Genomic DNA, 57671 nt, shown 5'->3' with positions numbered 1-57671 from the left:
GATCTATTAGCACTTGCCCCTGTTTTTGCTGAGTATAAGTACTTCATGAGTGAAGAATTTAGCTTAGTAGATTGCTATTTAGCGCCACTATTATGGCGCTTACCAGCAATGGGCATCGAATTAACAGGTCCTGGTTCAAAAGAGTTAAAAATTTACATGAGCCGTGTTTTTGAACGTGATTCCTTCTTAGCGTCTTTGACTGAGATTGAACGTGAGATTCATTTGGCTATTCGTTAATGAGCAGTTCGGAAATGACACCTCGTCGTCCCTACTTGGTACGTGCATTTTATGAGTGGATCGTTGATAACGAATTAACCCCTCATTTAGTCGTTGATGCAATGCTAGTCGGGGTTCGAGTTCCTATGGAATTCGTTAAAGATGGACAGATCATCTTAAACTTAGCGCCTCATGCAGTTGGAAATTTAGAGATTGGTAATGAAGCGATCACTTTTAGTGCACGTTTTAGTGGTCAACCTCACTCAATTATTGTTCCTATGTATGCCGTCGAGGCAATTTATGCTCGTGAAAATGGCGCTGGTACAATGTTTGAGCCTGAAAATGCTTATTCAATTGAGCAACTTAGTGAGCAGGTTGTTGAAGACGAGAGTGATAAAGAACCATTGTTAAGCAGTGTTAGTCAATCAACCAACAGTGAACAAGATAAACCGTCAGAGCCAAATCGTCCGACAGGCAAACCGAGTTTACGAGTGATTAAGTAACCTGAGACATATAAAAAAGCAGCGATTGATTCGCTGCTTTTTTTTGTCTTGATAATGGATGCCAGAAGTAAGTTTACTCGCCGTAATCAAACGCCTTCACTACGCTTTTAACCCCTTTTATATTCCGGGCTACGTTAGTGGCAAGATCACCCTGTTCAGGGGTAACCAATCCAATCAAGTAAACATGACCATTTTCAGTGATTACCTTTATATTGATACTATTAAGTTCGCCCTCAGTTAACAGCGCCGATTTAACTTTAGTGGTGATCCATGTGTCATTATTGACTTCAGTAAAGGTGAGGGGCTCACGAACTTCAATTTTATTATAGAGAACTTTGACTCCATCAAGTGCTTGAATTTGATCATTCAGCTGCTGTTTCAAAGCTTCGGTTTTGGCTTGTCCAATTAACAGGGTACGTCCATTGTAAACATTAGCACTAATGCGAGTATTGAAACGGTAAGGATCCTTGTTGGCCAGACCGGTAATTTCAAACTCTAAATCTTTCTCTTTTAACATTAGAGATGGGGAGCGCTCATCAGTAATAACCACAGCGGTAGTTGCTGCTCCGGCAATAAATAGCCCAGCACACCCTTGCAGTGATAGGACGACAAACAGTAATGAGGTTAGCTTAATCGATTTCATATTTACTCTTCATGTTGTGGAAACAGCACTTGATCAATGAGGTCACATAAGCAGTGTAGAGTGACAAGGTGAACTTCCTGAATTCTTGCCACTCGCTGAGATGGAATGCGTATCTCTACGTCAGACTCACCTAACAATCCCGCCATGACGCCGCCATCTTTTCCGGTTAGTGCGATGATAGTCATATCGCGGCTAACCGCTGCTTCCATTGCTTTAATAATGTCTTGGCTATTACCACTGGTTGAAATGACTAACAAAATATCGCCAGCTTGACCAAAAGCTCTCACCTGTTTGGCGAAAATCTCATTATAGTGATAATCATTGGCGACAGCAGTTAGCGTGGTTGAGTCAGCAGTTAGGGCTAAAGCGGGTAGACTCGGACGCTCGGTTTCGAATCGATTAAGTAAACAGGAGACAAACTGTTGTGCATTAGATGCGGAGCCGCCATTACCGCAGCACAGTATTTTATTGCCATTTAATAGGCTAGATACCATCGCTTGAGCGGCATTAGTGATAGCATCTGGTAATGCTTCTGCGGCTTCAATCTGAATTTGAATACTCTCTTTAAAACTGTCTCTAATGCTCTCTAGCATTGCTTACCCTTCAACGATTGCGTTTTTAATCCAATTAATGTCATTACCCTGATCATGGATGGCAATAACATCAAATCTGAATGATGCATGCTCAATAGAGATTCGGTTCTGTTTTAACCAATAAAAAGCAGCTTTTTTTACTCTTTGCTGTTTTTTCCAGTGAACCATCTCTTCTGCTGAGCCATAGCGTCTATTATCTCGATACTTTACTTCAATAAATACGATGGTATCGGAGTCTTTCATGATGAGATCCAATTCACCCATTTTACATATAAAGTTATGAGCAATAAAAGTTAAATTGTGGCGAAGCAGAAAATGCTTTGCCACTGATTCATAATGATTCCCTTTGTCACGTTTAGTCAGTAACGCCATGCTGATTCCAGCTTATTTGACGTTGAATAACACATTGACTGTCGATACTTAATGTTCCTGTTTTTCCTTCGGCACTGTATCCTTCGATTACTTTCATTTGTGGAAGTTCAGAAATTAACTGATAAGCATCCATTCCTAGAGCGTGAAGACGTGTTTCTGTTTTGTTGCTCTTAGGCCAGATCTTCTCAAACTTGGCCTTAAAGGCGGTATCCCCATCGACTAAAAATGGAATGTCACTAAACTCGACACCTTGAAGCTCAGACAATTGTTGTTGAGTACCGTTATTACTGCGTGAGCTTGCATATAGTTTAGGCGCTGCAACCCCTGGATTAATTGCGACTTCAATGAAGGGTTTTAATAAAGTCAATTCAGCACTAGTGGCAACCATGTAGACTGCGTCAATATCACGACGACTTCTCGCTTCATGTTTTATGTCCATATTAAGCAGCTGTGCCATCTGTTTGATCCGGCGTTCACTGGCCGATAACCCAAAAACCTCATTAACCTGGCGCTGCAGTTCTGAACGTTTACCAAAAAAATGTACATCAGGTTGTTCTGAGGTCAGCTGTTGCCATTTATCGGTAAAGGCTTGAGCAAGACGATCACCATATTTCCCTTTTGGAGCAAGGAAAAGAGGATGTTTATGACCCTTTTCAAATAGGTGTTCTGCGGCTTGCTCAACCTCTTGTTCTGGCGATAAGGTGAAATAACAACTGTTGTTTGCAGGGTTGATCTCATCTGGAATATTAAGCGCTAGCTGAGCGATAATGCCTCGGTTTAAATCTTGGAATTCTATTATTTCCGACTTTATCAGTGGGCCTACCACAAATTGCGTTTTATCCGCTTCAAGCTGTACAACAATATCATCCATCTTCACCTCATTGGTATCAATTACCTTAAAGTGAACAATTGCGTCTCTTTTACTGTCATCAAACATCGCATTAATAAAGCCATCTCTTACTCTTATCCCTTGTGGGCCAAATCGACCTGTTAAAGGAAGCAGCAGAGCAACATTTTCTGGTTGAATGATCTCAAGGGCTAGAATGTCTTGAATTTGTTGCGGTGGATAGACGTTTGCAGGATGAGTTGGGTGCTCACTGAACCATCTTTTTAACGATGACTGCAGTAGCATAGGTCTATCTTTTAACGTGTTTAGCTGCTGAGAGAGTGATAACCAGCCAGACAGTATAACTTCGTCATTTTTGATGGGTAAAGAGTCGGTTTCAACCAGATTAAGCGCAGAAACATGCTGCCAAACAGATGCCCAGAGTTCGCTGGTTCGCTCTTCACTTTTTGTATATCGAGCCAATTCAATGAGATCGCGACTGGCTTCAAGATAATCAGCAGTGAACAGATGCAGTTCATGACGAAGTTCATAATAGCGCTGCCACTGAGCCGCTTCTAATTGCCAGAATGGCTGAAAATCGAGCCGTTGCAGAGCTGAGAGGTAGTCAGATTGATTTCGTCTCAATTCAGCACGGGCAAGTTGCCACTCTGCGATTTGGCTGTGTGTCAGTGACTGAGTGACTAATCGGCCAATCAACAGTTCTGCTTGACGTTGATCATCCGCTGCTACCGCAGATTTTAATGCTAATATTAGCCAGTCACTCTGAGTGACGCCTTGGCTATTATCCGCTTTAAGGATATAAGCTGCTGACGATTCCGTTGGTGATGAGGTAATATCTGCACCTCTAGGTGCTTTAGTCGATGTTGTTGTACACGCTGCCAATGCAATTGCAAAGGCTACAGGGGTGATTAGTCGTGATACACTCTTACACTTGTGAGTTATTTTCGCCATGAGCTCAATTTAGTTGTCCTATAGAATTCCCCCTATGATAATCGCAGAAGAGATTGTAAACAAATGACTGATCAGAATTCATTCGTGCCAGGTGTCGCAACTTTGTACATTGTCCCCACTCCTATTGGTAATTTAGGAGATATTACCCAACGTGCTATTGAGGTGCTTAAAGGGGTAGATTTCATTGCGGCTGAAGATACAAGACATACTGGTAAGTTATTGTCTCACTTCATGATTTCAACTAAAACCTTTGCACTTCATGACCATAACGAACAGCACAAAGCGGACATGGTCATTGAACGGTTACAGCAAGGACAAAATATAGCACTTGTCTCAGATGCTGGAACGCCATTAATTAGTGACCCAGGGTATCATTTAGTGAACCGATGTCGTCAAGCGGGCGTCAATGTTGTTCCTTTACCTGGTGCGTGCGCTGTGATTACGGCGTTAAGTGCCTCTGGCCTGCCCTCTGACCGGTTCAGTTTTGAAGGTTTTTTACCTGCAAAAAGCAAAGGACGCCGGGATAAGATTGAACAGATTATGCAAGCGGAAAGAACCTGCATTTTTTACGAATCACCACATCGAATCATGGATTCCTTAGAAGATATGCTAGTGGTGCTAGGGCCTGAGCGACATGTGGTATTAGCAAGAGAGATCACTAAAACATTCGAAACCTTCCACGGTGCTCCTTTAGGTGAGTTAATTGAGTGGATCAAAGAGGATGATAACCGTAAGCGCGGTGAGATGGTGATACTCATTCACGGGTACCGAGCACCAGAAACAGATACAATTGCACGAGAAGCAACAAGAACATTAGAAATTTTAGTGAAAGAGTTGCCGCTCAAAAAAGCAGCAGCAATAGCAGCCGAAATTCATGGTGAGAAGAAAAATGCACTCTATAAGTGGGGATTAGAGCACTTAAGTTAATTTTTACTGGTAACTTCTATTCGGCTCTTATACAATCCGCGACGGAATTGACTGGGTAGCCGCTGCTTCATTGATGTCCTTTGGGAGACTGATGGAGGGGAGGAAAGTCCGGGCTCCATAGAGCAGGGTGCCAGGTAACGCCTGGGAAGCGAAAGCTTACGACAAGTGCAGCAGAGAGAAGACCGCCGATGGCTTGTTTACAAGCACAGGTAAGGCTGAAAGGGTGCGGTAAGAGCGCACCGTGCGGCTAGTAATAGTTCGTAGCAGGGTAAACTCCACCCGGAGCAAGACCAAATAGGCTTTCACATAGCGCGGCTCGCGTTTGGAGGCGGGTAGGTTGCTTGAGCCAGTGAGCGATTGCTGGCCTAGACGAATGGCTACTACCGCGAAAGCGGAACAGAACCCGGCTTATAGGTCAATTCCACTAATTAAACAGGCAAAGCCCATCATAAAGCACCTTTTATTAGGATGATTTATGATGGGCTTTTCTCTTTCTACAGATATTTAGTTCTTCCTAGCAATATAAACAAGTGAAACACTTTTTAATTGGATTCAGCAAGACTGGATCAGGTAGAATGATTTACTGGGCGAATAATTCACACACCAATGACAAAACCGCGGTGTAGCTGTTTTACATTAGAATTTTCGAACCATGGCAATCCACTCTTTTTATTATGTATATATGGCGATAAATACTAACTATGTCTGAACAATTTCAACACGTATCAGTGTTACTACAAGAATCCATTGATGGCTTAGCGCTTAAACCTAATGGAATATATATTGATGGTACGTTTGGGCGAGGTGGGCACAGTCGTCAGATCTTGTCTCAGCTAGGTGAGCAAGGACGTTTATATGGCATCGATAGAGACCCTCAAGCGATTGCTGAAGCGCAAACCATAACCGATCCTCGTTTCTCAATTATCCACGGACCTTTTTCAGGCATTGCCGAGTATGTTGAATCATTAGATCTGGTTGGAAAAATAGATGGTGTTTTGCTTGATCTCGGTGTCTCTTCTCCTCAGCTTGATGATGCAGAACGTGGTTTCAGCTTTATGAAAGATGGCCCGTTGGACATGAGAATGGATCCCACGTCAGGTATCCCTGCTTCTGAGTGGCTATTAACGGCAGAATTAGATGACATTACTTGGGTATTGAGAGAGTTTGGTGAAGAGAAACATGCACGACGTATTGCAAAAGCGATTGTTGCACACCGTGATGATGAAGAGAAAGAGCCGCTAACACGTACGAATCAGCTTGCTAATCTTATCTCGAATGCAGCGCCAAAGAGTTTTAAAGAGAAAAAACACCCTGCGACTCGCAGTTTCCAAGCGATCAGAATCTATATTAATAGTGAGCTGGAAGAGATTGAAAAAGCATTGAATGGAGCCCTGTCAATTCTGGCTCAGGATGGACGTCTTTCGGTCATCAGTTTCCACTCGCTTGAAGATCGTATGGTGAAACGGTTTATTCGTAAGCAGAGCCAAGGGCCACAGGTTCCTCATGGTTTGCCATTAACAGAAGATCAAATAAAAGCATTAGGCAGTGCGTCGATGAAAGCGATTGGCAAAGCGATCAAACCGTCCACCGATGAAGTGGATGGAAATGCTCGTTCACGCAGTTCTATTTTACGAGTCGCAGCTCGCCTATGAGCAGTGATAAAAACCAGTTAGCGAGCGTCATATTACGAGACCTATTTGGGATAGGGCGCTTTCAGCTCATCTTGCTTATTACTATTTTCATTAGTGCGATAGGGGTGGTTTTGGTGACGCACAGCACCAGACAGTTGGTTGTAGAGCGCAATAATCTCTATCAAGATAAAGATCATCTTGACAGTGAGTGGCGTAATCTCATTCTAGAGGAGACGGCGTTATCAGAACACAGTAGGGTTCAGCAACGCTCTATTGAAGAGTTAAACATGAAACGCCCAGATTCTGATAAAGAGGTCATCGTTAACTTCGAATGAAAATGTTGAAAAAAAAGCAGAAAAAAAATAGTAATAAACGTATTACCAAAGCGCCCCCGACTCTTATTCAGTGGCGCTTTGGTGTTATCGTTTTCTTTATTTTTTTAGCCATGGCAATCCTAATAGCTCGAGCGGGTTATATTCAAGTGATTGAGCCTGACTCCCTGATCCAGCAGGGGGATATGCGCTCGATTCGCGTCAAAGCCCTCCCTTCTGCCCGTGGCATTATTTCTGATCGAAACAATGAACAGTTAGCGGTGAGTGTGCCAGTTCAGGCAGTATGGGCCGATCCTGTGACTATCTACAAAAATGGTGGTTTAGCGGAGCTTCAGCGTTGGTATGCATTAGCCGATGTGCTTGGTATCAAACGACAGGATCTGATCACCAAGATTGAAAAAAATAAAAAAAGACGTTTTGTCTATCTTCAGCGTCAAGTCAGCCCTGCGATGTCAGCGTATATCAAAAAATTAAAGCTGTCTGGTATTGGGCTTAAAGATGAATCTCGTCGCTACTACCCAAGTGGTGAGATCAGTGCTCACGTTATTGGTGTGACTGGTATTGATGGGCACGGTTTAGAGGGCGTTGAGCGCAGTTATGATGGTTGGGTTACCGGTGAGCCAGGCAGAAGAACAGTACGAAAAGATCGTTATGGACGTGTGGTCGAGAATATCTCTTTAAAAAAACGTGAGGAGGGGAAACCTCTTACTCTGAGTATTGATCAACGCTTACAAGCTATCTCATATCGAGCAATTAAACAGGCGGTTGCGGATCATCGAGCCATGTCAGGGTCTGTCATTATTATTGATGTGCACACGGGGGAAGTGTTGACTATGGTGAATGCCCCCTCATATAACCCGAATAATCGTAATGAATTACAAAGCTTTAGAATGAGAAATCGCACCATTACGGATTCAATGGAGCCAGGGTCGACGGTCAAACCTTTTGTGGTTCTGTCCGCATTAGAAACCCAAACGGCTAACTTAAATACGATTATCGATACGGGTAATGGCATCATGCAATTGGGTGGAAGCCGTGTCCGAGATAGTGTCAAGATTGGCAAAGCGGATCTGACTACGATCCTTAAGAAATCGAGCAATATTGGGGTCGCTACGCTTGCGCTTAATATGCCATTGCAAGATATCTTAGCGACTTATAATGCGATGGGATTAGGTGAAGATTCAGGGTTGAGCCTTATTGGTGAAGCGAGCGGTATTTTCCCAAATCGCCGCCGTTGGTCAAAATTTGAAATAGCAACCTTGGCGTTTGGTTATGGACTGTCCGTGACCCCTATACAACTGGCGCACGCATATGCCACGTTAGGTGCTCATGGTCAGCTTAGGCCGCTCTCGATTCTAAAAGTGACGGGTGATATCCCTGGAAAACAGGTGGTTGATGCGGACAATGCACGTGCTGTTCTCAATATGTTAGAAACCGTGACTCAAAAAGGCGGAACCGCAACAAAAGCGGCGGTTCCGGGTTACCGCGTTGCAGCAAAAACAGGGACATCAAGAAAAGCGGCTAAAGGCGGTTACAGTGATGAGTATATGACCATTACCGCGGGTGTGGCTCCGGTAAGTGATCCTCAGATTGCGTTGGTTGTGGTGATTAATGAGCCTCAAGGTGATCAATATTATGCCGGTCAAGTGGCAGCCCCTGTTTTTAGTGAAGTACTAAAGAGTGCGTTACAGATTTTAAATATAGCGCCAGATGAAAAGAGTGTTCAGCACCTAGATATCGTCAATACAAGAGAGTAAACATGCCGACTATAACGTTAAAAGAACTGCTTTCTCCTTGGGTAGCAGTAACCGATTTAAGTCAAATTTCAGCATTGAGCGTTGATAGCAGAGCGGTATCGAATGGCTGCCTTTTTGTCGCCATTAAAGGGCACGCTCTGGATGGACGCAACTTCATCTCTGCAGCAATTAAAGCTGGGGCGATTGCGGTTATTGCTGATGCTGATGAGCTGCACGTTAATGGCACGACTGCAGTTCAAGATGGCGTGCCGATTATCTATATGGATCACATTGCCAGAATACTATCAGCGTTAGCTGGCCGTTTTTATCAGGCAGCTGATCGTAAAATGACATTGGTCGGTATTACGGGGACCAATGGTAAAACCACCATCTCACAGATTATCGCTCAGTGGGCAACTCTGCTAGGTCAACGTGCTGGCGTGATGGGCACCACAGGAAATGGATTACTTGAAAGCCTAACTCCTGCAAAAAATACCACAGGTAATGCCATTGAAATACAGAAAACTCTGTTTGAGTTGGAGCAGATGGGCGCGCAGTTAACGGCGTTAGAGGTCTCATCACACGGCTTAGTGCAAGGCCGGGTTAAGGCGTTGGATTTTTCTGCCGCTGTATTTACTAATTTAAGCCGAGATCATCTTGATTACCATGGGGATATGGAGCAGTACGGTCTAGCAAAGAAAGGGCTGTTTACCGAACATCAATGTTCCGCTGCGATAATTAATGCCGATGATCCTGTGGGCTATCAGTGGTTGACTGAGTTACCTCAGGCTGTGGCGGTTTCGGTTGAGCAACGGGATCTCTCTGAGTTAAAGGGAGAAAAGTTGTGGGCAACCTCGGTGCAATACTCGACAAAGGGTATTGAAATGGAGATCGATTCAAGTTGGGGAGCTTGCCAGTTAACCGTACCTCTTATCGGCGCGTTTAATGCTAGCAATGTTCTGCTTGCGATGGCGACGTTGTTGACACAAGGTTATTCCATTGAACGGCTTGTTGATACGGCACCTCAGCTAAATGCGGTGATTGGTCGTATGGAACTTTTTCAAATATCAAACCGTCCTAATGCACCTAAAATTGTCGTGGATTATGCCCATACCCCAGATGCCTTAGAGAAAGCGTTGCTAGCGCTACGGGTACATTGTGAGGGTAAATTGTGGTCGATTGTTGGGTGTGGTGGCGATCGCGATACAGGCAAAAGGCCTATGATGGCTGAGATTGCTGAACGCCTATCAGATAACGTCATTTTAACCGATGATAATCCACGTACTGAAGATCCTAAACGTATCATTGACGATATGCTAGCTGGGGTGAATAACCCTGGAGATATCTTTGTTGAACATCATCGTTTTGATGCTTGTCAACTGGCGTTAAAAGGGGCGAATGAGGGGGACATTATTCTGTTAGCAGGTAAAGGCCACGAAGATTATCAAGTATTTGATAGCGGCAATGTACACTATTCCGATCGAGAAACAGCAGCAACTCTGTTGCAAGAGATGACATCATGACCCCTTTTAAATTGAGCGAATTAGCACCAATACTCAATGCTGAGCTTGTGGGGGGTGATGCCACTGTCCAGCACGTGTCTACGGATACTCGCAGTATCGAGCGACAGACTCTTTTTATTGCCCTTATTGGTGAGCGCTTTGATGCTCATGATTTTTGTCATCAAGCTGTGACTGATGGCGTTACGGCTCTATTGGTCAGTAAAAAACTGGATGTAGCCGTTCCGCAACTGGTTGTAAAAGACACACAAGTGGCTCTAGGTCAGTTAGGAGAGTGGGTGCATCAGCAATCCAAGGCACTGGCGATTGCGTTGACTGGAAGCTGTGGCAAAACCACGGTCAAAGAGATGCTGGCAGAGATACTGCAATTAAAAGGTAAGGTATTAGCGACGGCAGGTAATTTTAATAATGAAATCGGGGTACCTTTAACGTTATTAAGAGCGGAGCCCCAAGATGACTACTCAATCATTGAGTTAGGGGCCAATCATCTTAACGAGATCGCTTACACCACTCAGTTAGTAAAACCCGACATTGCGCTGGTTAATAATATTGCAGCTGCACACTTAGAGGGTTTTGGTTCTCTGCAAGGGGTAGCAACGGCCAAAGCGGAAATTTTTCAAGGTTTACCAACCGATGGTCATGCGGTGGTTAACAGTGACAGCTGTGACATGATGTTATGGCAGACTGTGTTAAGTGATAAAAAGGTGACACTCTTCTCATTAAGTAACCCAGAGACCGACTTTTACGCCTCCCATATTGTGATTAACCATCATGGAGAAGCCAGTTTTATCATGCACACCCCTGATGGTGAGTTGGATATCAACTTACACCTATTAGGGAAACACAATATTAGCAACGCATTGGCTGCGGCTGCACTTTCTATGCTTGCTGGTGCTACGCTTAGTGAAGTGAAACAGGGGCTAGAGCGTGTTCGTAATGTGAAAGGACGGGTAGAAGTGGTTAAACTCACGGATACGTTGACTCTTATTGATGACTCTTATAATGCCAGTGTTCCTGCGATGAAATCTGCGGCTGAGTTATTAAGCAGTTTTCAAGGAGAGCGTTGGCTTGTTTTAGGGTATATGGCTGAATTAGGAACAGAAAGTCTTGCACTTCATCGTCAAGTTGGTGAATATGCAGCTCAGTTTGATTTTGAGAATGTCATGACTTTTGGGTCTGATAGTAAAATAATCAGTGAACTTTGTAATGGAATGCACTTTGATTGCCGCGAAGCGATGATTGCGTTTTTATTACAGCAATTAGATAAACAGAAAAACAATGAGGTTACCGTGTTGGTAAAAGGCGCAAACAGTTCTCGCATGAGTGACGTTGTGAAGGCTCTAAAGGAGAGTAATAAATGATCATTTGGCTAGCGAACATATTAGAGCAGTACTTCCCGTTTTTTCGACTGTTTGAGTACCTCTCTTTTCGAGCAATAATCAGTGTTATTACTGCGCTTGTTTTCTCTTTATGGTTTGGACCTAAATTAATCCGCTACTTGCAGAACATGCAAATTGGGCAAGTGGTTCGAGATGACGGCCCTGAGTCTCACTTTAGTAAACGAGGCACCCCAACGATGGGGGGAGTGATGATACTGTTTGCTATCGGTTTAACGGTTCTATTATGGGCAGATCTAAGTAACCCTTATGTATGGGCAGTACTGTTTGTTCTGTTTGGCTATGGTGCTGTTGGGTTTGCTGATGACTACCGTAAAGTAATTCGTAAAGACACCGACGGTTTGATTGCTCGCTGGAAGTTTTTTTGGCAATCCGCCATTGCATTGGTCATGGCATTTGTTCTTTATACTTACGGCAAAGATACGGCAGCGACTCAACTGGTTGTGCCATTCTTTAAAGACGTGATGCCGCAACTTGGCCTTTTCTACATCGTATTAACCTATTTTGTTATTGTTGGTACCAGTAATGCAGTGAACTTAACCGACGGGCTGGACGGTTTAGCTATCATGCCGACGATTTTTGTCGCGACTGGATTTGCAATTGTTGCTTGGGCGACAGGTAATGTTAATTATGCTGCCTATCTACATATCCCTTACATAAAAGAGAGCAGTGAGTTAGTGATTGTCTGTGCTGCTATTGTCGGTGCTGGGCTCGGTTTCTTATGGTTCAATACCTACCCAGCGCAAGTATTTATGGGGGATGTAGGTTCGCTGGCTTTAGGTGGTGCCTTAGGGACGATTGCCGTTTTAGTTCGTCAAGAGTTCTTACTGGTCATTATGGGCGGCGTTTTTGTGATGGAGACGGTATCCGTTATTCTTCAAGTTGGCTCATACAAACTACGAGGGCAACGCATTTTCCGTATGGCCCCGATTCACCACCACTACGAGTTAAAAGGCTGGCCTGAGCCTAGAGTTATTGTTCGTTTTTGGATTATCTCAATGATCTTAATGTTGATTGCACTGGCTACGCTAAAGGTACGTTAAAAAATGCAGGGATTGGATGGGGTAAAACAGGTTGTTGTTGTCGGTTTAGGCATGACAGGTTTGTCTGTGGTACGACACCTTCTGCGTCAGCCACACTCGTTGGTTATTCGGGTGATTGATACTCGACCTTTACCACCTGGGCTTGAACAACTACCTAACGATATCGATGTTCACTGTGGCAGCTGGCATACTGATTGGTTGTTAGGCGCCGATTTGATTGTTGTCAATCCTGGTATCGCCTTAGCGACCCCTGAGCTAATAAGTGCTCAACAAGCGGGTATTCCAATTGTGGGGGATATTGAGCTGTTTGCATGGGCTGTGAAGGTGCCAGTAGTCGCCATTACCGGCTCCAATGGTAAAAGCACTGTGACGGATTTAACGGGAGCGATGGCAAAAGCGGCCGGAGTTAAAGCAGCCATCGGTGGCAATATTGGTTATGCCGCACTGGATCTGCTGGAGCAAGAGGCTGAACTCTACGTGTTGGAGTTATCGAGTTTTCAATTAGAGACAACCACTTCGCTGCATCTAAAAGCGGCCGCTTTCTTGAATCTCTCTGAAGATCATATGGATAGATATGAAGGCATGAGTGATTACCGAAAAGCAAAATTACGCATTTTTGACCATGCGGATATCTGTATTGTTAATCGCGAAGATCAACAAACTTATCCGGATGGCTCGTTCAATACAGTCAGTTTTGGCTTAGACTCTGCCATCGATTATGGTGTCACGACACGTGATGGGCAGGAGTGGTTATGTAAAGGCGATCTGCCAATCATTGCCAGTCACGATATTCGATTAGTCGGTCGTCATAATGTGGCTAACTGTTTAGTGGCAATTGCGTTGATTGATGCCTCTGGTATTAATGTGACAGAGGCTTTGTCCGCCATAACCTCTTACCAAGGGCTGACTCACCGTTGCCAGGTCGTTGCTGATAAAAGCGGTGTACGTTGGGTTAATGACTCAAAAGCGACCAATCTGGCCAGCACCAAAGCTGCACTATCTGGATTACAACTGGATGGCACACTGCACCTTTTAGTGGGAGGTGACGGTAAAGGGGCTGACTTTTCAGAACTTAAAGAGATGTTGGAGCCCTTAAAGCTTCAACTACACTGTTACGGTGCAGATGGTGATGCATTCCTTGCTCTGCATGATAGTGCCCAACGATGGGACTCCATCGAAGAGGTGATAATCGCCATTACTCCAATCTTGAAGCGTGGTGATATCGTTATGTTATCTCCGGCTTGTGCGAGTTTTGATCAATTTAAAAATTTCATGGCCCGAGGGGATGAATTTACCCGATTAGCAAACACTTACTCAAGTGAGCTTACTTTTGAATAACACTCGATTTGGTTCGGTATTCGACAATGCAAGAGCATGGGTGTTGAACCCGTCTCCTAAAGTGATGTTTGATCGTCAGTTAGTTTGGCTCTCGCTCGGTTTGATGTTTACCGGATTAATCATGGTGTCGTCTGCTTCATTTCCGATCAGCACCCGATTGACCGGGCAACCATTTCACTTTATGTTCAGACACATGTTTCTGTTGGTGTTAGCGCTTGGTATTGCCGCCATGGTGGTCAGAATCAAACTGGAAACATGGTCAAAGTACAGCTCGCAACTGCTAATGGTTTCGATCGTATTACTCATCGCGGTGCTGGTGGTTGGCCGTTCGGTTAATGGTGCGGCTCGCTGGTTGCCTTTAGGGATATTTAATTTACAACCCGCTGAATTGACAAAGTTATCGCTGTTTATTTTTCTCTCCGGTTACTTAGTTCGACGACATGGTGAAGTACGCGAAACCATCAAAGGGTTTGTGAAGCCGTTAGCGGTCTTTTTATTACTGGCACTGTTTCTGCTCTTACAGCCAGATCTCGGTACCGTCATCGTGCTGTTTGTGACCACTGTTGGAATGTTGTTTATTGCCGGAGCAAAGTTGTGGCAGTTTATTGCTTTGGTTGTGGGAGGGATCTCACTGGTAGTCATGCTGATACTCGCCGAACCCTATCGAATGAGACGAATCACCTCGTTTCTTGACCCATGGCAAGATCCATTTGGCAGTGGGTATCAGTTGACTCAATCTTTGATGGCATTTGGTCGTGGGCACCTGTTTGGTCAAGGTTTAGGTAACTCGGTTCAGAAGCTTGAGTATTTACCGGAAGCTCATACTGACTTTGTGTTTGCCGTTATTGCTGAAGAGTTAGGCTTTGTGGGAGTCTGCTTAATTTTAGTGATGATATTTGCATTGGTTTTTAAAGCGCTTATGATCGGCAAGCGTTGTTTAGAGCAAGAGCAGCTGTTTGGTGGTTTTCTCGCTTTTGGTATCGGTATTTGGTTTGCCTTTCAAACGCTAGTTAATGTAGGTGCCTCTGCGGGTATTGTTCCTACTAAAGGGCTGACACTGCCTCTTATCAGTTACGGTGGCTCTAGTTTGATCATTATGTCGGTCGCTGTTGCCATCCTATTGAGAATAGATTATGAATATCGCCTTCATATTGCAGGTGGTAATATCCGAAACCCAGAGCTGAAAGAGAGCCTAGATAGTCGCTCACCTTGATGTTATGAAGGCTAATAAATGAAACAAAGCAGTGAGAAAGTTAGCAATAAACGGCTATTAGTGATGGCTGGTGGAACAGGAGGACATGTGTTCCCTGGTTTAGCGGTAGCAAAACAGTTGCAACAGCAAGGTTGGCAGATTCGTTGGTTAGGTACACCTGATCGTATGGAAGCGGACCTTGTTCCTAAACACGGTATTAAGATCGATTTTATTCGAGTAAAAGGGTTACGTGGCCAAGGAATAAAAAAATTACTGGTCGCTCCTTTCCAAATTTGCGCGGCTATCTGGCAAGCTAAGAAACATATTAAGGCATGGCAACCGGACGTAGTACTTGGTATGGGTGGATATGTCAGCGGACCTGGTGGTATTGCTGCTTGGTTATCCGGTATCCCAGTGGTGCTTCATGAGCAAAATGCTGTCGCAGGGTTAACCAACTTATGGTTATCAAAAATAGCTAAGCGAGTGATGCAAGCTTTTCCTGGTGCCTTTCCTCAAGCGGAAGTAGTCGGTAACCCCGTTCGAGAAGATGTGTGTCAACTTGAATCCCCAAGGGATCGTTTTGAACAGCGAGATGGCCCGATTCAAATTTTGGTCATGGGAGGTAGCCAAGGGGCAAGAATCTTGAATACCACGTTGCCAAGCGTTATTGCCGCTTTAGGCAATAATGTCACTGTTTGGCATCAAGTTGGAAAAAGCAATGTGGAATCGGTAGAGCAAGCCTATCAACAACTCGGATGTCGTGATGTTCAAGTTACAGAATTTATAGATGATGTAGCGCAAGCTTATCATTGGGCTGATTTGCTAGTGTGTCGTTCTGGAGCACTAACTGTATCCGAAGTCTCAGCCGCTGGTGTGGGATCCATCTTTATCCCATTTATGCATAAAGATCGCCAGCAAGCACTTAATGCCGATCATCTGGTAAGATGTGGCGCGGCAAAAATGATTGAACAGCAAGATCTCACCGAACAGGGACTCACAGATATGATTGCCGATCTTGATCGAAGTGCTCTGATGGAGATGGCTCAGAAAGCGAGAGATGCTGCCATTGTTGATGCTGATGTTAGAGTTGCAGATGCCATTATCGCTTTAGCCAAATAGCAGACTTTTATTTTAACTTTAAGTTATTGATTAATTTGAAGTGAACATATTGATGAGAACAAATAGATGACAACGAACAAGAAACTACAATTGGCTCAAATTAGAACTATGGTGCCTGAAATGCGCCGAGTTGAGTGTATTCACTTTGTTGGAATCGGAGGCGCCGGTATGAGCGGTATTGCTGAAGTTCTGTTGAATGAAGGTTATCGCATTAGTGGCTCTGATCTTGGTAATAATCCAGTTACTGAACGACTAAGTTCGTTAGGCGCTGAGATTTTTATTGGACATCAAACGGATAATGTCAGTCAGGCAAGCGTCGTTGTTGCCTCAACGGCGATTGATCCAAATAATCCAGAAATTGTTGCGGCGAAAGAGAGGCGCATACCTGTTGTACGCCGTGCCGAAATGCTGGCCGAATTGATGCGTTATCGACATGGTATTGCGGTTGCAGGAACGCATGGCAAGACCACAACGACAGCTCTGGTTACTCAGATATATTCAGAAGCAGGTTTAGATCCAACATTCGTGAATGGCGGATTAGTGAAAAGTGCGGGAACCAATGCTCGTTTAGGCACTAGTCGTTTTTTAATTGCTGAAGCCGATGAGAGTGATGCGTCGTTTTTACACCTGCAGCCTATGGTCAGTATCGTGACTAACATCGAAGCGGATCACATGGATACCTACGGTGGCGATTTTGAGACGCTAAAGCAGACCTTCGTTGATTTTTTACATAATCTGCCATTTTATGGTCAAGCAGTCATGTGTGTTGATGATGACGTAGTGCGTGAGCTGATCCCAAAAATCAGTCGTCAAGTCATTACCTATGGTTTCTCTAAAGATGCTGATGTGCGTTTAGTGGATTATGTGCAAAAAGGACAACAGGGACTATTTAAGGTTAAGCGTAAGGGAAGAAGTGATCTTAATATCACGTTGAATGTACCTGGAGAGCATAATGCCCTCAATGCGACTGCCGCAATTGCAGTGGCGAGTGAAGAAGAGGTAGATGACAAGGCTATTCTTAAAGCGTTAGAAAGTTTTGAGGGAACAGGTCGTCGCTTTGACCATCTTGGTGAGTTTGATACAGGCAAAGGAAGTGTGATGTTGGTCGATGATTACGGTCATCACCCTACGGAAGTCGATGTCACTATTAAAGCAGCCCGTGCTGGTTGGCAAGATAAGCGTCTAGTCATGATTTTTCAACCTCATCGATACAGCAGAACCAGAGACCTGTTTGATGACTTCACCAATGTATTGGAAAACGTAGACGTATTGATTATGCTCGATGTCTACTCGGCAGGTGAGACACCTATTCCAGGAGCGGACAGTCGAGACCTATGCAGAAGTATTCGAAATCGAGGTAAAATTGATCCAATCTTTGCCAGTAGTATTGAGATGTTACCCTCTATTTTAAGTAATGTTATTCAAGATGGAGACCTGCTGCTGACACAAGGTGCAGGCGATATTGGTAAGGTGGCTAAGACGTTGGCGGATCTTAAGTTAAATACTTCTGTTATGGCTGATTATTAATATGTCGAAAGCATTGTAAACTGAGTGGCTCAATGTTGTTAAAAGCATTAGGCTAGTTTATGGTAATAGCAGATATCGCATTCTGTATAAAGAATATGCAATCAATTGTTTGATACTCGCGTCGTGGTCAGTATAATCGTCCGACTAAATATTTGGTTGAACCTGACCCCGTTGCAAAGTTAGTTTATGAATGCTTTAAAGGCATTGAAGCGCTGGGTGCTATGTTAGAGGTTGTCAATAAACAACAATGTATAGATAAACAGAGTATAAAGAGGCACTTACCCGGTGCTGTCTTTCTACTTTTAGTTATTTCCCTTATTGTTTGGTTACTGTCTGCAACCTTGGGTTGGATGGTTGATGAGCAGCGTTTACCGTTATCAAAATTAATTATCCAGGGTGATCTGTATCATGTGGATGATAGTGATGTACGTTATGCACTACAGTCTGTAGATACCATTGGTACCTTTATGACCCAAGATGTCGATCAGCTGCAAAATGCACTACTTGCATTGCCATGGATATCTCATGTGTCAGTCCGAAAACAGTGGCCAGATACCATTAAAGTATTTGCTGTAGAACATCAAGCTGCTGCAATATGGAATAATGAACAACTATTAAATGCTGATGGTGACATTTTTAATGGAAAAGTGTCAGAGCTACAGGAAAAAAAAGTGTCACTGTATGGGCCAGAAGCAAGCAGCCACGAAGTCTTAAATGTATTTAATGAAACTGAACAGCGATTAAAATCTCTGTCTGTGTCATTAAAATCAGTTGTATTAAGCGAGCGTCGTGCGTGGCAGATGGAGTTGAGCAATGGCATTAGGATCGAATTAGGTCGTGATGCTCGAAATGAGAGAATTGCGCGTTTTATTGCACTATACCAACGAATAATGAGTTCTTCTAAACCGATTGAGTATATCGATTTGCGTTATGATACTGGCGCAGCAGTAGGTTGGAAGGTAATTCAAGAATTAGATCAAGAGAGTGGAAATGAGTAAGGCTGCAGAAGGTAATATTATAGTTGGCCTTGATATTGGCACCGCAAAGGTGTCAGCTCTGGTTGGTGAGATTCTCCCAGATGGTGTGGTCAACGTTATTGGCATCGGAACCAGCCCGGCAAGGGGCATGGATAAAGGTGGTGTTAATGATCTTGAATCGGTCGTAAAATCTATCCAGCGTGCGGTGGATCAAGCCGAGCTGATGGCTGAATGTCAGATAACCTCCGTTTATATCTCCCTGTCAGGCAAACACATCGCGAGCATGATCGAAAAAGGGATGGGACCTATCTCTGATGAGGAAGTCTCTCAAGACGATATGGACAGTGTTATCCATACGGCAAAATCGATTAAAATTGGTGATGAACAACGAATTTTGCATGTCATCCCTCAAGAGTTTGCCATCGATTACCAAGAAGGGATAAAAAATCCGCTTGGGTTATCAGGTGTGCGCATAGAAGTAAACGTACACCTCATTTCATGTCATAATGATATGGCGAGAAATATTATTAAAGCGGTTGAGCGTTGTGGCTTAAAGGTCGAGCAGGTCATCTTCTCAGGATTGGCGGCCAGTAATGCCGTGATCACTGAAGATGAACGCGAACTCGGTGTCTGCGTAGTTGATATTGGTGCTGGAACAATGGATGTCTCTATCTGGACTGGCGGAGCACTGCGACATGCCGAAGTGGTTCCTTATGCCGGAAATGCAGTAACCAGTGATATCGCCTATGCTTTTGGTACACCACCTAGCGAAGCTGAAAAGATCAAGGTAAAGTATGGTTGTGCCGTTAGCGAACTAGTGAATAAAGACGATACCGTTAATGTACCTAGTGTCGGTGGTCGACCGTCTAGAAGCTTACAACGTCAAACGTTGGCTGAAGTTATTGAGCCGCGTTATTCTGAGTTGTTAGGTTTGGTGCAGCAAAAAATCGACGATACTCAAGAGAGACTTCGATTAGATGGCACTAAGCATCATTTAGCTGCCGGTATTGTTCTAACGGGCGGAGCCTCACAAATTGAAGGTTTGACAGAGTGCGCTGAGCGCGTCTTTCAGACTCAAGTAAGAATTGGAAAACCACTGGAAGTGAGTGGGTTAACTGATTATGTAAAAGAACCATTTCATGCAACTGCAGTGGGGCTTTTACACTATGGTAAAGAAAACCAGTTACACGATGACAGCAATTATCAACAAAAGCGTGTCACTGTTTCTACTTTCTTTAAAAGAATGCGTAATTGGATACAAAAAGAGTTTTAACCTGATGCAAACAGGAAGGAACGGAGAGAGCAAATGTTTGAGCCGATGATGGAAATGTCCGACGATGCAGTAATTAAAGTCGTTGGAGTTGGTGGCGGCGGCGGTAATGCTGTTGAACACATGGTACGTGAGTCTATAGAAGGTGTAGAGTTCATCAGCGTAAATACTGATGCACAAGCGCTTCGTAAAGCAAGCGTGAATACAGTAATTCAGATTGGTGGAGAGATTACAAAAGGTCTAGGCGCGGGTGCAAACCCTCAGGTAGGACGTGATGCAGCTCTCGAAGATCGACAAGCCCTTAAAGATGTGCTCAGTGGTGCCGATATGGTATTTATAGCAGCTGGAATGGGCGGTGGAACCGGAACCGGAGCAGCTCCAATTATTGCTGAAATAGCAAAAGAGTTGGATATTTTAACCGTAGCCGTTGTCACTAAACCTTTCAGTTTTGAAGGCAGAAAACGTCTTGCGTTTGCTGAGCAAGGCATTGAAGAGCTTTCAAAACATGTGGATTCATTAATTACGATTCCAAATGAAAAGTTATTAAAAGTCCTTGGACGTGGTATTACATTGCTTGAAGCGTTTGCAAAAGCTAATGACGTACTTCGAAATGCCGTTCAAGGTATCGCTGAGCTAATAACACGCCCAGGCATGATTAACGTCGATTTCGCGGATGTCAGAACTGTGATGTCAGAAATGGGTCATGCGATGATGGGGAGTGGGATTGCCAGTGGTGAAGAGCGTGCTGAAGAGGCGGCAGAAATGGCCATCTCAAGCCCTCTACTTGAAGACATCGATTTAGCCGGTGCTCGTGGTGTCCTTGTGAACATTACCGCTGGTTTAGATATGCGTTTGGATGAGTTTGAGACGGTTGGTAATACGGTTAAAGCATTCGCTTCGGATAATGCAACGGTTGTTATTGGTACCTCTCTAGACCCTGATATGACTGATGAAATTCGAGTTACTGTCGTTGCGACGGGTATTGGTAATGAAAAGAAACCTGATATCACCTTAGTGACAACCAGTAAACCGACTCAAGCGGTAGCTACACCACAGCATGTTGCAGCGTCGACTCAAGCAAGGCAGCCTGAAGAGAAAGCGGCACAGCCTTTGCAGGCTAAAAATATTGAGCCACAATCTAGCGCTCCAGCGGCAACATCTGGAACGCCAGCACAAAGTAGCGTGGCTAAAAAGCAACCAGAGCAAAAAGAAGATTATTTAGACATTCCTGCGTTCTTACGTCGTCAGGCTGATTAATATATCAACAGTTGCTTGGTTTTAGTGGTCTAACGTGTTAGTATTCCCGACCGGGCTTATTAGAGCCCAGTTGGATTGCAACACAGAAATAGTTGAGACAAGCAGATGATCAGACAACGCACACTTAAAAGCATCGTACAAACTACTGGGGTGGGTCTTCACTCTGGGCGCAAGGTGACGCTTATTTTACGACCAGCAGCAGCTAATACTGGTGTTATTTACCGTCGTACCGATCTCAACCCTCCGGTTGATTTCCCTGCGGATCCTGAGTCTGTTCGTGACACCATGTTATGCACCGCTTTGGTGAATGACGAAGGTGTGCGCATTTCAACCGTTGAGCATTTGAATGCTGCACTGGCAGGAATGGGTATCGATAACGTTATCATTGAAGTTGATGCGCCAGAAATTCCAATTATGGATGGCAGCGCAAGCCCATTTGTTTTCTTACTCCAATCTGCTGGAATAGAGACATTAAATGCGGCGAAGCGTTTTATTCGAATTAAGAAACCTGTGCGTATTGAAGATGGCGATAAGTGGGTAGAGATACAACCTTTTGATGGTTTTCGTCTTGATTTCACTATCGACTTTGATCATCCAGCTATTGATGCAGATGTACAGAATTTAGTTCTGGATTTCTCAAGCCAATCTTTTATTAAAGATATTTCTCGTGCTCGTACATTTGGTTTTATGCGTGATATTGAGTACCTTCAATCGCAAAACCTATGTCTTGGTGGTAGCTTCGATAATGCTATCGTTCTTGATGAGTTTAGAATTCTGAACGAAGATGGACTGCGTTACGATAATGAGTTTGTTACTCATAAAGTGCTTGATGCTATTGGCGATCTCTACATGTGTGGTCACAGTATTATTGGTGAGTTTAAAGCTTATAAACCAGGTCACGCATTGAACAATCAGCTACTACGTGCAGTATTAGCGGATCAAGAAGCATGGGAATGGGCAACATTTGAAGGCCAAGAGTCTCCAGTTGCATTTGCTCAACCAGGAATGGTTTTGGTCTAAATAGATAAACAGATTATGAAGCCAAGTGAAAACTTGGCTTTTTTTATGCCTGAAATAAATTACTTTTTAGCGTGAGCAGCAATTTTTTTCATTAACTCTTTGAGCTTAGGTGGCGCCATTTCTGATACTGCTAGAATAGACGATGCCGCCACATCAGATATCTCCCTCTCCTTATAGACCTCTTTCTTAATCGTATTGATAGCACTAATCCCTCTTCCCAAGTCTGGGTTGATGACCACCTCAATATTGGTCAATGAGGGTAATCCATGTTGGCGAAACTGAGAAATGATACGAAGTCTGTCGTAGTTAATTCTCATTTTCCAAGCTGGGCTTGAGGTTTCAATCACTAATGAACCTTGGCGATAATTTGCCACCCGACAATGTTGTTGTGATTCGGCTGGAAGGATGTCACAGAGGATAGCGTTAAACTGAGCTAGTGCAGACGCTTTTTTTTGAATGTCACTAAAGCGATTATTTGCGAATAGGGCTTCTGTAAGCTGAGGTCTGTGATCTCGCATGATTAAATCTCGCAATAAACGACTAAAGGGTATCGCTTGATTATGGCGTATTGATGGAGTTTGCTCAATATATAGATTGGTTACGGAAAAAACAGGAGTAAAACTTCGTATAGAAGTGAGGTTTTTTGTTGATTTTAAAGGTGGAAATATGAACAAACGGTATGCAGTTTCAAAGTTTTTAGCTAAAAACTTGAATTGGGCTGAAAATGACCCCATATAACTTTAATATTTCAGTGAAATAGCGTTATTATCAACGGTATTAATATTTTCTGTTCTACTAATGAATTTTGATCCGACGAGATCCCSTTTAAGAGAGAATCAATAGCATCATGTTATCTAAACTACTCACGAAAGTAATCGGTAGCCGTAATGACAGAACATTACGCAAGCTACGCAAAGTTGTAGATGAAATTAATAATCTAGAACCACAATTTGAATCTCTACAAGACGAAGAATTAAAAGCCAAGACAGTTGAGTTCCGTGAACGTCTTGATAAAGGTGAATCACTGGACACTTTATTACCGGAAGCTTTTGCAACGGTAAGAGAAGCATCAAAGCGTATCTATGGTATGCGTCACTTTGATGTTCAGCTGATTGGCGGCATGGTACTAAACAATAGCCAAATTGCAGAGATGCGTACGGGTGAAGGTAAGACCTTAACCGCGACATTACCTGTTTATTTAAATGCATTAACTGGCAAGGGCGTTCACATTGTTACAGTGAATGACTACTTAGCAGCTCGAGATGCCGAAACAAACCGTGAATTATTTGAATTTTTAGGCCTTAGCGTAGGTATTAACTTACCTAACGTACCACCTGAAGTAAAAAAAGAAGCGTACTTGTGCGATATCCTATATGGCACGAATAATGAGTTCGGTTTTGACTACTTGCGTGACAATATGGCTTTCCGTGCTGAAGATCGTGTACAACGCGAGCGCTACTTTGCCGTAGTCGATGAGGTGGATTCTATCTTAATCGATGAAGCTCGTACGCCACTTATCATCTCAGGGCCAGCTGAAGATAGCTCCGAGCTCTATGCCAAGATCAATACATTGATCCCTTCACTTGAACGACAAGCTGAAGAAGACAGTGAAGAGTACCGCGGTGAAGGTCACTATACACTGGACGAAAAAGGCAAACAGACTCACCTAACCGAAAACGGTCAGGAGTTTGTTGAGCAGCTACTGAAAACAAATGGTTTGATGGAAGAGACAGACACCCTTTACTCTCCAGCAAACATCAGTCTGTTACATCACATCAATGCGGCATTACGTGCCCATGTGCTGTTTGAGCGCGATGTAGACTACATTGTGAAAGATGATGAAGTGATCATTGTAGATGAGCATACTGGCCGTACGATGCCTGGTCGTCGTTGGTCTGAAGGGCTACATCAAGCTGTTGAAGCAAAAGAGGGGGTTAAGATTCAAAATGAAAACCAGACCCTTGCTTCAATAACCTTTCAGAATTTCTTCCGTTTATACAGCAAACTGTCAGGTATGACAGGTACTGCGGATACGGAAGCGTTCGAATTTCAGTCGATTTACGGCTTAGATACTGTGGTTATCCCTACAAACAAACCTATGGTTCGTGATGACATGGGTGATTTGGTCTATATGACAGAAGCTGAGAAGTTTGTTGCGATTTGTAATGACATTAAAGAGCGCTCAGCAAATGGCCAGCCAATCTTAGTGGGTACCGTTTCTATCGAGAAATCAGAGTTACTGTCTGAGGCGTTGAAGAAAGCAAAAATTAAACATAACGTTCTTAATGCTAAGTTCCACGAAAAAGAGGCGGATATCGTTGCGAACGCTGGGGCAGAAGGTTCAGTTACGATTGCAACCAACATGGCTGGACGTGGTACCGATATTGTTCTAGGTGGTAGCTGGCAAGATAAAATCGCTAAACTGACTAACCCAACCGATGAGCAGATCGCAAATATTAAGCAAGAGTGGAAAAAAGATCACGATAAAGTCTTGGCTTCTGGTGGCTTGCATATTATCGGTACTGAACGACATGAATCTAGACGTATTGATAATCAGCTTCGTGGTCGTTCTGGCCGTCAAGGTGACGCCGGTTCTTCTCGTTTCTACTTATCCATGGAAGATGGCTTAATGCGTATCTTTGCCTCTGATCGTGTGTCTAACATGATGAAGAAGTTGGGTATGGAAGAGGGCGAATCGATCGAGCACCCTTGGGTTACTAAAGCGATTGAGAATGCGCAACGTAAAGTTGAAGGACGTAACTTTGATATTCGTAAGCAGTTGCTTGAGTACGATGATGTGGCCAATGACCAGCGTAAAGTGGTGTATGAGTTACGTGATGAGTTAATGAATGTTGATGATATTAGTGAGATGGTTGAGCTAAACCGTCAAGATGTCTTTGAAGGCATTTTAGATCAACATATCCCGCCACAATCTATGGATGATACATGGGATATTAAAGGGCTAGAAGATCTGCTACGTGCAGAGTTCGATCTGGATATGCCGATTCAACAGTGGTTGGATGACGATGATAAATTGTATGAAGAGGCTCTTCGCGAGAAGATCATGCTAACGGCAGTCGAGACGTATAAAAACAAAGAGGAGGTAGTAGGAGCCTCTGTGTTACGTAACTTTGAAAAAGCAGTTATGTTGCAAACTCTTGATGGATTGTGGAAAGAGCACTTGGCCGCCATGGATCACCTTCGTCAAGGTATTCATCTTCGCGGTTATGCTCAGAAAAACCCGAAACAAGAGTATAAGCGTGAGTCTTTTGAACTGTTTGAAGGTCTACTCGATTCACTGAAATATGACGTAATTGGTATTTTGAGCAAAGTGCGTGTTCAACAGCAAGAAGACGTTGAACGTATGGAAGCGGAGAGAATCGCTCAAGCAGAAGTGATTGCTCGTCAGCAGAAACTACAGCATCAATCTGCTGAAAATCAACTATCGGACGGCTCTGGGTCTGAAGAGCAGGGTGATTCACCGATGGTGCGTGAAGAGCGTAAAGTTGGCCGTAATGAACCTTGCCCATGTGGCTCTGGTAAGAAATACAAACAGTGTCATGGTAAAATCTAGCGTGTAAGCTGTTTCAAATAACAAAAGGTCGCTATTGCGGCCTTTTTTGTCAATGGACTATTTATAATGGTAGAAAATAGATGATAGATAAAAAACGAATCTGGGTAGCCGCAGGGGTTATTTATAATAGTGATCAAAGCAAAATTTTCATTACTAAAAGAGCCGATCATCTGCATAAAGGCGGTTTCTGGGAGTTTCCCGGTGGCAAAGTTGAACAGGGAGAGAGTGCTGAGCAAGCGTTAATACGCGAACTTGAGGAAGAGGTGGGTATCACTTCAACCTCTTTAGAGCCATTAATCCAGCTTGAGTTTGATTACCCTGATAAGGCATTAAAATTTGATTTTATTAATGTACTGACGTTTGATAATGAACCGTATGGAAAAGAGGGTCAGCAAGGTGAGTGGGTGAAGGTTGAACAGTTAAGTAATTACCCATTTCCTGAAGCGAATGAGCCTGTGGTGAAGCTGGTTATGGAACGCGTAGGCAGTAAATAGAAGAATAAACAACAGCTTAAATATTCATTAAGCTGTTGAGTAGGGCTATTCTGAATCAGACCAACCATCAGAGTCGGACATATCAGGGGCGCCTGGTATCGCTTTCTCTTCATCGGCCCATTCGCCAAAATCGATCATCTGACACTGTTTACTGCAAAATGGACGAAGGGGGCTACTCTTATCCCAAATGACGTTTGTCTGACAAGTTGGGCATTTAACGGTGGTGATTTTTGATGTCTCTTTATTCATTATGTCCTCAGCAGACGGCTAATTTAAACTCAATGTCTTTGTCGCAATTTTGATTCGATTCAAAAGAGAGAAAGCGCAACGCAAACCGATTCTTATGTCCTGATATCATTGGATAAACCCCAGCATCCATCGGAATATCTAACCGGAGAAGGTTCGCCTCATCCATATCACTTTGAAAAAAACCTTTGCTAGCTATTTTATCTTGAAACAGTGATGATTCGCGAATCAGTTTTAAACATAAATTGAGAGGCTCAATGATCATAGAGAGCTGTTTAACCCAATGGGAGATATCGTCCACTTGCTTCTCTTTAGATAGCTTTAACCAGTAGTGCAGAGCAGGAAGATCGAAACAACAGCTGCCACCGGGAATAGTGAACCTCTGCTTGATAGCACTTAGGAACTTATCTTCGCGCAGGCACTTGCCTAAACGTTCTGGGGTCATGAGTTGGTGGCGACAGGTATCAATATCATCAAGAAGCGAGCGAAGAGTATCTTGATCGACGTCCGGCACATCCAGCCAGCCTTTAAACTTGAGTTTCTGCTTTTCCAAATCTTTAGCTAATTCGCTCTTTAGCTGTACTTGCTCGAAAATATCAAGCAGATCAAAAAGAGAGCGGAAAAAGATTTGATACTGAAAATGTTCAGAAAATGAACTCGAACTCTTAACCTGTTCAAGAAGAAACTCGACTCGAAGGTAGAAGCGAGTCTGTTCATTTAGAGGATGTTCGAATTTGAGAAAGTTCATCCCATCAGCCATATAGATTATCCGTTTTCGCTAAAAGTAGAGGCAAGTGCTAAGTATTGTTCATGTAAGAGCCCTATTATAGGCTTTAGTTCGCTATTGTCGCCATTATTATTGATGACATCGTCGGCAAAAGCGAGCCTCTCTTCACGACTTATTTGCGCAGAGAGAATGCTCTTTGCTTGCTCAATGGTAACAGAGTCACGATTGGCGGTACGACTTATTTGTGTCTGTTGATCGACGTCGATGACCAATATTCTATCCACTAAATATTGTAAACCATTATCTATCAGTAATGGAATAACCAGAAGGCAGTATGGGGACGTTGTTGCTTGAGCTTGAGTAAGCATTTGTTGGCGGATCATAGGGTGAAGCAGCTCATTCAACCAGCTCTTTTCGTCAGGTTGACTAAAAATTATTGCTCTTAGCTTCTCACGATTGAGTCGGCCATTAGAGAGTAGAATATCACTCCCAAAGTGAGTGACGATCTTAGATAACCCTTCACTATTCGGCGCAACAACCTCGCGGGCAATGATATCTGCATCAACAATCTCTATGCCATACAGTTCATGAAATAGGTTAGTTACCGTGGTTTTTCCACTGCCAATACCGCCAGTCACGCCAACTACAAATGTGTGTGATTTATGATTCATTACTGTGGCATCCCTAGCATGGAAGTAAGATACCAGTTGGTGATCTCCGCCCCCCACATCAGGCTGATCCAACCAGCAATAGCGAGAAATGGTCCAAAAGGAAACACTTTATTGAGTCCCTTTTTTTGTGCTCTTAATAGGGCAATACCAATGATGGATCCTACAATTGAGGAGAGAAGAATAAGAAATGGCAGTTGTTGCCAGCCTAACCAAGCCCCTAATGCAGCAAGTAGTTTAAAATCGCCATAACCCATCCCTTCTTTCCCTGTGAGTAATTTAAAAATCCAGTAGATACTCCAAAGAATAAGGTAGCCAGCAATCGCGCCTATAACGGCATCTTGCAAAGATACAGGGCTCCATCCAACAAGTGCGAGGTAAATACCGGACCAAAGCAGTGGTAAGGTTAATTGGTCTGGCAACAGCATGGTATCAAGATCGATGAAGGTAGCTGCAATCAATATGAGAGTGAAAAAAAGGGCTGCTACAGCAAACTCAGATAATGGGAATCGAATAGCAACAAGGGCAGATAAGATGGCTGACAGTAACTCGATGGCCGGGTAACGAAAACTGATTGTCGTTTTACAGTGACGACACTTACCCTTCAACATCAACCAACTAAACAACGGGATATTGTCTATCAATTTAATGGGAGTGCTACAGCTAGGGCAGCGCGATCGAGGAAGGCTTAAATTAAAAGGTTCATCTTGCTTAGGATCATTCGCTGACGATGTTAGATCGGGAAAGCAGTCGAGGCACTCTTTTTTCCACTCGCGTTCCATCATAATTGGCAACCGGTAAATCACTACATTCAAAAAGCTGCCGACTAAAAGGCCGAAGATTGAGGCAAGCAGTGGGAATAACCAAGGGGAATAATCAAATAGTGCCATTACGATTCTCAACAGAAATTGTGTATACCGATTCTACCTATCATTTGTTCTGATACCAACCCAGTTAGTTGATGATATTCATCAAATTAAAAATGGGAAGATACATGGCTACTACCATGCCACCAATTACAATGCCAAGCGTCACTATAATTATAGGTTCGAGGATTTCACTTAAGTTATCTATGGTATTGCTCACATCATCTTCGTAGATATCACTAATTCGGCAAAGCATTTTTTCTAAATTTCCTGACTCTTCGCCAATCATTACCATCTGAATGACAAATTCTGGGAATACGTCAGTTTGACGCATGGATAAGTAGATAGGCACGCCCGATGCAGCGCTATGTTGAACCGAGCAGAACTGCTGTTGGTAGTAGTGATTCCTACAGCTTTTGGATGCTGTCGACAGACCCGTTAGGATTGGAACTCCCGCACTGTAACAGGCTGCTAGGGTCGCGCTGAAGGCGGCAATGGAGGTTTTTGAAATGATGTTACCAATTAGAGGAAGACGTAGAAGGTATCGGCTGATCAAACGTTGACACTTTAATGATCGTTTTTTTATGTGATGAAAAGTAACGAGGATGAACAGTAAAGTGACCAATAACGTCAAACCATGCTGAGTGAGCCATTTTGATGATGAGACGATCTGTTGAGTTAACCAGGGAAGTTGCGCACCAAAACTGTGAAAAATGGATTCGAACTCTGGAATGACATAAATAAGCATCAACACCGTAACAGTCAGTGCTGCCAAAATCACTGTGGTCGGATAGATCATGGCTTTGATTGTTTTGGCGCGAAGTCGACGACTCTTTTGTTGGTAGTTGACCACTCGTTCAAACGCGTCAGATAAGTTACCTGTCTCTTCGCCAACGAGAACCATGTTGATATAAAATGGATCAAAGTGTCGATGGCTGGCTTTTAGTGAAGCCGATAAGGTAAGCCCTGCATTTAGGTTTGTTATAAGCTGTAACAGTAAGGCGTTAAGCTCTGCTTTATATTGATTGTTTTGAATGAGCTGTAGAGATTGAATAATCGGAATGCCACTTTGTAGCATAGTGGTGATTTGTTGAGTGAGTAGTATGATATCGCTACGTCTTATCGCATGCTTATAGTGGTCAAACAGCGATACTCTTCTTCGTTTCAGCCGATCAATGGAGATACTTTCGCGCTCTAACTGTTCGGTGACTTCTCGTTCACTGCGCGCGACTGTTTTTCCTGAAACTCTACGGCCATCGTTGTGATAACCTTTCCAATAGAAAGAAGATAGGGTTCCTTCTGTAGAGTGTTGCGATATGGATGAACGTTGACTGATCATAATAAGAGGATTCGCTGCAGCTCCGGATAGCTAATGATCCCCGATGACAAATGAAGCAGCCCAGATTGGTTTAAGGTTATCATTCCTTGCTCGATGGCAACGGATTGAAGTTGAGCAGCACTGCTCTCTTTATTGATGTTATTCAGCAGTCGAGGGTCGATAGGCATTACCTCATAGACACCGATTCGGCCATAATAACCTTTATTGCAACGTTCACAACCCGTCGCCTTCGCCTTATATAACGGTTGCGCTTGTGTGATGCCAAGTTCAGCCTTGATCGCGTATTGATTCGGTTCAACGACCTTACAATATGAGCAGAGTCTCCGTGCTAAACGTTGCGCGATGACGAGTGATATTGCTGAAAGCAGGTTGTATAGCTCAATCCCCATACTGGATAATCGAATGATGGTCTCAGCAGCGGAGTTCGTGTGTAGTGTCGATAACACCAAATGGCCTGTTTGAGATGCCTTAATTGCAATGTCAGCGGTTTCAAAGTCACGAACCTCACCAATCATCAGCACATCAGGGTCTTGTCTAAGAAAGGCTTTTAGTACACTCGAAAAGGTCAAATTAATGGCAGGATTGATATGAACTTGATTCACCCCCTCAATGTTCATCTCGATTGGGTCCTCTACGGTGGAAATATTTCGTTCTACCGCGTTGAGGTGATTAAGACCTGAATAGAGCGTCACTGTTTTTCCGCTCCCCGTCGGGCCAGTAACCAATACTAACCCTTGCGGTTTGGTTAAAGCGTTTACAAACAGCTGCTGTTGTATGGTACTAAAGCCAAGTTCATTGATGGCTAATCGACTTGATCGTGAATCGATGTGACGAAGTACAATTTTCTCCCCCCACAATGTGGGGAGGGTCGATATTCTAAATTCCATAGAAGAGTCTTGGGTTAGGGGCAGTTTAATTCGGCCATCTTGAGGCAATCTTCGCTCTGCAATATCAAGCTTCCCCAAGATTTTTAAGCGCGAAGAGAGCCTTCTTGAGAGGTGATGGCTAGGGCGTGACGTTTCGTATAATAGGCCGTCACAGCGCATCCTTATACGGTAGAGAGTTTCGTAGGGTTCAAAGTGAATATCTGAAGCTCCTTTTTTTACCGCGGTAAGTAATATTTGGTGGATGTAGCGACTGACTGGCGCATCGTTATCATGAATATCAGCAGAAGGGCTCGGCTCGTTAATCTCAAATTGCATCGACTCAGCTAACTCTTTACTGCTTACTTGAGAGGCTGCTGAATTTTTGGAGTGTGCTGATGCCGCGTAAAGCTGGTGGATTGCGCTATCGAGTTGATGTGTTTCTATTAGAATGATCTCAACTCTTTTGTTGCAACAAAATTGCAGCTCATTTTCCACTTGATTATTGGTCGGATCGGATACCCCTAATAGAATATGTTGCTCATTAATCTCTAGAGGTAATACGTTGTGACGGCAGATAAGCGTCTGAATAGCCAGTTGGTGTGCGCATTGAGTAAAATCGTACTGATTCAATGTCGTTGTAGAAATACCAAACAACTGAGTAAGATGACCTAACAGAGCGGCCCCGTCAAAAAAATCTAAATCAACTAACGCTGACGGTACCGAGCCGTTTTGTTTATTCACTCTCTCAATGGCGGCTTGCTCCTGTTGTTCAGTCAGTAAACCAGCATGGCGGAGGATTGTCGTTAGATTGCTCCCCATCAGTATTATGAGCAGCCTTGAATCGATATATTTGCAGATGTGGTTAAGGTACAGGTCCATATTGAGGTGGTATCATCGCGATTTAAGGTAATAGAGGGACCATTAGTGACACTCACTTCCACTTTATCGGAGCCGACAGTTAGTGTCCCTAAAGAGAATGGTGTGGCATTAACCGCTGAGGAGGTGGTCGGGAAATTTCCCGTCTCAGCAATAAAGCTCTCTACACCGGTTTTTAATGCCGTTGCGGTTGCATAGGCGGCGCCCGCTTTTCCTTTTTCCACAAAGTCTTGATATTTAGGCAGAGCAATCGCACTAAGAGCGGCGATCACGGCCACTACAATCATCAGTTCAATAAGGGTAAATCCGAGTTGTTTCGACATGGTGTAATCCTATTTCAAAAGTGATTTTTGAGAATAGGAAGTTAACGACGGCTTGGGTATGAAGAGGTTACGTTTGCTCGGCGAGGTTTACGATTTTTTTTTGCTTGTTGCACGGTGATAAGGAGAGGCTGCGAGTGAGTTCAAAATGAGGGCCGCAACGGATAAGCGGCCCCTATCTGCTAGTCTTGAAAGCGCATTGAGAGGTCTAGGGCTTTAACGTGTTTGGTGAGTGCGCCTACAGAGATGTAATCAACACCAGTTTCCGCATACTCGCGGATTGTTTCTAATGTCACATTACCTGAGTTTTCGAGCTTGGCTCTGCCATTGTTAAGTCGGACAGCTTCTCTCATCATTTCGGTTGAAAAATTGTCAAGCATGACGATGTCGGCCCCCGCGTCGATAGCGTGTTGCATCTCATCCAAACTTTCCGTCTCCACTTCGACCGGCTTTCCTGGGTTGAGGTTTTTGGCGGTGGAAATGGCTTTTTCAATACCGCCACAGGCGATAATGTGGTTTTCTTTGATCAGATAGGCATCAAAAACGCCAATACGATGATTAAAACCACCACCGCAAGCGACGGCATATTTAAGCGCACTGCGAAGCCCTGGAATGGTTTTTCGTGTATCCAATAGGCGACATTGTGTGCCTTCAATTGCTTTTGCATATATGGCGGTTGCGGAAGCACAACCAGATAGCGTTTGAATGAAGTTCATTGCATTACGCTCACCGGTTAAGAGAGCGCGTGAAGGGCCAGATAGGGTGCACAGAGTTTGGTTTGGGACGAGAGTATCGCCATCTTTCACCAGCCACTCGATAGTCACTTCTCCACCAAGCTGCTTAAAGACTTCATCGGCCCAGGCTTGACCACAAAAAACACCTTGCTCTCTGGTGATGATCGTTGCCACATTACGAGCAGTTTTGGGAATTAGGCTAGCAGTGATGTCTGCATTTTGGTCTAATGTTCCACCAAGATCCTCTTTAAGTGCTTCTTGAACACTGCGAGTGATTTCCGCAGGAAGTTGCTGCTTTAGGTAGGCAAGACGTGACTGACTGTCGTGTGCTTTTATCATAGTGGTGTCCATATCTTTAAAGTAACCCGTGTCATTATAAGGTGTGAATAGTTGATGCTATTAGTCATGCACTCAGGATGATACCTTTGCAGCTAAATCATCACAAGTTTAGTGGCCTTCACGATAAGGATAAATAGAGAAAGATGAATATTTTAGACTGCCACTGGCTAGAAGGGGTACTGAGAGTTGAGTCCCCCTATTTTGATAGTAGAAATGATGACACTGATATCTCATTATTGGTTGTACATAACATCAGCTTACCACCCGGCCAATTTGGAGGCCCATATATAGAGCAGCTCTTCACGGGTACCTTAAACCCTAATGAACATCCGTTTTTTGCGCAGATTCATCAGCATCGAGTCTCGGCACACTGTCTGATTCGTCGTGATGGGCAGGTGATTCAGTTTGTCCCTTTTAATGCGCGTGCATGGCATGCTGGTGTCTCTCAGTTTGCAGGCAGAGAACGGTGTAATGATTATTCGATTGGTATTGAGATGGAGGGGACTGACTTTATTGGTTATACCGAAGAACAATATCGCAGTTTGTCGGCGTTAACCCTTAGTCTTATGCAGCGATATCCTCAAATCACCCCGCAAAGGGTAACGGGTCATCAATATATTGCCCCTGGCCGTAAAACCGATCCTGGTCTCTCTTTTGACTGGTCAAAGTTGTTCACTCTAATAGGTCCTAAATAACCACTTTTAATTAACTACTCCTTTATGGGTAAAAAAGTATTGCGATAGTAAATGGTAATACCAGTTATTGTTGGTAATTGTGTGACCGGAGTTGCGTAAATGTTGTTTTCCCCCTCAATTTATGACCTGTGTCAACTTTTTGCTGGACGAAGTGATGATTTTATTGTTAAATAAGCTTCACATAAAATTGGTAATACCATTTACCACTTTTGAAGTAAAGGTGACTTTTAATGGATGGACATAGCAATATGGCTTATCAGCGGATTCGTCAACCAAAGCTCTCAGATGCGATAGAGCAAGAGCTAGAAAGGCTAATATCAGAAGGCACCTTCTCTCCAGGGCAGAAGCTACCTTCAGAAAGAGAGCTGGCGAAACAGTTTGACGTATCACGACCATCAGTCAGAGAAGCGATTCAACGACTGGAAGGTAAAAAGTTACTGACTCGACGCCAAGGCGGCGGGACATTTGTTTGTGAAGAGCTATGGCAGAGTTTTTCTGAGCCATTGTTAGAATTATTATCGACACACCCAGATACTCAACTAGATTTATTAGAATCGCGTCATGCATTGGAGGGGATATCTTCCTATTTTGCAGCTCTTCGAGGAACTGAAGAGGACTATAAACGCATTCTTGATTGTAATGATTTGATCTCTGAAGCACAAAAAAAAGGTGATTTGCACGCAGAAGCTCGAGCGGTAATGAAATATTTAATCGCAGTGACGGAGTCTGCTCATAATGTGGTTTTACTGCATATCATTAGAGGCCTTGAGACACTTCTTGAGCAAAACGTAGTACAGAATTTTGAATTACTTAATCGCCGCAGTGATGTGGTTGAAAAAGTGAGAAAACACAGAGCCAATATTGTTGAAGCTATCGTTTCTGGCCAACCAGAAAAGGCAAGAGAAGCGTCGCACTCACATTTGGCTTATATAGAAGAAACGTTGTTAGACCTGACAAAAGAGGAGAGTCGTCGAGAACGCTCTCTGCGTCGAGTTCAACAACGCAATGAATAACCCTATTTTATTCCAACATCATTAGTTTTGTGGATCAAACCAATAAAAGGAAAGATCACCATGTCTGAAGTCATGAAGAGCGACGTAGATAGTTTAGAAACCCAAGAGTGGCTTGCAGCCCTTGAATCAGTCGTTCGTGAAGAAGGTGTTGAGCGCGCTCAGTACCTGTTAGAACAAGTATTGGATAAAGCACGTTTAGACGGTGTTGATATGCCAACGGGTATCAACACAAATTACATTAACACCATTCCAGCGACACAAGAGCCAGCTTACCCAGGTGATGTAACGTTAGAGCGTCGTATTCGTTCAATTATTCGCTGGAACGCAATCATGATCGTTCTTCGCGCTTCTAAGAAAGATTTAGACTTAGGCGGCCACATGGCGTCTTACCAGTCAGCAGCCTCTTTTTACGAAGTCTGTTTTAACCATTTTTTCCGTGCTCCAAATGAAACTGATGGTGGCGATCTGGTTTATTATCAAGGGCATATCTCTCCTGGTATCTACTCTCGTGCTTTCGTTGAAGGTCGCTTAACAGAAGAGCAGCTAGATAACTTCCGTCAAGAAGTGGATGGTAAAGGGATTCCTTCGTACCCACACCCTAAACTGATGCCTGAATTCTGGCAGTTCCCAACCGTATCTATGGGTCTTGGCCCTATTTCCGCTATCTATCAAGCACGCTTCCTTAAGTACCTTGACGGTCGTGGTCTGAAAGAGACTTCTGCTCAACGTGTATACGCCTTCCTAGGTGACGGTGAGATGGATGAGCCAGAATCACGCGGAGCGATCTCTTTCGCTGCCCGTGAAAAACTGGACAACCTTTGTTTCCTTATTAACTGTAACCTACAGCGTCTTGATGGCCCAGTTATGGGTAACGGTAGTATCATCCAAGAGCTAGAAGGCCTATTTAAAGGTGCTGGCTGGAATGTTGTTAAAGTGATCTGGGGCAGCAACTGGGATTCACTACTGGCGAAAGACAGCACAGGTAAGCTTCTTCAGTTAATGAATGAAACTATCGATGGTGATTACCAAACATTTAAATCAAAAGATGGTGCGTATGTACGTGAGCACTTCTTTGGTAAGTATCCAGAAACCGCTGCATTAGTTGCCGATATGACGGACGATGAAATCTTTGCGCTTAAGCGTGGTGGTCATGACTCGTCGAAACTATTCGCCGCATTCAACAATGCGAAAGAGACCAGTGGTAAGCCAACCGTAATCCTAGCTAAAACCGTTAAAGGTTACGGCATGGGTGAAGCGGCAGAAGGCAAAAACATTGCACACGGTGTGAAAAAAATGGACATGACTCATGTTCAGCATCTACGTGATCGTTTAGGCCTAGAAGATCTGCTTTCTAATGAGAAGATCACTGAACTTCCTTACCTGAAATTAGAGGAAGGTTCTGCAGAGTACAAATACATGCACGCTCGTCGTGATGCGCTACACGGTTACACACCTAAGCGTCTGCCTAAGTTTACTCAAGAGTTCAAAGTGCCTGAGCTTGATGCATTTGCCCCTCTACTAGGTGAGCAAAAGCGTGATATCTCAACCACAATGGCTTACGTACGTACGCTAAATATCTTACTTAAAGATAAGAACATTGGTAAGAACATCGTTCCTATCATTTGTGATGAAGCACGTACATTTGGTATGGAAGGTCTATTCCGCCAGGTAGGTATCTACAACCCACATGGCCAAGAATATACGCCTGAAGATCGCGGTGTGGTCTCTTACTACAAAGAAGCGACGTCTGGTCAGGTACTTCAAGAAGGTATTAATGAACTCGGTTCAATGGCATCTTGGGTTGCTGCTGCGACATCTTACAGCACCAATGACTTACCAATGATCCCGTTCTACATCTACTACTCTATGTTCGGTTTCCAACGTATTGGTGACATGGCATGGCTAGCAGGTGACCAACAAGCTCGAGGTTTCCTATTGGGAGCAACGGCAGGTCGTACCACGCTAAATGGTGAAGGTCTTCAGCATGAAGATGGCCACTCACACATCATGGCCAACACAGTGCCAAACTGTATCTCTTACGACCCAACGTTTGCTTACGAACTTGCGGTAATCATGCAAGACGGTATTCGTCGCATGTACGGTGAGAGCCAAGAGAACGTGTACTACTACCTAACAGTCATGAACGAAAACTACGCGATGCCAGCGATGCCAGAAGGCGCTGAAGAAGGTATCCGTAAAGGTATTTACAAGCTTGAATCTCACGCAGGTAGTAAAGGTAAAGTTCAGCTAATGAGCTCAGGCACTATCATGAATGAAGCGCGTAAAGCAGCACAAATACTAAGTGATGACTACGGTGTTGCGTCTGATATTTACGCAGTCACTTCTTTTAATGAGCTGACTCGTGACGGTCAAGCGGTAGAGCGTGACAACATGCTACACCCTGAAGCGGAAGCGAAAGTTCCTTATATTACTCAAGTTCTAGGTAATGAGCCTGCTATTGCAGTTACAGATTACATGAAGAACTACGCTGAGCAAGTACGTGCATTCGTTCCTGCTGAGTCATACAAAGTACTGGGTACGGATGGCTTTGGTCGTTCAGATAGCCGTGAAAACCTACGTCGTCACTTCGAAGTTAACGCAGGCTACGTTGTTGTTGCTGCGCTAACCGAACTGGCTAAACGTGGTGATATTGAGAAGACTGTGGTTGCTGAAGCAATTGCAAAATTCAATATCGATACTGAAAAAACTAACCCTCAATACGCATAAGGTAGATAACAATGACAATCGAAATTAATGTACCTGACATCGGTGCAGATGAGGTTGAAGTAACTGAGATTCTTGTTAAGGTCGGTGACCGAGTTGAAGAAGAGCAGTCACTGATCACTGTTGAAGGCGACAAAGCTTCAATGGAAGTACCGGCGTCTCAAGCGGGTACCGTTAAAGAGATTAAAATCTCTGAAGGTGACTCAGTATCAACAGGCACTCTTATTATGATCTTTGACGTTGAGAGTGCTACGGCAGCTCCAGCGGTTGAAGCGGCAGCACCTGTAGCTACAGCGCCAGCAGTTGCTGAGCTGAAAGAGGTTCACGTTCCTGATATTGGTGGTGACGAAGTAGAAGTCACTGAAATCATGGTTGCAGTAGGCGATTCCATTGAAGAAGAGCAATCTCTTTTGACGGTTGAAGGCGATAAAGCATCAATGGAAGTTCCAGCGCCATTTGCTGGCACGTTAAAAGAGATTAAAGTTGCCGCAGGCGACAAAGTATCTACTGGCTCTCTAGTCATGGTTTTTGAAGTTACTGGTTCAGCTCCTGCTCAAGCAGTTGCACCTGTTGCTGCGGCGCCAGTTGCCGTCTCTGCTGAAAAAGATGTCAACGTACCTGATATTGGTGGTGACGAAGTAGAAGTGACTGAAATCATGGTCGCAGTTGGCGATACCGTTGCAGAGGAACAATCTCTGATTACGGTTGAAGGCGACAAAGCCTCTATGGAAGTACCTGCTCCATTTGCTGGCACAATCAAAGCGATCAAAATCGCAGCGGGCGATAAAGTATCAACGGGTTCTTTAATCATGACGTTTGTGGTTGAAGGTTCAGCGTCAGTTGCTGCTCCTGTCGCTCAAGCGGCACCAGCAGCACCTGTTGCGGTAGCGGCTCCTGCATCAACCGCACCTGCGGCAACCGAGTTTAAAGAGAATCATGAGTACGCGCATGCTTCACCTGTTGTTCGTCGTATTGCACGTGAGTTTGGTGTAAATCTATCGAAAGTAAAAGGGACGGGTCGTAAGAGCCGCATTTTACGAGAAGATGTTCAGAGTTACGTGAAAGAAGCCCTGAAGCGTTTAGAGTCGGGTGCTGCAGCATCAGGTTCGGGTGACGGTTCTGCACTAGGTCTTCTTCCTTGGCCGAAAATTGATTTTAGCAAGTTTGGTGATATCGAAACCAAACCACTGTCTCGCATCAAAAAGATATCTGGGGCAAACTTGCACCGTAACTGGGTTATGATTCCTCATGTAACTCAATGGGATAACGCAGATATCACGGCTCTTGAAACGTTCCGTAAAGAGCAGAACGCCATTGAAGCCAAAAAAGATAGCGGCATGAAAATCACACCTTTAGTGTTTATCATGAAAGCGGTTGCTAAGGCGTTAGAAGAGTTCCCATCATTTAACTCTTCACTGTCTGATGACGGCGCAAGCTTAATTCTGAAGAAGTACGTTAACATTGGTATCGCGGTTGATACGCCAAATGGCTTAGTGGTTCCTGTCTTTAAGGATGTGAACAAAAAAGGTATTTACGAACTTTCTGAAGAGCTAATGACTATCTCTAAGAAAGCACGTGGCGGTAAGTTAACGTCATCTGACATGCAGGGTGGCTGTTTTACTATTTCAAGTCTTGGTGGACTTGGCGGAACAGCGTTTACTCCTATTGTTAATGCACCAGAAGTTGGTATTTTAGGCGTATCTAAGTCAGAGATGAAACCAGTATGGAATGGCAAGGATTTTGAACCACGCCTAATGTTACCGTTATCACTGTCGTATGATCACCGTGTGGTTGATGGTGCAGAGGGTGCTCGCTTCATCACTTACTTGAATGGTTGTCTATCTGATATTCGCCGTTTGGTGTTATAAACGAATAGTTACGACGCTCTCAAATCAGTTTGGTTAGCGTCGTACACTTTATGGACATTACGTCTTTTTTCTACAGTTTCTATTTATAATTTTATTAATAGATTGGGAACTGTAGTCTAGCTCACAGGCTATGCCATTTTACTTTTCACTCTGTATGCAGCTCTGTAGACTGATGCCGTTTGGAAAATGTATATGACGACTTTTTAGTCTGTTAGGGATAAACGAGTTACAACGAGGTCGAAAATGAGCAAAGAAATTAAAGCGCAGGTAGTCGTACTTGGAGCAGGACCTGCGGGTTATTCTGCAGCATTCCGTTGTGCAGACTTAGGTTTGGAAACAGTATTAGTTGAGCGTTACAGTTCACTAGGCGGCGTTTGTTTAAATGTTGGCTGTATCCCGTCAAAAGCACTTCTTCACGTATCAAAAGTGATTGAAGAAGCAAAAGCAATGGCTGATCATGGTGTTGTTTTTGGTGAACCACAAACAGACATTAGCAAGATCCGTCTGTGGAAAGAGAAAGTGGTTACTCAGTTAACTGGCGGTCTTGGCGGTATGGCTAAGATGCGTAAAGTTACTGTCGTTAATGGTTTTGGTAAATTTACCGGCGCAAACACTCTTGTTGTTGAAGGTGAAGAGACGACTACTGTCAATTTCGATAACGCCATTATCGCTGCTGGTTCTCGTCCAATTAAATTGCCTTTCATTCCTCATGAAGACCCACGAATTTGGGACTCGACAGATGCATTGGAACTGAAAGAGGTTCCTGAGAAGCTGTTGGTGATGGGCGGTGGTATCATCGGTTTAGAAATGGGGACGGTTTACCACTCTCTAGGATCTAAGATTGATGTTGTCGAGATGTTTGATCAGGTGATTCCTGCAGCTGATAAAGATATCGTTCGCGTTTATACCAAGCGTATCAAAAATAAATTTAACCTGATGTTACAGACGAAAGTAACCGCAGTAGAAGCAAAAGAAGATGGCATTTATGTCACGATGGAAGGTAAAAAAGCGCCTGCTGAACCTATCCGTTATGATGCTGTTCTCGTTGCCATTGGTCGCGTGCCAAATGGTGGTCTGTTTGACGCTGAAAAAGCGGGTATTGAAGTTGATGAGCGTGGTTTCATTAATGTTGATAAGCAGATGCGTACCAATGTTCCTCACATTCACGCAATCGGTGATGTGGTAGGTCAGCCTATGCTTGCTCATAAAGGTGTGCATGAAGGCCACGTGGCTGCAGAAGTTATCTCTGGTAAGAAACACTACTTTGATCCTAAAGTTATTCCTTCAATTGCCTATACTGAGCCAGAAGTTGCTTGGGTTGGTAAAACAGAGAAAGAAGCGAAAGAAGAAGGTCTTAACTACGAGGCTGCCACTTTCCCTTGGGCTGCTTCAGGCCGAGCGATCGCTTCTGACTGTTCAGATGGTATGACTAAACTTCTGTTTGATAAAGAGACTAACCGTGTTATTGGTGGTGCGATTGTTGGTACTAACGCCGGTGAACTTCTTGGTGAAATCGGCCTAGCGATTGAGATGGGTTGTGATGCGGAAGATATCGCATTAACGATTCACGCTCACCCAACACTGCATGAGTCAGTGGGAATGGCGGCTGAAATCTACGAAGGTAGCATTACTGATTTGCCAAACGCAAAAGCAGTTAAAAAGAAAAAATAATTGTGGCTAGTGTGCGGCTGAAATAGCCCACACAGCACAAAAAAAGCCCGCTCGTTTAATACGAGCGGGCTTTTTTTTATATTTGCGCTAACTAATCTCGGTAGATGCACAACATATTAAGGAAGCAGGCACTAGTCTCTTCTAATTTTTCTTTATTTGGCTGACGATTTGCCTGAATAAAGAGAGAGTAACAGATACCATGCAGCATCTTAGCAAGATTGACTGGAGTATGATTTGGGCAAATTTCACCCTGTTCAATACCACGCTCAAACATCTCAATGATGAAGTTTTGGTTTTTCTTATGGGAGCTCAGAAACAGTGGCCAAACTTCATCTCTGGTTGATGCACTCCACTCAAACCATACTTTGATCCATGTTTTCTCTTCGAGGACATTATCAATGAGGTTTGAGTTAAGGCGTTCTAAGTTTGTTCTGACACTATCAGATTCAGAGAGTGAGTTTTGTAGGTAATGATTAAACTCATCAACGACGTGGTTAAGCACTTCGTCCACTAGGTCTTCACGAGTGGGGAAGTAGTTAAAGACGGTAGCCACTGAAACTTGTGCAATGTCAGCTATGTCAGCATGACCACCACGACCAATTCCGCGTTTAGCGAAAACTTCTGTCGCGATTTCAAGTAATTGTAACTTTCTTTTCTCTGGTGAGAGCCGCGTACGGGGTCTCCTAGATATAGTTTCCATGTTTTTTCCTGCCATCTGATTATTAATATTATATTATTTTTTGGGTGTTTTTTTGTTCTTATTATGAGTATTAACTGTACAGAATGCTTATTGATAATTCAACAAATAATTGACGCAAATGGAATCAATGTATTAAATGGCGTTAATTTTTTGACGCTTGTGAAAAACACAAAATTGGGCTCTGTATGGTAGAATAGAGTTTCTGAATTCATATCATGTAATGCGTATGTAATATGCATCTGAAGAGAGAATAAAATGAAACATACAGTCGAAGTGATGATTACTGAAAGCGAAGTTCAGCAACGAATTTCTGAGTTAGGAAAAGAGATCACGGCACACTATGATGATTCGAAAGAGCTTGTAATGGTTGGACTTTTACGCGGGTCATTTGTTTTTATGGCTGATTTGGCAAGGGTTATTGAACGACCAATGGAAGTGGATTTCATGACGGCTTCAAGTTATGGCAATACGATGGAGAGCTCTCGTGATGTCAGAATTCTGAAAGATTTGGATGATGATATTAAAGGCAAGGATGTCATTATTGTTGAAGATATCATTGATACAGGCAACACGCTGAATAAGGTTTGTGAGATATTGTCTCTGCGTGAGCCAAATTCAATTCAAATTTGTACTCTTTTAGATAAACCTTCGCGTCGAGAAATTGACGTTGATGCTAAATGGATTGGTTTTTCTATTCCAGATGAGTTTGTGGTTGGCGTTGGAATAGATTACGCACAAAAGTACCGTAATCTTCCTTATATTGGGAAAGTGGTACCTACTGGCGAATAGTGTGAATAATTGGAGTAGAGCGCTCTACTCCAATATCTGACGCTACGCCTTACTGATCAGAGAGGCCATCGAAGCTTGATATGCGATTTCAAGGGTCTCTCGACTTTGGGCTCTAACACCAAGGTCATTGAGTATTCCATCATTAATGCCGTATACCCAGCCATGAATACTGACATTCTGATCACGTGCCCAAGCGTTTTGCATCACTGTTGAATTACCGATGTTATACACCTGCTCTGCAACATTAATCTCACAGAGCTTATCAGCAAGCTCCTCTCGAGGAAGTTCACCTAACCAACTTCTGTGTTTTAGGTAGAGATCTCGAATATGAAGTAGCCAGTTATTGATCAGTCCTAAGTTGGGGTTATCAATCGCTGCGTTGATGCCACCACATCCATAATGACCACATACTATGATGTGCTTAACTTTTAATACATCAACTGCGTATTGAATTACAGAGAGGCAGTTGAGGTCGGTATGAATCACTTGATTAGCTACATTACGATGTACGAATAGCTCACCAGAATCTAAGCCTGTTAGTCGCTCTGCAGGTACTCGGCTGTCAGAACAACCAATCCAGAGGTAATCAGGGTGTTGAGCCTTGGCTAATGTAGAAAAAAAATCGGACTTTTCGCTAAGAATGCTTTTAGCCCACTTACTATTGTTCTCAAATAGTTGTTTAATGTCTGACATATTTTTCCCTTATAACTATTTGAAGTAACTATACACGTATCAGTGAAATAGCAAATCGGATTAGTTAAAAAAACGGTAGATAAACTATTACAAATTATGAACGCACTTGAAATTACTCAACTAAGAAAAACCTATGCTGGCGGAGTTGAGGCGCTGAAAGGCATATGTTTGAACGTAGAGCAGGGGGACTTCTATGCTCTACTCGGTCCCAATGGCGCGGGCAAATCGACCACGATAGGGATTATCTCCTCATTGGTTAATAAGACCTCAGGGAAAGTAAAAGTGTTTGGTTATGATATGGATAAAGATATCGTACAAGCCAAGCAGCAACTTGGCCTAGTACCGCAAGAGTTTAATTTCAATATGTTTGAGACGGTTCAACAGATTGTTATTCAACAAGCGGGTTATTACGGGGTGAATAAAACCCTGGCCAAAGAGCGTGCTGAGAAATACCTGACCTTATTGGACTTATGGGGTAAGCGTAATGACCGTGCCAGAACGCTATCGGGGGGGATGAAACGGCGTCTTATGATTGCTAGGGCGCTGATGCATGAGCCCAAACTTCTTATTCTTGATGAGCCGACTGCAGGCGTTGATATCGAACTCCGCCGCTCCATGTGGGCTTTTTTGCAAGAGATTAACGCGCAAGGCGTAACCATCATATTGACGACTCACTACCTTGAAGAGGCGGAGATGTTATGTCGAAATATCGGTATTATCAGCAAAGGTGATTTGATCGAGAATACGTCGATGAAGTCGCTATTGAGTAAATTGGATGTTGAAACCTTCATTTTTGATATTGAACCTAAAGCGGTAGAGCCTGTATTAACAGGGTGTAAAGTGCTCTCTTGCACTCAGGGAACTCTGGAAGTTGAAATTGAAAAATCAGCAGGTCTCAACAGACTGTTTGAACAGCTCTCTGAACAGGGTATTAGTGTGCTTTCAATGAGAAATAAATCAAATCGACTGGAAGAGTTATTTGTTAATTTGGTGAAAGAGCAGACCGTTGCAATTGAAGATAACTCTGCTGGAGAACAATAATGTATCAGTTGTATTGGACGGCTTTTAAAAGCTTAATATCAAAAGAGATCAATCGTTTTACCCGTATCTGGGTTCAGACCATCATTCCACCGGCCATTACCATGACCCTCTATTTTATTATTTTTGGTAATTTAATCGGCTCGAGAATTGGTCAAATGGGTGGTTTTAGCTATATGGAATATATTGTTCCTGGGCTTATCATGATGTCAGTGATCACCAACTCCTACTCAAATGTCTCCTCTTCGTTTTTTAGCGCTAAGTTGCAGAAAAATATCGAAGAGCTTTTAGTAGCACCCGTGCCAAATTACATCATTATCGCTGGTTATGTTGGTGGTGGAGTAGCAAGAGGCTTATTGGTAGGTTGTATGGTGACAGCCGTCTCTCTATTCTTTGTCGATCTGAATATTGCTCATTGGTGGGTTATCATTGTGACGGTCCTCATGACGTCGATTGTGTTTGCTCTCGGTGGGTTAATTAATGCAGTGTACGCGAATACCTTTGATGATATCAGTATTATTCCAACCTTTATTTTAACGCCGTTGACCTACTTAGGTGGGGTGTTCTATTCAATCAGTTTGTTGCCCGAGTTTTGGCAAGGTGTCTCTAAACTCAATCCAATTGTTTATATGGTTAATGCATTTAGGTATGGATTTTTAGGGGTGTCAGATGTCAATATTGCTACATCATTTTCAGTGTTGATTGTCTTTATTATTGGGCTGTATAGCGCGGCTTGGTATCTGATCTCAAAAGGTATTGGCTTAAGAAGTTAAATAGCTTGAGGCATCGATGGATAGAGAGCTTGGTATTGATTATACCAAGCTCTTTTTTTATTGCTTATTCAGCGGGCTCTTCAGTTGCGGAGGCTAATTCAAGTTCGTGATTATCAATGAGTCTTGCTTTGCCTAAGTTGGCGGACATTAAAATGACGGCTTTCTGTGTCTCTTCGTTGATAGCCTGCAGAGTGATGGCGTCTCTAATGTAGATCTCATCAGGTTGAAGATCGGCCGCTCTTAACTGGTCACTGGCATCCTCAATCAGTGAGTCAAAATCATCCTTTCCGCTACGGATTTGACTGCCAATCCAGCGCATCGTTCTTGCAAGTACTGGTGCACGTTGACGTTCATTAAGGGTTAGGTAACCATTACGAGAGCTCATGGCTAAACCATCCATCTCTCTTACGGTGGCCACACCGATAATGCGAATATCCATCGCCATATCGATGACCATTTGGCGTATCATCGCCAACTGCTGAAAGTCTTTTTTACCAAAGAAAGCGATATCTGGCTGAACGATATTAAACAGTTTCGTCACAACGGTAGCAACGCCTCGAAAATGACCTGGTCGCAATGCCCCTTCAAGAATATGAGAGAGCGTGGGAACTTCAACAAATGTTTGTTGTTCAAGCCCTTCTGGGTACATGATTTCAGGAGTAGGAGTAAAGACCGCGTGCACACCTTCAGCATCTAACTTCGCGAGATCGTCTTCTAACGTGATTGGGTAAGCGGCAAGATCCGTCTCTTTATCAAATTGCATTGGGTTAACAAAAATACTCACCACTACAATATCGGCGTTTTCTCGTGCTTTACGGACTAACGTTAAATGACCTTCGTGTAAATTGCCCATGGTAGGAACAAAACCAATGGTTTTGCCCTCTTTTTTCCACTGCGTTATTTGCTCACGAAGCGCTTTAATTTCAGGAAAAATGTGCATTTAGCTCTCCTTAAGCAAAGGTGTGTTCTGAGCTTGGAAATATGCCTTGCTCTACATCGTTAATATATTGAGATACCGCTGAGCGAATATCGCCAGTTTCTGCTAGGAAGTTTTTAGAGAAACGAGGCATGTAATTAGCAGAAATACCGAGCATATCGTGCATCACCAAGATTTGACCATCGGTAACATTACCAGCACCAATACCGATAACGGGTACTTGTAGCGCTTTAGTGATTCGTTCGGCTAGTGACGCGGGAACACACTCAAGTAAAATGATCTGCGCTCCTGCATTTTGCAGTGTTAATGCATCTCGAACCATCTGCTCTGCTTGATCTTGATCGCGCCCTTGAATTTTATACCCGCCGATAATATTGACCGACTGTGGTGTTAAACCTAAGTGTGCGCAGACAGGAACAGCACGCTCTGTCAGTTTGGTGATGATTTCTGCTACCCATTCACCGCCTTCAATTTTTACCATGTTGGCGCCAGCTTGCATCAGTTTTGCAGCGTTCTCACAGGCTTGCTCAGGCGTTGCGTAGCTCATGAATGGCATATCAGCCATCAAAAGGCTGTTAGGGCTACCAGCGCGCACACAGCGAGTGTGGTAAGCAATATCATCTGTTGTTACAGGCAGTGTGTCTGGTTTACCTTGCAGAACCATTCCTAGTGAGTCACCCACTAAAATAACGGGCATCTCTTGCTGTTCAAACAGCTGAGCAAAACTTGCATCATAAGCGGTTATAGAAGCGAATTTTTTGCCGTCTTGCTTCCATGATAATAAATCGCTAATCGTGATCTTTTTCATTGTTGTCCCTTAACCTGTGCTAACTCAAATCGATCAGAAAAACTGAACGTTATGGATTCCAAATAGTGAGCCCATTCTTATCAATCTTGGTGAGTAAGGCGGTAAGCTCAATCCCATCTGGGAGTGTTAAATTAGGTGCTACTTCTGCTAATGGATAGAGTACAAACTCGCGACATTTCATACCATAATGGGGGATTGTGAGTCTATCGTTATTTATGATTTCATTAGCATAAAGTAAAATATCTAAATCAAGTGTTCTCGGTCCCCAACGCTCATCTTTTCTCACTCTTCCATGCTCAAGTTCAATACGCTGAGTCTGGTCAAGAAGTTGTAGCGGCAGCAGTTCGGTCTCTATGGCAACAACCGCATTGATATAATCGGGTTGATCCTGTGGGCCCATCGGAGCGCTACTATAGAGTGACGACTGGGATAAAACCGATGTTGTTGGTAGTGCATTTAACGCATTGATGGCAGCATTAACTTGAGCAATTGAATCGCCCAAGTTACTGCCTAACGCAATGTAAACGGTGTTCATGATGACCGATTACTTGGTTTTTTGTTACGAAAGTTAGGTTTTCGGCGTTTGTAGTTTGAACGACCGCCACCGAGTGCCGATACCATTTTTTGCTTTTCAGGCGTGTCGACTTGTTGAAATTCGTTCCACCACAGAGCCAGCTCTTTTGTCTGACCAAGCTCTAATTTCCCACGCATCTCTAAGAAATCAAAGCCAGCTCTGAACTTCTGTTGCTCGAACAGTGCAAAAGCACGCTTGCCATTACGACGAGGCAAACGTAGCTGTAACTGCCAGATATCTCTTATCGTCGCGGTAAAACGACGTGGAATAGCGAGATGTTTAACCTGGGTGTCCAAGGTGCGATTGCCCGCTTCCATCATGGCGTCGTAGTAGTTTAGGTTGAGCTCTTTCATTAGCTCGTCCGCTTTACTCGTCAGCGGATACCATAAGATGGCTGCAAACATAAAGGCAGGGTTAACACGTTTTCCACTGTTAATTCTACGATCGGTGGATTGCAACACCAGCTCAAGCATTTTTTCTGTCATGCTGCTGTTATCTTCCGTAAATTGTGCACTTACGAGAGGGAATAGCTGCTGAAATAGGTTGTACTTGCGTAGAAGCTGGTAAGTAGCAATACCGTCACCAGATTGAAGCAGTTTTAATGACTCTTCAAACAGTCTCGCTGCAGGAATGTCTTGTAGCAGTGTCGACAACTCTAAAATTGGATCTGCCGTTGAGTCACTGATAGTCATATCCAGTTTTGCTGCAAAACGAACTGCTCTGAGCATACGAACCGGATCTTCGCGATAACGAGTTTCAGGATCACCAATAAGACGGATTACCCCGTCGTTAAGGTCTTGAACACCATTTGCATAGTCGTGTATCGAGTAGTCAGCAACGTTGTAATACATCGCATTAACGGTAAAGTCACGACGTTGTGCATCTTCATCAACGCTGCCATACACATTATCACGCAGTAACATCCCCTCTTTAGATTGAGCAGAGACATTCTTCGTACTTGGAGCTTCTTCAGCGTGGTGTCCGCGGAAAGTGGCTACCTCGATAACGTCGCGGCCAAATAGAATGTGGGCAAGACGGAATCGGCGACCAATTAAGCGGCAGTTTCGAAACAGTTTACGGATCTGCTCAGGGGTCGCATTGGTCGCAACATCAAAATCTTTTGGCTCTTTTCCTAGCAGGATATCTCTAACTCCACCGCCAACAAGAAAGGCGTCGTAGCCTGAATTATGAAGGCGATAAAGTACCTTCAATGCATTATCACTGATTTGCGTACGTGAAACGGAATGTTCCCCGCGTGTAATAACTTTCAACTTTATCTCTTCAGTAGAGCAAGTATCACTGCTGTTATTGAGTAGCTTACGGCAAAAGTTGGCGACTTGATTAAAAATATCCCACCCCAAATGTTAGAAAAACTTGATAATACTAACCTGATTAATTGCATCAAAATGCCCCAAATTAATCGCGTTAGTATCAATTAGGCGCACATAATAGCCTAGCTGAGCGCATTTTAGAATGGTAGTGTGATTTTGCTTTCATTTGGCAGTGTACTAATCCGCCAGTTCTCAACGCCCCATTGCAAAATTTGCTCTAAATCCAAATGCTTAAGTGAATTGTCGACGGGCATGCCTAAAAAAGAAAATACTTGCAATAGAGTCTGCCTTTTGTCTCGCATATCAATGGCAGGAGCGTGATTCTGTTTAGAGAGCTTGTTGTTGCTGTCATCGACCGCTAACGGTAGATGTAGATAACGGATCTCTGCAAAACCGAGTTGATGATATAAGCTGATCTGCCGGCCCGTAGGTTCAATCAGGTCCGCTCCCCTGACAACTTCTGTGATCCCCTGTTCAATATCATCGATAACGACCGCGAGATTGTATGCAAACAGTCCATCGCTGCGTTTAATAATAAAGTCTTCATGGGCTAGGGGAGGGTTAATAAGAATTGTCCCCTGTTTTAAATCAGAAAATGATTCAACGGGATGGTTCATTTTTAGTCGTACGGCTCGATGATTATCGGTAAGCGCTAAATCCCTGCAGGTTCCTTGATAGAAGCCACCAGATTGTTTGATCGTTTTTCGGGTACATTGACAAAAATAGGCGATGCCCTGTTGTAGCCATGTATCGATTTGATGTTGATAGGCATGATGTCGTTGACTTTGATACATCACATTATCATCCCAAAACAGATGAAATGCTTCTAAGGTACGCAAGATGTTATCTGCGGCACCTACCACTTCTCTTGGAGGGTCAAGATCTTCCATCCGTACTAACCACTTTCCGCTATTGGATTTGGCTTGTAAGTAGCTACCCACAGCGGCTACTAAAGAGCCAAAGTGTAAAGGGCCAGAAGGTGAGGGGGCAAAACGACCAATATAGTTCTTTTTCATCGCGCTTTTCAGTTGGTTAGAATGCAAAAAAGGGAGGCTAAGCTCCCTTTTTTGTTTACTGGCTAACAGAGCTTAACCAGCCATTTGTCGCTCTTTTAACTCAGCAAGGGTTTTACAGTCAATGCAGAGATCAGCAGTAGGACGAGCTTCCAGTCTACGTACTCCAATTTCTACACCACAAGAGTCACAAAATCCAAACTCCTCATCGTCAATTTTTTGCAGCGTTTTTTCAATTTTCTTGATTAAACGGCGTTCACGATCTCGATTTCGAAGCTCAAGGCTGAACTCCTCTTCTTGAGCGGCACGATCCACTGGATCTGGGAAGTTAGCAGCTTCATCTTTCATATGGTTCACTGTACGTTCGACTTCTTCACGAAGTTGGTTACGCCAAGAATCCAAAATTTTAGTAAAGTGAGCTACTTGCTCATCTCCCATGTACTCTTCACCAGCTTTTTCCTGGTAAGGGTCGACTCCGGCAATTGCTAGAATGCCTAGCGTCTTTTTCATGTTGCTCTCTGGCATGCTGCATCTCCTAAAAACGTATTTGACCTGTCTAGCGTCAAATTGAGGGCGGTATCTATATCAGAAAGAAAAGCGTGAAGCAAATATTGAGTATAATCTTAATTTCACCAATGTGAAGAAAACTACACTTTTTCAAATTATGTGATGAAAGGAAGCTTTGTTTTTATTTTCATCTCATTAGGTGAAAAATCTGCTTTATAGCAGAGTACTTCAACGCCTTTTTTTCGAGCCTCATTAAGTAATAAATGGTAGCTGGGGTCTATATGGTGTGCCGAAGAGACTTTTTCAATGCCTGAATGAAGAACAGCAAAAAAAAGTATGCTTCTGCTCCCATTTTCTGCCGCTTCTGCCAATTCACGAAGGTGTTTTTGACCTCTTATGGTCACGGCATCTGGGAAGTAGCCTTGTCCTTCATTTTGTTCTTGTTCATCTTGTGATAATAAAGTGGCGCTTTTGACTTCAATGTAACAGTCAGTTTTGTCCTCATCTTGCAATAAGATATCTATACGACTATTTTCACTGCCGTATTTTACTTCTGTTTTTAAGCTTGAGTAACCTTGTAGCTCTTTGATGGTTCCTGATTGAATGGCTTCAACAACCAATTGGTTTGCTCTGATGGTATTAACGCATATTGTATGTTGCTGTTTGGTGACGCTTAACTCCCAACTGTTCGGGTATTTGCGCTTTGCATTGCTTGATGTTGAATAATAGACCCTGTTGCCCGGTTCTGCACACCCAGTCATTGAGCCGGTGTTTGCGCAATGAATGGTTCTTTGTGTCCCATCATCCAGGAGAATGTCAGCTAAAAAGCGTTTGTATCGTTTAATTAACACTCCAGATTCCAATACGGGCTCAAATTTCATCTCGCACTACCCCTGTTTTTATATACAATAGTCGTAATGATGATGCCATAAGGTTGAACAGTTGTCACAGTTACCTATTGATGAAGTGATCCCTTCACTGCTTACCGCTCTACAAAAGAGCCGACAGATAATTTTATCAGCACCTCCAGGTGCCGGTAAATCAACACGGCTGCCACTAGCATTACTGAAAAGTGGTGCAATCCGTGGGAAAATTATTATGTTAGAGCCACGTCGCTTAGCTGCTAGAAATATCGCACGTTACCTAGCTCAACAGCTGGGTGAACCGGTTGGACAGACTGTTGGTTTTCGTATGCGAGGCGAGAATAAAACCAGCCAGCACACTCGATTAGAGATAGTGACAGAGGGAGTAATGACTCGTCTGTTACAGGCGGATCCTGAATTATCGGAAGTGGGGCTGCTGATCTTTGATGAATTTCATGAGCGTAGTATGCATGCCGATACGGCACTGGCATTCAGTTTAGATATACAACAAGCGCTGCGTGATGATCTCTCGATTATTGTGATGTCAGCGACCCTTGAGGTGGGTGCACTGTCAAGCATGCTGCCTGAAGCGACCTATTTGGAATCTCAAGGACGCTGCTTTTCGGTAGAGCATCGATATGTGTCAACAGCGAGTAATGAGCGTCTGGCCGTTTCGGTGATTAAGCAAGTACGCTTACTGCTGGCTCAGGAGCAGGGGTCGATATTGGTTTTTCTGCCGGGTGTGGCTGAGATTAAACACGTGGTGTCTGGTTTATCGGATTTAGCTTCTGATATCGATATCTCGCCTCTATATGGCCAACTGGATCAAAAAATGCAGCAGCGGGCGATCCTTCCAGTGAAAAAGGGAGGTCGAAAAGTCGTTTTAGCCACCAATATTGCAGAGACCAGTTTGACGATTGAAGGGATCCGCATCGTCGTTGATTGCGGGCTTGAACGTGCAGCACACTTTGATCTTAATACCGGTATAACCAAACTGGAAACGCAAAAAATAGCGCAATCTTCAGCAGTACAACGAGCAGGAAGAGCTGGGCGTTTAGAGCCAGGTATCTGCATCCGTCTGTATAGCCAAGAGAGCTTTGGTCGAATGGTTAAGTCGCCACAACCCGATATTCTTAAAAGCGACCTCAGTAGTTTTATATTGGAGTTAGCTCAATGGGGAGTGAAAGAGGTCAATGAACTGTCACTGCTTGATATTCCGACACCAGCGTCAATCAACCAAGCACGCGAACTTCTGTCCAGACTCGGTCTATTGGATAAAGAGCAACGACTAACGGCAATGGGCAGAGAGGCTCAACGCTTAGGCTGTGAACCTCGCTACTGCTCTATATTACTGAATGCTCGTCAATGGGGAGAGTCGGCTTTACAAACCGCGCTGCACTTGATTCCTCTTCTAGAGGAGCCATATCGAGGAGAGAAGAGTATTGATCTTCTTGATCATGTTAACTGGTCGCTATCCTCGACACTCCGTGGGGATCATAAACAACAGCAACGAACGCTGCGTCGTCACTACTTTGCCTCAAAAATGAAGGTCTCACTTGATCCTGGGCAGATTGATCGTGATTGGTTAGGTGTACTACTTGCAATGGGTTTTCCGGATCGAATTGCACTGTCTAAAGGGGAGCATGGCTTCTTCCAGCTTGCTAACGGTCATGGGGCGGTGATCGCTGATGATCAGTCGTTAGCTAACAGCAACGCAATAGTGGCTATCGACTTGCTAAAATCATCAGGCAGTCGTAGCCGTATTTTTTTAGCTCACCACTGTTCAATATCCGAACTACAACAGAAGTTGCCTCAGCTCTTCTCTGAAGTGAAGTGGATTGACTGGGATGAGAGGCGTAACACTGTTGTGGCTGAGTTGCGCTTGATGCTGGGTAGCATAGTGATAAATACCAAACCACTGACTGAATCAGACAGCAGTGCAATAAATCACGCAATGCTAACAATGATTCGTCGTAAAGGGTTAAGCTCATTAAATTGGAGTAAAAGTTGTCACGCCTTGTTATCTAGAGTTCGATGCGCTCAATTATGGTTGAATGAACATGACTGGCCGCGAATGGATGACGACGCTTTGCTTGATGAGCTGGAGTTGTGGTTACTGCCCTATATGCTGAATATCAAAAACATCAAGGGGCTGAACGCCATCAATTTGCTGGATGCATTAAAAACGCGAATTGGTTGGGAGCGAATGAAAATTGTCGAACAGCAGTTACCGACCCAGTTTTTATTGCCCACAGGTAACCACACGCCAATTACTTATCAAGAGGGAGTATCTCCTGTGATATCGGTGCGAATGCAGGAGATGTTTGGTGAACAGAGCTCACCAACAGTTGCTAACCAGCGAATAAAAGTGACTTGTGAACTGCTCTCTCCAGCGAGAAGGCCGTTACAAATCACTCAAGATCTCTCCGGGTTTTGGGTAGGATCTTACAAAGAGGTGCAAAAAGAGATGAAGGGACGATACCCGAAGCATGTTTGGCCTGACGATCCTGCCAATCATAAAGCGACTAATAAGACAAAACGACACTTGAACTCATAGATAAATAAAATGGAATAAATACACACCATGGCAGAAAAGAAAGTGCCCACTAAGCGAAAAACAGCCAATAAAAGTGATGGACGATCTATGAAAGGTAGAAAACGAAAAAATAGCAAACAGAAAAAACCAAGCCGAGGAGTAGGTCGTTGGTTACTCTCTTTTTCACTGAAACTGAGCCTGGTGCTGGTGGCTGTGTTAGTGATCTCTGGTATCTATTTAGATAGAGTGATTAAAAACCGTTTTGAAGGGCAACTGTTTGAGTTGCCAACTGTCGTTTATGGTCGAGTATTAACCCTTTCACCGGGACAAAATGTCAGTATTGCAACGGTCCGTAAAGAGCTGGACTTGCTGCAATACCACAAAGTAAAAAGACCGCAACGTCCGGGAGAGTACTCCTCATCCTCCACACGTATTGAGCTGATCCGCCGTGCTTTTGAGTTTAATGATGGGCCTGAGCCCGATCGTCATGTCATGATTACCTTTAAGAAAGGGAACATTCAAAGCATAGAAAAAATCGCAACTAAACAGAAGCTTGGCTTTTTCAGAATTGAACCCAAGCTGTTAGGGATGCTAGATTCAAACGCTGACCAACAGCGCCTGTTTTTGCATAGAGAGCAGTTCCCAGAAGTCATGGTTGATGCTCTGCTGACCACTGAAGATCGTGATTTTTATCAACATGATGGCGTGTCACCTATTGCGATCGCGAGAGCATTAGTGGTGAATTTAAAAGCGGGTAGAACGGTACAAGGAGGAAGTACATTAACTCAGCAGTTGGCGAAGAACTTATTTTTGTCTCGGGAGAGAACGCTATGGCGCAAAGTGCGAGAAGCGTATATTGCCTTAATTTTAGATTATCGATACAGCAAAGATAGAATTTTAGAAGCGTATCTTAATGAGGTCTACCTAGGGCAGACAGAGGGGGAAGCAATTCATGGGTTTGGACTGGCAGCCAGAGTCTACTTTGCTCGTCCGCTGCAAGAGCTGAGAGTCGATCAGCTCGCTATGTTAGTGGCGATGGTTAAAGGCCCTTCCTACTATAATCCAATGCGATACCCAGAGCGGGTGAAAACTCGACGAGATCTCGTGCTTAGAGTCATGATGCAAGAGGGATTGTTAACGGCTTATCAGTATGAAACCGCCGCTTCTCGTCGTTTAGATGTACAGAAAAAAGCGGTGGTCGCGTCGCGTCAACCTGCTTATTTTCAGCAGATCAAAAGAGAACTGGCGCAATACGTTGGGGATAAATATCAATCCACCACCGGTTTACGTCTATTTACGACTCTTGATCCTTTGTCACAGCAGCAAGCTGAGCGTGCCGTTGCTAACACCATACCATCATTAGAGAAAGTCTCCGGTAAGGGCTTAGAGACCGCGGTGGTTATTGCAGATCGACAAAGTGGCGAGATTCGCGCCATGATTGGTGGAAGTCGTACCGGTTATGATGGTTTCAATAGAGCGCTAAACGCCAGCAGGCCTATAGGCTCTTTGGTGAAGCCTGCCGTTTACATGACTGCACTAAGACAACCTAATAAGTATAACTTAGCCAGTACCCTTGAAGATAAAGCCATTACATTAACCAGTGAAAAAGGGGATAGTTGGACACCTAGGAATTTTGATCGCAAGTTTACAGGCGAGGTTCCACTCTATTATGCGTTTTCTCGTTCAATGAATGTGCCAACGGTTAACTTGGGCTTACAGCTTGGTATTAACAATGTCATTGATACATTAGACGATCTTGGTGTGGATCGGGATGAAGTTCCTGCAGTGCCTTCTATTGTGCTTGGTTCATTTACCCTTTCACCCTACCAGGTGACTCAAATGTATCAAACTATTGGTAACTCAGGCCGTAAGGCTGAGTTGACCGCCTTACGCTCCGTGGTTGATTTAGACGGTAATCTCCTTTATGAAAACTGGCCTAAAGCGAAGCAAGCCGTACCACAGCAAGCGGCATGGCTGACCATGTATGGTATGAAGCGAGTCGTCAGTGAAGGTACCGCTCGTTATCTGCAGAGTAAGTACAGCTGGGCAGGTTTGGCGGGTAAGACGGGAACCAGTAATGACTCTCGTGATAGCTGGTATGCGGGCATTGATGGACGTGAAGTGGTGGTTACTTGGGTAGGCCGTGATGATAACAAACCCACTAAGCTTACGGGCTCCAGTGGCGCATTAAGAGTATATGCGAACTACCTCGCCTTTAGAGAGCCTGAAAAGTTAGCACTTACTTGGCCTAAACAGGTGACGGTTGCCCACTATGACGAAGACACAAACCACACATTAGAGTTTGATTGTCGTGGTGGCGTTAAGTTACCTGTATGGGATAAAGAGGGTAAGGTCAAAGCGGAGTGCTCAAAGAAGAGCAGTAACTGGCTAAGCGATCTGTTTGGCTAATGTACTTATTCGGATGTAACAATAAGCTCGGTTCTGAACCGGGCTTTTTTTATCTCTGTAGAAAGGAGAAGCTGTTGTAAATTGGAAGCATAAAAAAAGCCTCGTCAAATGACGAGGCTTTTAAATGTGGCTCCCTTTGCTGGACTTGAACCAGCGACATACGGATTAACAGTCCGGCGTTCTACCAACTGAACTAAAAGGGAACAGGTATTACTTTCGATTTTAATTAAAGAAAAATGGTGCCGACTACCGGAGTCGAACTGGTGACCTACTGATTACAAGTCAGTTGCTCTACCTACTGAGCTAAGTCGGCACGTTATTCTTTATTCACTGCCGTTTAAACAACAGTTACTTAATGTGGCTCCCTTTGCTGGACTTGAACCAGCGACATACGGATTAACAGTCCGGCGTTCTACCAACTGAACTAAAAGGGAACAGGTATTACTTTTGATTTTTCAATCAAAGAAAATGGTGCCGACTACCGGAGTCGAACTGGTGACCTACTGATTACAAGTCAGTTGCTCTACCTACTGAGCTAAGTCGGCACACTTTATTCTTTTTGCATTCAAGTTTACTGTTAATAAACTTAGACACCAAACTGTGGTGCCCGGAGGCGGAATCGAACCACCGACACGAGGATTTTCAATCCTCTGCTCTACCGACTGAGCTATCCGGGCAAGGCGTGTATTAAACGGTTTTTCTTCGTTAAGGTCAATAAAAAAAATCAAAAAAAAGCGCGCTTGCCGATTTTGTGTTCAATCTGTTTAAAATAGCATTATTTTGGCGTAAATTTGGTCACATAATCGCTTATCTATACTTGGAATGATGATCCTTAAATGCGAGTACGTATAGTGTGAAGTTATTTGATAGGCAAAAAAAAACCTCGTCCTAGGACGAGGTTTCAAAAGTGGCTCCCTTTGCTGGACTTGAACCAGCGACATACGGATTAACAGTCCGGCGTTCTACCAACTGAACTAAAAGGGAACAGATTTTTGATTAGACACTGAAGTCTAAAATATGGTGCCTCGAGGCGGAATCGAACCACCGACACGAGGATTTTCAATCCTCTGCTCTACCGACTGAGCTATCGAGGCAGAAAGTAAAAATGGTTAAATCTCTACTCTGCTTAATAAATGGTGCCGACTACCGGAGTCGAACTGGTGACCTACTGATTACAAGTCAGTTGCTCTACCTACTGAGCTAAGTCGGCACACTTTATTCTTTTTGCATTCAAGTTTACTGTTAATAAACTTAGACACCAAATTGTGG

Annotated in this window: 51 protein-coding genes, 8 tRNA genes and 1 other RNA gene (1 of these 60 running past the window's edge); 30 read left to right on the top strand and 30 right to left on the bottom strand. The window is 43.7% G+C overall.

Features of this window, described 5'->3' with window-relative positions; all coding sequences use genetic code 11:
- Both sspA and sspB read left to right on the top strand, forming a co-directional pair.
- Window positions 1-237 carry the final stretch of a stringent starvation protein SspA gene (gene sspA, locus L4C32_RS02880; RefSeq protein ID WP_428195345.1) on the top strand. The gene continues 402 nt to the left of window position 1, outside the view, so only the last 237 of its 639 coding nucleotides appear in the window; its start codon lies beyond the left edge, outside the window; it ends in the stop codon at window positions 235-237.
- Window positions 237-719: a ClpXP protease specificity-enhancing factor gene (sspB, locus tag L4C32_RS02875; protein WP_428195344.1), complete on the top strand. Its 483-nt coding sequence runs from the start codon at window positions 237-239 to the stop codon at window positions 717-719. The genes sspA and sspB overlap by 1 nt, the downstream gene beginning before the upstream one ends.
- Window positions 720-792: 73 nt before the next feature.
- Here sspB and L4C32_RS02870 read toward each other — a convergent pair whose 3' ends face one another.
- From L4C32_RS02870 to L4C32_RS02855, 4 genes are read right to left on the bottom strand one after another with little or no spacing between them, the layout of a single operon-like run.
- On the bottom strand, window positions 793-1362 hold the full coding sequence (locus tag L4C32_RS02870; protein WP_428195343.1) for a BON domain-containing protein: 570 nt from the start codon (window positions 1360-1362) through the stop codon (window positions 793-795).
- Window positions 1363-1364: 2 nt separating this feature from the next.
- Window positions 1365-1955 carry a phosphoheptose isomerase gene (locus L4C32_RS02865; protein WP_428195342.1) on the bottom strand — a complete coding sequence of 197 codons (591 nt, stop codon included), beginning with the start codon at window positions 1953-1955 and terminating at the stop codon, window positions 1365-1367.
- A 3-nt stretch (window positions 1956-1958) separates the two neighbouring features.
- Window positions 1959-2327: a YraN family protein gene (locus L4C32_RS02860; RefSeq protein ID WP_428195341.1), complete on the bottom strand. Its 369-nt coding sequence runs from the start codon at window positions 2325-2327 to the stop codon at window positions 1959-1961.
- The gene (locus L4C32_RS02855; protein ID WP_428195340.1) at window positions 2311-4125 is read right to left on the bottom strand and encodes a penicillin-binding protein activator; all 1815 of its coding nucleotides are present in this window, start codon (window positions 4123-4125) and stop codon (window positions 2311-2313) included. The genes L4C32_RS02860 and L4C32_RS02855 overlap by 17 nt, the downstream gene beginning before the upstream one ends.
- A gap of 63 nt (window positions 4126-4188) precedes the next feature.
- Here L4C32_RS02855 and rsmI point away from each other — a divergent pair, with 63 nt between their 5' ends.
- The 16 genes from rsmI to lpxC all read left to right on the top strand — a co-directional run bounded on the left by rsmI (window position 4189) and on the right by lpxC (window position 22411).
- On the top strand, window positions 4189-5052 hold the full coding sequence (gene rsmI, locus L4C32_RS02850) for a 16S rRNA (cytidine(1402)-2'-O)-methyltransferase (RefSeq protein WP_428195339.1): 864 nt from the start codon (window positions 4189-4191) through the stop codon (window positions 5050-5052).
- Window positions 5053-5095: 43 nt separating this feature from the next.
- An RNA gene (gene rnpB / locus L4C32_RS02845) (RNase P RNA component class A) lies at window positions 5096-5479 on the top strand.
- 274 nt (window positions 5480-5753) lie between these two features.
- Window positions 5754-6704: a 16S rRNA (cytosine(1402)-N(4))-methyltransferase RsmH gene (rsmH, locus tag L4C32_RS02840; RefSeq protein ID WP_428195338.1), complete on the top strand. Its 951-nt coding sequence runs from the start codon at window positions 5754-5756 to the stop codon at window positions 6702-6704.
- Window positions 6701-7018 carry a cell division protein FtsL gene (gene ftsL / locus L4C32_RS02835; protein WP_428195337.1) on the top strand — a complete coding sequence of 106 codons (318 nt, stop codon included), beginning with the start codon at window positions 6701-6703 and terminating at the stop codon, window positions 7016-7018. Before rsmH ends, ftsL begins: the two co-directional genes overlap by 4 nt.
- Window positions 7019-7020: 2 nt before the next feature.
- Window positions 7021-8772: a penicillin-binding transpeptidase domain-containing protein gene (locus tag L4C32_RS02830; protein WP_428195336.1), complete on the top strand. Its 1752-nt coding sequence runs from the start codon at window positions 7021-7023 to the stop codon at window positions 8770-8772.
- 2 nt (window positions 8773-8774) lie between these two features.
- Complete coding sequence (gene murE / locus L4C32_RS02825; RefSeq protein WP_428195335.1) at window positions 8775-10274, top strand: UDP-N-acetylmuramoyl-L-alanyl-D-glutamate--2,6-diaminopimelate ligase; 1500 nt, start codon at window positions 8775-8777, stop codon at window positions 10272-10274.
- Window positions 10271-11632, top strand: coding sequence for a UDP-N-acetylmuramoyl-tripeptide--D-alanyl-D-alanine ligase (gene murF, locus L4C32_RS02820; protein ID WP_428195334.1), 1362 nt, complete (start codon window positions 10271-10273; stop codon window positions 11630-11632). The genes murE and murF overlap by 4 nt, the downstream gene beginning before the upstream one ends.
- Window positions 11629-12711, top strand: a complete 1083-nt coding sequence (gene mraY, locus L4C32_RS02815) for a phospho-N-acetylmuramoyl-pentapeptide-transferase (protein WP_428195333.1) — start codon at window positions 11629-11631, stop codon at window positions 12709-12711. The genes murF and mraY overlap by 4 nt, the downstream gene beginning before the upstream one ends.
- 3 nt (window positions 12712-12714) lie before the next feature.
- Complete coding sequence (gene murD, locus L4C32_RS02810) at window positions 12715-14049, top strand: UDP-N-acetylmuramoyl-L-alanine--D-glutamate ligase (protein ID WP_428195332.1); 1335 nt, start codon at window positions 12715-12717, stop codon at window positions 14047-14049.
- 64 nt (window positions 14050-14113) lie between these two features.
- The gene (gene ftsW, locus L4C32_RS02805; protein ID WP_428195486.1) at window positions 14114-15262 is read left to right on the top strand and encodes a cell division protein FtsW; all 1149 of its coding nucleotides are present in this window, start codon (window positions 14114-14116) and stop codon (window positions 15260-15262) included.
- 18 nt (window positions 15263-15280) lie between these two features.
- Entirely contained in the window at window positions 15281-16360 is a 1080-nt protein-coding gene (gene murG / locus L4C32_RS02800; protein ID WP_428195331.1) for an undecaprenyldiphospho-muramoylpentapeptide beta-N-acetylglucosaminyltransferase, read from the top strand.
- Window positions 16361-16426: 66 nt separating this feature from the next.
- Window positions 16427-17887, top strand: a complete 1461-nt coding sequence (murC, locus tag L4C32_RS02795) for a UDP-N-acetylmuramate--L-alanine ligase (protein ID WP_428195330.1) — start codon at window positions 16427-16429, stop codon at window positions 17885-17887.
- Window positions 17888-18108: 221 nt separating this feature from the next.
- Window positions 18109-18885: a cell division protein FtsQ/DivIB gene (locus tag L4C32_RS02790; RefSeq protein ID WP_428195329.1), complete on the top strand. Its 777-nt coding sequence runs from the start codon at window positions 18109-18111 to the stop codon at window positions 18883-18885.
- Window positions 18878-20137 carry a cell division protein FtsA gene (gene ftsA, locus L4C32_RS02785; protein WP_428195328.1) on the top strand — a complete coding sequence of 420 codons (1260 nt, stop codon included), beginning with the start codon at window positions 18878-18880 and terminating at the stop codon, window positions 20135-20137. Before L4C32_RS02790 ends, ftsA begins: the two co-directional genes overlap by 8 nt.
- Window positions 20138-20170: 33 nt before the next feature.
- The gene (ftsZ, locus tag L4C32_RS02780; RefSeq protein WP_428195327.1) at window positions 20171-21391 is read left to right on the top strand and encodes a cell division protein FtsZ; all 1221 of its coding nucleotides are present in this window, start codon (window positions 20171-20173) and stop codon (window positions 21389-21391) included.
- Between the two features lie 105 nt (window positions 21392-21496).
- Complete coding sequence (gene lpxC / locus L4C32_RS02775) at window positions 21497-22411, top strand: UDP-3-O-acyl-N-acetylglucosamine deacetylase (protein ID WP_428195326.1); 915 nt, start codon at window positions 21497-21499, stop codon at window positions 22409-22411.
- Between the two features lie 59 nt (window positions 22412-22470).
- Here the strand turns inward: lpxC and L4C32_RS02770 are convergent, their stop codons facing one another.
- The gene (locus L4C32_RS02770; RefSeq protein ID WP_428195325.1) at window positions 22471-22929 is read right to left on the bottom strand and encodes a DUF721 domain-containing protein; all 459 of its coding nucleotides are present in this window, start codon (window positions 22927-22929) and stop codon (window positions 22471-22473) included.
- A gap of 329 nt (window positions 22930-23258) precedes the next feature.
- On the opposite strand from L4C32_RS02770, the gene secA reads away from it, so the two are divergent.
- Entirely contained in the window at window positions 23259-25985 is a 2727-nt protein-coding gene (secA, locus tag L4C32_RS02765; protein ID WP_428195324.1) for a preprotein translocase subunit SecA, read from the top strand.
- An 80-nt stretch (window positions 25986-26065) separates the two neighbouring features.
- Window positions 26066-26479 carry an 8-oxo-dGTP diphosphatase MutT gene (gene mutT / locus L4C32_RS02760; protein ID WP_428195323.1) on the top strand — a complete coding sequence of 138 codons (414 nt, stop codon included), beginning with the start codon at window positions 26066-26068 and terminating at the stop codon, window positions 26477-26479.
- 45 nt (window positions 26480-26524) lie between these two features.
- On the opposite strand, the gene yacG is transcribed toward mutT, so the two are convergent.
- The 8 genes from yacG to nadC all read right to left on the bottom strand — a co-directional run bounded on the left by yacG (window position 26525) and on the right by nadC (window position 33460).
- On the bottom strand, window positions 26525-26728 hold the full coding sequence (gene yacG / locus L4C32_RS02755; RefSeq protein ID WP_428195322.1) for a DNA gyrase inhibitor YacG: 204 nt from the start codon (window positions 26726-26728) through the stop codon (window positions 26525-26527).
- A 7-nt stretch (window positions 26729-26735) separates the two neighbouring features.
- The gene (gene zapD, locus L4C32_RS02750) at window positions 26736-27473 is read right to left on the bottom strand and encodes a cell division protein ZapD (protein WP_428195321.1); all 738 of its coding nucleotides are present in this window, start codon (window positions 27471-27473) and stop codon (window positions 26736-26738) included.
- A gap of 17 nt (window positions 27474-27490) precedes the next feature.
- Window positions 27491-28123 carry a dephospho-CoA kinase gene (coaE, locus tag L4C32_RS02745; RefSeq protein ID WP_428195320.1) on the bottom strand — a complete coding sequence of 211 codons (633 nt, stop codon included), beginning with the start codon at window positions 28121-28123 and terminating at the stop codon, window positions 27491-27493.
- Window positions 28123-29010 (bottom strand): prepilin peptidase, encoded by an 888-nt coding sequence (locus tag L4C32_RS02740; RefSeq protein ID WP_428195319.1) that lies wholly within the window; start codon window positions 29008-29010, stop codon window positions 28123-28125. Before L4C32_RS02740 ends, coaE begins: the two co-directional genes overlap by 1 nt.
- Window positions 29011-29074: 64 nt before the next feature.
- Complete coding sequence (locus L4C32_RS02735; protein WP_428195318.1) at window positions 29075-30325, bottom strand: type II secretion system F family protein; 1251 nt, start codon at window positions 30323-30325, stop codon at window positions 29075-29077.
- Window positions 30322-32010 carry a type IV-A pilus assembly ATPase PilB gene (gene pilB, locus L4C32_RS02730; RefSeq protein ID WP_428195317.1) on the bottom strand — a complete coding sequence of 563 codons (1689 nt, stop codon included), beginning with the start codon at window positions 32008-32010 and terminating at the stop codon, window positions 30322-30324. The genes L4C32_RS02735 and pilB overlap by 4 nt, the downstream gene beginning before the upstream one ends.
- Before the next feature lie 5 nt (window positions 32011-32015).
- Window positions 32016-32390: a pilin gene (locus tag L4C32_RS02725; RefSeq protein ID WP_428195316.1), complete on the bottom strand. Its 375-nt coding sequence runs from the start codon at window positions 32388-32390 to the stop codon at window positions 32016-32018.
- Window positions 32391-32569: 179 nt separating this feature from the next.
- Entirely contained in the window at window positions 32570-33460 is an 891-nt protein-coding gene (nadC, locus tag L4C32_RS02720; protein WP_428195315.1) for a carboxylating nicotinate-nucleotide diphosphorylase, read from the bottom strand.
- Window positions 33461-33603: 143 nt separating this feature from the next.
- Here nadC and ampD point away from each other — a divergent pair, with 143 nt between their 5' ends.
- The 5 genes from ampD (at window position 33604) to lpdA (ending at window position 41431) form a co-directional block, all read left to right on the top strand.
- Complete coding sequence (ampD, locus tag L4C32_RS02715) at window positions 33604-34155, top strand: 1,6-anhydro-N-acetylmuramyl-L-alanine amidase AmpD (protein WP_428195314.1); 552 nt, start codon at window positions 33604-33606, stop codon at window positions 34153-34155.
- Window positions 34156-34403: 248 nt separating this feature from the next.
- A complete protein-coding gene (gene pdhR, locus L4C32_RS02710; protein WP_428195485.1) occupies window positions 34404-35168 on the top strand; it encodes a pyruvate dehydrogenase complex transcriptional repressor PdhR in 765 nt (254 codons plus the stop codon).
- 60 nt (window positions 35169-35228) lie between these two features.
- A complete protein-coding gene (gene aceE / locus L4C32_RS02705) occupies window positions 35229-37895 on the top strand; it encodes a pyruvate dehydrogenase (acetyl-transferring), homodimeric type (protein ID WP_428195313.1) in 2667 nt (888 codons plus the stop codon).
- 11 nt (window positions 37896-37906) lie between these two features.
- Window positions 37907-39760, top strand: a complete 1854-nt coding sequence (aceF, locus tag L4C32_RS02700) for a pyruvate dehydrogenase complex dihydrolipoyllysine-residue acetyltransferase (RefSeq protein WP_428195312.1) — start codon at window positions 37907-37909, stop codon at window positions 39758-39760.
- A gap of 243 nt (window positions 39761-40003) precedes the next feature.
- Complete coding sequence (gene lpdA, locus L4C32_RS02695; protein WP_428195311.1) at window positions 40004-41431, top strand: dihydrolipoyl dehydrogenase; 1428 nt, start codon at window positions 40004-40006, stop codon at window positions 41429-41431.
- A gap of 91 nt (window positions 41432-41522) precedes the next feature.
- On the opposite strand, the gene L4C32_RS02690 is transcribed toward lpdA, so the two are convergent.
- Window positions 41523-42131: a TetR family transcriptional regulator gene (locus L4C32_RS02690; RefSeq protein WP_428195310.1), complete on the bottom strand. Its 609-nt coding sequence runs from the start codon at window positions 42129-42131 to the stop codon at window positions 41523-41525.
- A 255-nt stretch (window positions 42132-42386) separates the two neighbouring features.
- On the opposite strand from L4C32_RS02690, the gene hpt reads away from it, so the two are divergent.
- Complete coding sequence (gene hpt, locus L4C32_RS02685; RefSeq protein WP_428195309.1) at window positions 42387-42920, top strand: hypoxanthine phosphoribosyltransferase; 534 nt, start codon at window positions 42387-42389, stop codon at window positions 42918-42920.
- A 42-nt stretch (window positions 42921-42962) separates the two neighbouring features.
- On the opposite strand, the gene can is transcribed toward hpt, so the two are convergent.
- On the bottom strand, window positions 42963-43613 hold the full coding sequence (gene can / locus L4C32_RS02680; protein ID WP_428195308.1) for a carbonate dehydratase: 651 nt from the start codon (window positions 43611-43613) through the stop codon (window positions 42963-42965).
- Window positions 43614-43709: 96 nt separating this feature from the next.
- Between can and L4C32_RS02675 the strand changes: the two genes are divergently transcribed.
- Window positions 43710-44654: an ABC transporter ATP-binding protein gene (locus tag L4C32_RS02675; protein ID WP_428195307.1), complete on the top strand. Its 945-nt coding sequence runs from the start codon at window positions 43710-43712 to the stop codon at window positions 44652-44654.
- Window positions 44654-45424, top strand: coding sequence for an ABC transporter permease (locus tag L4C32_RS02670; RefSeq protein WP_428195306.1), 771 nt, complete (start codon window positions 44654-44656; stop codon window positions 45422-45424). The genes L4C32_RS02675 and L4C32_RS02670 overlap by 1 nt, the downstream gene beginning before the upstream one ends.
- A gap of 64 nt (window positions 45425-45488) precedes the next feature.
- Here the strand turns inward: L4C32_RS02670 and panC are convergent, their stop codons facing one another.
- The 7 genes from panC to sfsA form a co-directional block, all read right to left on the bottom strand.
- A complete protein-coding gene (panC, locus tag L4C32_RS02665; protein WP_428195305.1) occupies window positions 45489-46364 on the bottom strand; it encodes a pantoate--beta-alanine ligase in 876 nt (291 codons plus the stop codon).
- 10 nt (window positions 46365-46374) lie between these two features.
- On the bottom strand, window positions 46375-47169 hold the full coding sequence (gene panB / locus L4C32_RS02660; RefSeq protein WP_428195304.1) for a 3-methyl-2-oxobutanoate hydroxymethyltransferase: 795 nt from the start codon (window positions 47167-47169) through the stop codon (window positions 46375-46377).
- Window positions 47170-47218: 49 nt separating this feature from the next.
- Window positions 47219-47704 (bottom strand): 2-amino-4-hydroxy-6-hydroxymethyldihydropteridine diphosphokinase, encoded by a 486-nt coding sequence (gene folK / locus L4C32_RS02655; protein WP_428195303.1) that lies wholly within the window; start codon window positions 47702-47704, stop codon window positions 47219-47221.
- A complete protein-coding gene (gene pcnB, locus L4C32_RS02650) occupies window positions 47701-49020 on the bottom strand; it encodes a polynucleotide adenylyltransferase PcnB (protein WP_428195484.1) in 1320 nt (439 codons plus the stop codon). Before pcnB ends, folK begins: the two co-directional genes overlap by 4 nt.
- 191 nt (window positions 49021-49211) lie before the next feature.
- Window positions 49212-50090 carry a tRNA glutamyl-Q(34) synthetase GluQRS gene (gluQRS, locus tag L4C32_RS02645; protein WP_428195302.1) on the bottom strand — a complete coding sequence of 293 codons (879 nt, stop codon included), beginning with the start codon at window positions 50088-50090 and terminating at the stop codon, window positions 49212-49214.
- A gap of 72 nt (window positions 50091-50162) precedes the next feature.
- The gene (gene dksA / locus L4C32_RS02640) at window positions 50163-50612 is read right to left on the bottom strand and encodes an RNA polymerase-binding protein DksA (protein WP_428195301.1); all 450 of its coding nucleotides are present in this window, start codon (window positions 50610-50612) and stop codon (window positions 50163-50165) included.
- Window positions 50613-50749: 137 nt separating this feature from the next.
- Window positions 50750-51475 (bottom strand): DNA/RNA nuclease SfsA, encoded by a 726-nt coding sequence (gene sfsA / locus L4C32_RS02635; protein ID WP_428195300.1) that lies wholly within the window; start codon window positions 51473-51475, stop codon window positions 50750-50752.
- 88 nt (window positions 51476-51563) lie between these two features.
- On the opposite strand from sfsA, the gene hrpB reads away from it, so the two are divergent.
- Window positions 51564-54014, top strand: a complete 2451-nt coding sequence (hrpB, locus tag L4C32_RS02630) for an ATP-dependent helicase HrpB (protein ID WP_428195483.1) — start codon at window positions 51564-51566, stop codon at window positions 54012-54014.
- Between the two features lie 27 nt (window positions 54015-54041).
- Entirely contained in the window at window positions 54042-56402 is a 2361-nt protein-coding gene (mrcB, locus tag L4C32_RS02625; protein WP_428195299.1) for a penicillin-binding protein 1B, read from the top strand.
- Between the two features lie 127 nt (window positions 56403-56529).
- Here mrcB and L4C32_RS02620 read toward each other — a convergent pair.
- The 8 genes from L4C32_RS02620 to L4C32_RS02585 all read right to left on the bottom strand — a co-directional run bounded on the left by L4C32_RS02620 (window position 56530) and on the right by L4C32_RS02585 (window position 57612).
- Window positions 56530-56605: transfer RNA gene (locus L4C32_RS02620), tRNA-Asn, on the bottom strand.
- A gap of 34 nt (window positions 56606-56639) precedes the next feature.
- Window positions 56640-56715: transfer RNA gene (locus tag L4C32_RS02615), tRNA-Thr, on the bottom strand.
- 45 nt (window positions 56716-56760) lie between these two features.
- Window positions 56761-56836: transfer RNA gene (locus L4C32_RS02610), tRNA-Asn, on the bottom strand.
- 35 nt (window positions 56837-56871) lie between these two features.
- Window positions 56872-56947 (bottom strand) — tRNA-Thr (locus tag L4C32_RS02605).
- Window positions 56948-57003: 56 nt separating this feature from the next.
- Window positions 57004-57079: transfer RNA gene (locus L4C32_RS02600), tRNA-Phe, on the bottom strand.
- Between the two features lie 231 nt (window positions 57080-57310).
- Window positions 57311-57386: transfer RNA gene (locus L4C32_RS02595), tRNA-Asn, on the bottom strand.
- A gap of 34 nt (window positions 57387-57420) precedes the next feature.
- Window positions 57421-57496 (bottom strand) — tRNA-Phe (locus tag L4C32_RS02590).
- Window positions 57497-57536: 40 nt separating this feature from the next.
- Window positions 57537-57612: transfer RNA gene (locus L4C32_RS02585), tRNA-Thr, on the bottom strand.
- Window positions 57613-57671: the final 59 nt, after the last annotated feature.

It is taken from the genome of Aliivibrio kagoshimensis, assembly GCF_050337105.1.
Taxonomy (GTDB): Bacteria; Pseudomonadota; Gammaproteobacteria; order Enterobacterales; family Vibrionaceae; genus Aliivibrio_A; species Aliivibrio_A kagoshimensis.
This window is presented reverse-complemented; position numbering and strand designations above follow the sequence as displayed.

Bases quoted from the DNA above. Each gene is read 5' to 3' on its own strand.
- sspB (WP_428195344.1), top strand. From the start codon at position 237: ATGAGCAGTTCGGAAATGACACCTCGTCGTCCCTACTTGGTACGTGCA.
- L4C32_RS02870 (WP_428195343.1), bottom strand. From the start codon at position 1,362: ATGAAATCGATTAAGCTAACCTCATTACTGTTTGTCGTCCTATCACTG.
- L4C32_RS02865 (WP_428195342.1), bottom strand. From the start codon at position 1,955: ATGCTAGAGAGCATTAGAGACAGTTTTAAAGAGAGTATTCAAATTCAG.
- L4C32_RS02860 (WP_428195341.1), bottom strand. From the start codon at position 2,327: ATGGCGTTACTGACTAAACGTGACAAAGGGAATCATTATGAATCAGTG.
- L4C32_RS02855 (WP_428195340.1), bottom strand. From the start codon at position 4,125: ATGGCGAAAATAACTCACAAGTGTAAGAGTGTATCACGACTAATCACC.
- rsmI (WP_428195339.1), top strand. From the start codon at position 4,189: ATGACTGATCAGAATTCATTCGTGCCAGGTGTCGCAACTTTGTACATT.
- rsmH (WP_428195338.1), top strand. From the start codon at position 5,754: ATGTCTGAACAATTTCAACACGTATCAGTGTTACTACAAGAATCCATT.
- ftsL (WP_428195337.1), top strand. From the start codon at position 6,701: ATGAGCAGTGATAAAAACCAGTTAGCGAGCGTCATATTACGAGACCTA.
- L4C32_RS02830 (WP_428195336.1), top strand. From the start codon at position 7,021: ATGTTGAAAAAAAAGCAGAAAAAAAATAGTAATAAACGTATTACCAAA.
- murE (WP_428195335.1), top strand. From the start codon at position 8,775: ATGCCGACTATAACGTTAAAAGAACTGCTTTCTCCTTGGGTAGCAGTA.
- murF (WP_428195334.1), top strand. From the start codon at position 10,271: ATGACCCCTTTTAAATTGAGCGAATTAGCACCAATACTCAATGCTGAG.
- mraY (WP_428195333.1), top strand. From the start codon at position 11,629: ATGATCATTTGGCTAGCGAACATATTAGAGCAGTACTTCCCGTTTTTT.
- murD (WP_428195332.1), top strand. From the start codon at position 12,715: ATGCAGGGATTGGATGGGGTAAAACAGGTTGTTGTTGTCGGTTTAGGC.
- ftsW (WP_428195486.1), top strand. From the start codon at position 14,114: ATGTTTGATCGTCAGTTAGTTTGGCTCTCGCTCGGTTTGATGTTTACC.
- murG (WP_428195331.1), top strand. From the start codon at position 15,281: ATGAAACAAAGCAGTGAGAAAGTTAGCAATAAACGGCTATTAGTGATG.
- murC (WP_428195330.1), top strand. From the start codon at position 16,427: ATGACAACGAACAAGAAACTACAATTGGCTCAAATTAGAACTATGGTG.
- L4C32_RS02790 (WP_428195329.1), top strand. From the start codon at position 18,109: ATGTTAGAGGTTGTCAATAAACAACAATGTATAGATAAACAGAGTATA.
- ftsA (WP_428195328.1), top strand. From the start codon at position 18,878: ATGAGTAAGGCTGCAGAAGGTAATATTATAGTTGGCCTTGATATTGGC.
- ftsZ (WP_428195327.1), top strand. From the start codon at position 20,171: ATGTTTGAGCCGATGATGGAAATGTCCGACGATGCAGTAATTAAAGTC.
- lpxC (WP_428195326.1), top strand. From the start codon at position 21,497: ATGATCAGACAACGCACACTTAAAAGCATCGTACAAACTACTGGGGTG.
- L4C32_RS02770 (WP_428195325.1), bottom strand. From the start codon at position 22,929: ATGCGAGATCACAGACCTCAGCTTACAGAAGCCCTATTCGCAAATAAT.
- secA (WP_428195324.1), top strand. From the start codon at position 23,259: ATGTTATCTAAACTACTCACGAAAGTAATCGGTAGCCGTAATGACAGA.
- mutT (WP_428195323.1), top strand. From the start codon at position 26,066: ATGATAGATAAAAAACGAATCTGGGTAGCCGCAGGGGTTATTTATAAT.
- yacG (WP_428195322.1), bottom strand. From the start codon at position 26,728: ATGAATAAAGAGACATCAAAAATCACCACCGTTAAATGCCCAACTTGT.
- zapD (WP_428195321.1), bottom strand. From the start codon at position 27,473: ATGAACTTTCTCAAATTCGAACATCCTCTAAATGAACAGACTCGCTTC.
- coaE (WP_428195320.1), bottom strand. From the start codon at position 28,123: ATGAATCATAAATCACACACATTTGTAGTTGGCGTGACTGGCGGTATT.
- L4C32_RS02740 (WP_428195319.1), bottom strand. From the start codon at position 29,010: ATGGCACTATTTGATTATTCCCCTTGGTTATTCCCACTGCTTGCCTCA.
- L4C32_RS02735 (WP_428195318.1), bottom strand. From the start codon at position 30,325: ATGATCAGTCAACGTTCATCCATATCGCAACACTCTACAGAAGGAACC.
- pilB (WP_428195317.1), bottom strand. From the start codon at position 32,010: ATGGGGAGCAATCTAACGACAATCCTCCGCCATGCTGGTTTACTGACT.
- L4C32_RS02725 (WP_428195316.1), bottom strand. From the start codon at position 32,390: ATGTCGAAACAACTCGGATTTACCCTTATTGAACTGATGATTGTAGTG.
- nadC (WP_428195315.1), bottom strand. From the start codon at position 33,460: ATGATAAAAGCACACGACAGTCAGTCACGTCTTGCCTACCTAAAGCAG.
- ampD (WP_428195314.1), top strand. From the start codon at position 33,604: ATGAATATTTTAGACTGCCACTGGCTAGAAGGGGTACTGAGAGTTGAG.
- pdhR (WP_428195485.1), top strand. From the start codon at position 34,404: ATGGCTTATCAGCGGATTCGTCAACCAAAGCTCTCAGATGCGATAGAG.
- aceE (WP_428195313.1), top strand. From the start codon at position 35,229: ATGTCTGAAGTCATGAAGAGCGACGTAGATAGTTTAGAAACCCAAGAG.
- aceF (WP_428195312.1), top strand. From the start codon at position 37,907: ATGACAATCGAAATTAATGTACCTGACATCGGTGCAGATGAGGTTGAA.
- lpdA (WP_428195311.1), top strand. From the start codon at position 40,004: ATGAGCAAAGAAATTAAAGCGCAGGTAGTCGTACTTGGAGCAGGACCT.
- L4C32_RS02690 (WP_428195310.1), bottom strand. From the start codon at position 42,131: ATGGAAACTATATCTAGGAGACCCCGTACGCGGCTCTCACCAGAGAAA.
- hpt (WP_428195309.1), top strand. From the start codon at position 42,387: ATGAAACATACAGTCGAAGTGATGATTACTGAAAGCGAAGTTCAGCAA.
- can (WP_428195308.1), bottom strand. From the start codon at position 43,613: ATGTCAGACATTAAACAACTATTTGAGAACAATAGTAAGTGGGCTAAA.
- L4C32_RS02675 (WP_428195307.1), top strand. From the start codon at position 43,710: ATGAACGCACTTGAAATTACTCAACTAAGAAAAACCTATGCTGGCGGA.
- L4C32_RS02670 (WP_428195306.1), top strand. From the start codon at position 44,654: ATGTATCAGTTGTATTGGACGGCTTTTAAAAGCTTAATATCAAAAGAG.
- panC (WP_428195305.1), bottom strand. From the start codon at position 46,364: ATGCACATTTTTCCTGAAATTAAAGCGCTTCGTGAGCAAATAACGCAG.
- panB (WP_428195304.1), bottom strand. From the start codon at position 47,169: ATGAAAAAGATCACGATTAGCGATTTATTATCATGGAAGCAAGACGGC.
- folK (WP_428195303.1), bottom strand. From the start codon at position 47,704: ATGAACACCGTTTACATTGCGTTAGGCAGTAACTTGGGCGATTCAATT.
- gluQRS (WP_428195302.1), bottom strand. From the start codon at position 50,090: ATGAAAAAGAACTATATTGGTCGTTTTGCCCCCTCACCTTCTGGCCCT.
- dksA (WP_428195301.1), bottom strand. From the start codon at position 50,612: ATGCCAGAGAGCAACATGAAAAAGACGCTAGGCATTCTAGCAATTGCC.
- sfsA (WP_428195300.1), bottom strand. From the start codon at position 51,475: ATGAAATTTGAGCCCGTATTGGAATCTGGAGTGTTAATTAAACGATAC.
- mrcB (WP_428195299.1), top strand. From the start codon at position 54,042: ATGGCAGAAAAGAAAGTGCCCACTAAGCGAAAAACAGCCAATAAAAGT.